The organism is Actinomycetospora aeridis, assembly GCF_037400275.1.
GTDB classification, from domain to species: Bacteria; Actinomycetota; Actinomycetes; order Mycobacteriales; family Pseudonocardiaceae; genus Actinomycetospora; species Actinomycetospora aeridis.
Map to the genome: position 1 here is coordinate 55,913 of NZ_JBBEGL010000005.1, position 55,295 is coordinate 111,207.

At 72.2% G+C, this 55,295-nt stretch carries 60 protein-coding genes and 3 tRNA genes (2 of these 63 running past the window's edge); 29 read left to right on the plus strand and 34 right to left on the minus strand.

The features are described from left to right. The 3 genes from WCD41_RS18415 to WCD41_RS18425 form a co-directional block, all read right to left on the minus strand. Positions 1–214, minus strand: the 5' portion of a protein-coding gene (locus WCD41_RS18415) for a hypothetical protein (protein ID WP_337715009.1). 950 nt of this gene lie to the left of the window's left edge; 214 of the gene's 1,164 nt are visible here — the first part of the coding sequence; the start codon lies at positions 212–214; its stop codon lies beyond the left edge, outside the window. Positions 215–427: 213 nt separating this feature from the next. After that, positions 428–2,050 carry a GNAT family N-acetyltransferase gene (locus WCD41_RS18420; RefSeq protein WP_337715011.1) on the minus strand — a complete coding sequence of 541 codons (1,623 nt, stop codon included), beginning with the start codon at positions 2,048–2,050 and terminating at the stop codon, positions 428–430. After that, entirely contained in the window at positions 2,047–2,832 is a 786-nt protein-coding gene (locus WCD41_RS18425) for a GntR family transcriptional regulator (RefSeq protein ID WP_337715013.1), read from the minus strand. Before WCD41_RS18425 ends, WCD41_RS18420 begins: the two co-directional genes overlap by 4 nt. A 120-nt stretch (positions 2,833–2,952) precedes the next feature. Between WCD41_RS18425 and WCD41_RS18430 the strand changes: the two genes are divergently transcribed. Genes WCD41_RS18430 through WCD41_RS18465 form a run of 8 tightly spaced genes read left to right on the plus strand, consistent with a single transcriptional unit; the run spans position 2,953 to position 7,219 of the window. Further along, a complete protein-coding gene (locus tag WCD41_RS18430; RefSeq protein WP_337715016.1) occupies positions 2,953–3,231 on the plus strand; it encodes a WhiB family transcriptional regulator in 279 nt (92 codons plus the stop codon). 20 nt (positions 3,232–3,251) lie between these two features. Continuing rightward, positions 3,252–3,662 carry a hypothetical protein gene (locus WCD41_RS18435; RefSeq protein WP_337715018.1) on the plus strand — a complete coding sequence of 137 codons (411 nt, stop codon included), beginning with the start codon at positions 3,252–3,254 and terminating at the stop codon, positions 3,660–3,662. A gap of 32 nt (positions 3,663–3,694) precedes the next feature. Next, complete coding sequence (locus WCD41_RS18440; RefSeq protein ID WP_337715020.1) at positions 3,695–3,940, plus strand: hypothetical protein; 246 nt, start codon at positions 3,695–3,697, stop codon at positions 3,938–3,940. Continuing rightward, positions 3,937–5,187: a hypothetical protein gene (locus WCD41_RS18445; RefSeq protein ID WP_337715021.1), complete on the plus strand. Its 1,251-nt coding sequence runs from the start codon at positions 3,937–3,939 to the stop codon at positions 5,185–5,187. The genes WCD41_RS18440 and WCD41_RS18445 overlap by 4 nt, the downstream gene beginning before the upstream one ends. Beyond that, positions 5,187–5,411: a hypothetical protein gene (locus WCD41_RS18450; RefSeq protein WP_337715023.1), complete on the plus strand. Its 225-nt coding sequence runs from the start codon at positions 5,187–5,189 to the stop codon at positions 5,409–5,411. The genes WCD41_RS18445 and WCD41_RS18450 overlap by 1 nt, the downstream gene beginning before the upstream one ends. Continuing rightward, entirely contained in the window at positions 5,408–5,614 is a 207-nt protein-coding gene (locus WCD41_RS18455) for a hypothetical protein (RefSeq protein ID WP_337715025.1), read from the plus strand. Before WCD41_RS18450 ends, WCD41_RS18455 begins: the two co-directional genes overlap by 4 nt. A gap of 1 nt (position 5,615) precedes the next feature. Next, positions 5,616–5,831, plus strand: coding sequence for a helix-turn-helix transcriptional regulator (locus WCD41_RS18460; RefSeq protein WP_337715027.1), 216 nt, complete (start codon positions 5,616–5,618; stop codon positions 5,829–5,831). Then, positions 5,828–7,219, plus strand: a complete 1,392-nt coding sequence (locus tag WCD41_RS18465) for a tyrosine-type recombinase/integrase (RefSeq protein ID WP_337715029.1) — start codon at positions 5,828–5,830, stop codon at positions 7,217–7,219. The genes WCD41_RS18460 and WCD41_RS18465 overlap by 4 nt, the downstream gene beginning before the upstream one ends. 144 nt (positions 7,220–7,363) lie before the next feature. Here WCD41_RS18465 and WCD41_RS18470 read toward each other — a convergent pair whose 3' ends face one another. The 3 genes from WCD41_RS18470 to mshA all read right to left on the minus strand — a co-directional run bounded on the left by WCD41_RS18470 (position 7,364) and on the right by mshA (position 11,037). Then, positions 7,364–8,950 carry an AMP-binding protein gene (locus tag WCD41_RS18470; RefSeq protein WP_337715031.1) on the minus strand — a complete coding sequence of 529 codons (1,587 nt, stop codon included), beginning with the start codon at positions 8,948–8,950 and terminating at the stop codon, positions 7,364–7,366. Positions 8,951–9,250: 300 nt separating this feature from the next. Then, positions 9,251–9,751, minus strand: coding sequence for a type III secretion system chaperone family protein (locus WCD41_RS18475; RefSeq protein ID WP_337715033.1), 501 nt, complete (start codon positions 9,749–9,751; stop codon positions 9,251–9,253). Continuing rightward, the gene (gene mshA, locus WCD41_RS18480; RefSeq protein ID WP_337716062.1) at positions 9,748–11,037 is read right to left on the minus strand and encodes a D-inositol-3-phosphate glycosyltransferase; all 1,290 of its coding nucleotides are present in this window, start codon (positions 11,035–11,037) and stop codon (positions 9,748–9,750) included. The genes WCD41_RS18475 and mshA overlap by 4 nt, the downstream gene beginning before the upstream one ends. Positions 11,038–11,175: 138 nt before the next feature. On the opposite strand from mshA, the gene WCD41_RS18485 reads away from it, so the two are divergent. Next, on the plus strand, positions 11,176–11,961 hold the full coding sequence (locus WCD41_RS18485) for an SDR family NAD(P)-dependent oxidoreductase (RefSeq protein ID WP_337715036.1): 786 nt from the start codon (positions 11,176–11,178) through the stop codon (positions 11,959–11,961). Between the two features lie 4 nt (positions 11,962–11,965). Here the strand turns inward: WCD41_RS18485 and WCD41_RS18490 are convergent, their stop codons facing one another. From WCD41_RS18490 to WCD41_RS18500, 3 genes are all read right to left on the minus strand, one after another. After that, the gene (locus tag WCD41_RS18490) at positions 11,966–13,123 is read right to left on the minus strand and encodes a L,D-transpeptidase (RefSeq protein WP_337715038.1); all 1,158 of its coding nucleotides are present in this window, start codon (positions 13,121–13,123) and stop codon (positions 11,966–11,968) included. A gap of 100 nt (positions 13,124–13,223) precedes the next feature. After that, complete coding sequence (locus WCD41_RS18495; protein ID WP_337716064.1) at positions 13,224–14,381, minus strand: L,D-transpeptidase; 1,158 nt, start codon at positions 14,379–14,381, stop codon at positions 13,224–13,226. A 187-nt stretch (positions 14,382–14,568) separates the two neighbouring features. Next, positions 14,569–15,714, minus strand: coding sequence for a UDP-N-acetylmuramate dehydrogenase (locus WCD41_RS18500; RefSeq protein ID WP_373695152.1), 1,146 nt, complete (start codon positions 15,712–15,714; stop codon positions 14,569–14,571). On the opposite strand from WCD41_RS18500, the gene WCD41_RS18505 reads away from it, so the two are divergent. Beyond that, complete coding sequence (locus WCD41_RS18505) at positions 15,701–16,201, plus strand: DUF2505 domain-containing protein (protein ID WP_337715042.1); 501 nt, start codon at positions 15,701–15,703, stop codon at positions 16,199–16,201. The two genes, WCD41_RS18500 and WCD41_RS18505, sit on opposite strands and share 14 nt — an antisense overlap. Continuing rightward, positions 16,198–17,097 (plus strand): formyltetrahydrofolate deformylase, encoded by a 900-nt coding sequence (gene purU / locus WCD41_RS18510; protein WP_337716066.1) that lies wholly within the window; start codon positions 16,198–16,200, stop codon positions 17,095–17,097. The genes WCD41_RS18505 and purU overlap by 4 nt, the downstream gene beginning before the upstream one ends. Here the strand turns inward: purU and WCD41_RS18515 are convergent. Then, positions 17,094–18,059: a pirin family protein gene (locus tag WCD41_RS18515; protein WP_337715044.1), complete on the minus strand. Its 966-nt coding sequence runs from the start codon at positions 18,057–18,059 to the stop codon at positions 17,094–17,096. The genes purU and WCD41_RS18515 overlap by 4 nt on opposite strands. 152 nt (positions 18,060–18,211) lie before the next feature. Here WCD41_RS18515 and WCD41_RS18520 point away from each other — a divergent pair, with 152 nt between their 5' ends. Further along, entirely contained in the window at positions 18,212–19,846 is a 1,635-nt protein-coding gene (locus WCD41_RS18520) for a hypothetical protein (protein ID WP_337715046.1), read from the plus strand. Positions 19,847–19,871: 25 nt separating this feature from the next. Here WCD41_RS18520 and WCD41_RS18525 read toward each other — a convergent pair whose 3' ends face one another. From WCD41_RS18525 to WCD41_RS18550, 6 genes are all read right to left on the minus strand, one after another. After that, positions 19,872–20,339, minus strand: coding sequence for an HNH endonuclease (locus WCD41_RS18525; protein ID WP_373695153.1), 468 nt, complete (start codon positions 20,337–20,339; stop codon positions 19,872–19,874). Next, complete coding sequence (locus tag WCD41_RS18530; protein WP_337715050.1) at positions 20,234–22,339, minus strand: DUF222 domain-containing protein; 2,106 nt, start codon at positions 22,337–22,339, stop codon at positions 20,234–20,236. The genes WCD41_RS18525 and WCD41_RS18530 overlap by 106 nt, the downstream gene beginning before the upstream one ends. A gap of 201 nt (positions 22,340–22,540) precedes the next feature. Continuing rightward, positions 22,541–23,098 (minus strand): YbaK/EbsC family protein, encoded by a 558-nt coding sequence (locus WCD41_RS18535; protein ID WP_337715052.1) that lies wholly within the window; start codon positions 23,096–23,098, stop codon positions 22,541–22,543. Continuing rightward, positions 23,095–23,403, minus strand: coding sequence for a DUF2516 family protein (locus tag WCD41_RS18540; protein ID WP_337715054.1), 309 nt, complete (start codon positions 23,401–23,403; stop codon positions 23,095–23,097). Before WCD41_RS18540 ends, WCD41_RS18535 begins: the two co-directional genes overlap by 4 nt. A gap of 133 nt (positions 23,404–23,536) precedes the next feature. Beyond that, positions 23,537–24,262 (minus strand): hypothetical protein, encoded by a 726-nt coding sequence (locus WCD41_RS18545; RefSeq protein ID WP_337715056.1) that lies wholly within the window; start codon positions 24,260–24,262, stop codon positions 23,537–23,539. A 28-nt stretch (positions 24,263–24,290) separates the two neighbouring features. After that, the gene (locus WCD41_RS18550) at positions 24,291–24,776 is read right to left on the minus strand and encodes a helix-turn-helix domain-containing protein (RefSeq protein WP_373695154.1); all 486 of its coding nucleotides are present in this window, start codon (positions 24,774–24,776) and stop codon (positions 24,291–24,293) included. 100 nt (positions 24,777–24,876) lie between these two features. Between WCD41_RS18550 and crcB the strand changes: the two genes are divergently transcribed. Together crcB and WCD41_RS18560 are read left to right on the plus strand one after the other, a co-directional pair. After that, positions 24,877–25,299 carry a fluoride efflux transporter CrcB gene (gene crcB / locus WCD41_RS18555; protein ID WP_337715060.1) on the plus strand — a complete coding sequence of 141 codons (423 nt, stop codon included), beginning with the start codon at positions 24,877–24,879 and terminating at the stop codon, positions 25,297–25,299. Next, positions 25,296–25,658: a fluoride efflux transporter FluC gene (locus tag WCD41_RS18560; protein ID WP_337715061.1), complete on the plus strand. Its 363-nt coding sequence runs from the start codon at positions 25,296–25,298 to the stop codon at positions 25,656–25,658. Before crcB ends, WCD41_RS18560 begins: the two co-directional genes overlap by 4 nt. On the opposite strand, the gene WCD41_RS18565 is transcribed toward WCD41_RS18560, so the two are convergent. From WCD41_RS18565 to WCD41_RS18590, 6 genes are all read right to left on the minus strand, one after another. Next, on the minus strand, positions 25,655–26,959 hold the full coding sequence (locus WCD41_RS18565) for a DUF445 domain-containing protein (protein WP_337716068.1): 1,305 nt from the start codon (positions 26,957–26,959) through the stop codon (positions 25,655–25,657). The two genes, WCD41_RS18560 and WCD41_RS18565, sit on opposite strands and share 4 nt — an antisense overlap. A gap of 488 nt (positions 26,960–27,447) precedes the next feature. Continuing rightward, positions 27,448–29,307, minus strand: coding sequence for an asparagine synthase (glutamine-hydrolyzing) (gene asnB / locus WCD41_RS18570; RefSeq protein WP_337715063.1), 1,860 nt, complete (start codon positions 29,305–29,307; stop codon positions 27,448–27,450). An 83-nt stretch (positions 29,308–29,390) separates the two neighbouring features. Next, positions 29,391–30,866, minus strand: coding sequence for an ATP-binding protein (locus WCD41_RS18575; RefSeq protein ID WP_337715066.1), 1,476 nt, complete (start codon positions 30,864–30,866; stop codon positions 29,391–29,393). Continuing rightward, complete coding sequence (locus WCD41_RS18580; protein ID WP_337715068.1) at positions 30,863–32,527, minus strand: NAD(P)/FAD-dependent oxidoreductase; 1,665 nt, start codon at positions 32,525–32,527, stop codon at positions 30,863–30,865. Before WCD41_RS18580 ends, WCD41_RS18575 begins: the two co-directional genes overlap by 4 nt. Before the next feature lie 62 nt (positions 32,528–32,589). Continuing rightward, positions 32,590–33,510, minus strand: coding sequence for a hypothetical protein (locus WCD41_RS18585; protein WP_337715070.1), 921 nt, complete (start codon positions 33,508–33,510; stop codon positions 32,590–32,592). Continuing rightward, a complete protein-coding gene (locus tag WCD41_RS18590) occupies positions 33,507–34,460 on the minus strand; it encodes a hypothetical protein (protein ID WP_337715072.1) in 954 nt (317 codons plus the stop codon). Before WCD41_RS18590 ends, WCD41_RS18585 begins: the two co-directional genes overlap by 4 nt. Positions 34,461–34,700: 240 nt before the next feature. On the opposite strand from WCD41_RS18590, the gene mycP reads away from it, so the two are divergent. Both mycP and WCD41_RS18600 read left to right on the plus strand, forming a co-directional pair. Then, positions 34,701–36,083, plus strand: a complete 1,383-nt coding sequence (gene mycP / locus WCD41_RS18595; RefSeq protein WP_337715074.1) for a type VII secretion-associated serine protease mycosin — start codon at positions 34,701–34,703, stop codon at positions 36,081–36,083. Between the two features lie 68 nt (positions 36,084–36,151). Next, positions 36,152–37,009 carry a nitrilase-related carbon-nitrogen hydrolase gene (locus tag WCD41_RS18600; RefSeq protein WP_337715076.1) on the plus strand — a complete coding sequence of 286 codons (858 nt, stop codon included), beginning with the start codon at positions 36,152–36,154 and terminating at the stop codon, positions 37,007–37,009. On the opposite strand, the gene WCD41_RS18605 is transcribed toward WCD41_RS18600, so the two are convergent. Next, the gene (locus WCD41_RS18605; RefSeq protein WP_337715078.1) at positions 37,006–37,845 is read right to left on the minus strand and encodes a PhzF family phenazine biosynthesis protein; all 840 of its coding nucleotides are present in this window, start codon (positions 37,843–37,845) and stop codon (positions 37,006–37,008) included. The genes WCD41_RS18600 and WCD41_RS18605 overlap by 4 nt on opposite strands. 262 nt (positions 37,846–38,107) lie before the next feature. On the opposite strand from WCD41_RS18605, the gene WCD41_RS18610 reads away from it, so the two are divergent. The 3 genes from WCD41_RS18610 to WCD41_RS18620 are packed head-to-tail and all read left to right on the plus strand — an operon-like array spanning position 38,108 to position 40,772. Next, a complete protein-coding gene (locus WCD41_RS18610; RefSeq protein ID WP_337715080.1) occupies positions 38,108–39,124 on the plus strand; it encodes an NAD-dependent epimerase/dehydratase family protein in 1,017 nt (338 codons plus the stop codon). 30 nt (positions 39,125–39,154) lie between these two features. Further along, entirely contained in the window at positions 39,155–39,928 is a 774-nt protein-coding gene (locus tag WCD41_RS18615) for a coniferyl-alcohol dehydrogenase (protein ID WP_337715083.1), read from the plus strand. Between the two features lie 37 nt (positions 39,929–39,965). After that, positions 39,966–40,772 (plus strand): serine protease, encoded by an 807-nt coding sequence (locus WCD41_RS18620; protein WP_337715084.1) that lies wholly within the window; start codon positions 39,966–39,968, stop codon positions 40,770–40,772. Between the two features lie 3 nt (positions 40,773–40,775). Here the strand turns inward: WCD41_RS18620 and WCD41_RS18625 are convergent, their stop codons facing one another. The 4 genes from WCD41_RS18625 to WCD41_RS18640 all read right to left on the minus strand — a co-directional run bounded on the left by WCD41_RS18625 (position 40,776) and on the right by WCD41_RS18640 (position 42,461). After that, positions 40,776–40,952 carry a hypothetical protein gene (locus WCD41_RS18625; RefSeq protein WP_337715086.1) on the minus strand — a complete coding sequence of 59 codons (177 nt, stop codon included), beginning with the start codon at positions 40,950–40,952 and terminating at the stop codon, positions 40,776–40,778. 385 nt (positions 40,953–41,337) lie between these two features. Then, the gene (locus WCD41_RS18630; RefSeq protein WP_337715089.1) at positions 41,338–41,880 is read right to left on the minus strand and encodes a 2'-5' RNA ligase family protein; all 543 of its coding nucleotides are present in this window, start codon (positions 41,878–41,880) and stop codon (positions 41,338–41,340) included. Positions 41,881–41,893: 13 nt separating this feature from the next. Beyond that, the gene (locus WCD41_RS18635; protein WP_337715091.1) at positions 41,894–42,112 is read right to left on the minus strand and encodes an ANTAR domain-containing protein; all 219 of its coding nucleotides are present in this window, start codon (positions 42,110–42,112) and stop codon (positions 41,894–41,896) included. A 130-nt stretch (positions 42,113–42,242) separates the two neighbouring features. Then, positions 42,243–42,461: a hypothetical protein gene (locus WCD41_RS18640; protein ID WP_337715093.1), complete on the minus strand. Its 219-nt coding sequence runs from the start codon at positions 42,459–42,461 to the stop codon at positions 42,243–42,245. A gap of 61 nt (positions 42,462–42,522) precedes the next feature. Here WCD41_RS18640 and WCD41_RS18645 point away from each other — a divergent pair, with 61 nt between their 5' ends. Next, positions 42,523–42,882 (plus strand): VOC family protein, encoded by a 360-nt coding sequence (locus tag WCD41_RS18645; RefSeq protein ID WP_373695156.1) that lies wholly within the window; start codon positions 42,523–42,525, stop codon positions 42,880–42,882. 80 nt (positions 42,883–42,962) lie between these two features. Here the strand turns inward: WCD41_RS18645 and WCD41_RS18650 are convergent, their stop codons facing one another. Further along, on the minus strand, positions 42,963–43,403 hold the full coding sequence (locus tag WCD41_RS18650) for a cupin domain-containing protein (RefSeq protein ID WP_337715095.1): 441 nt from the start codon (positions 43,401–43,403) through the stop codon (positions 42,963–42,965). A 927-nt stretch (positions 43,404–44,330) separates the two neighbouring features. On the opposite strand from WCD41_RS18650, the gene WCD41_RS18655 reads away from it, so the two are divergent. After that, the gene (locus tag WCD41_RS18655; RefSeq protein WP_337715097.1) at positions 44,331–45,737 is read left to right on the plus strand and encodes a hypothetical protein; all 1,407 of its coding nucleotides are present in this window, start codon (positions 44,331–44,333) and stop codon (positions 45,735–45,737) included. A gap of 664 nt (positions 45,738–46,401) precedes the next feature. Further along, positions 46,402–47,316: a P63C domain-containing protein gene (locus WCD41_RS18660; protein ID WP_337715102.1), complete on the plus strand. Its 915-nt coding sequence runs from the start codon at positions 46,402–46,404 to the stop codon at positions 47,314–47,316. 1,377 nt (positions 47,317–48,693) lie between these two features. Here the strand turns inward: WCD41_RS18660 and WCD41_RS18665 are convergent. Together WCD41_RS18665 and WCD41_RS18670 are read right to left on the minus strand one after the other, a co-directional pair. Then, positions 48,694–49,095 carry a VOC family protein gene (locus WCD41_RS18665; RefSeq protein ID WP_337715104.1) on the minus strand — a complete coding sequence of 134 codons (402 nt, stop codon included), beginning with the start codon at positions 49,093–49,095 and terminating at the stop codon, positions 48,694–48,696. After that, positions 49,092–49,697, minus strand: coding sequence for a helix-turn-helix domain-containing protein (locus WCD41_RS18670; protein ID WP_337715106.1), 606 nt, complete (start codon positions 49,695–49,697; stop codon positions 49,092–49,094). Before WCD41_RS18670 ends, WCD41_RS18665 begins: the two co-directional genes overlap by 4 nt. Before the next feature lie 133 nt (positions 49,698–49,830). On the opposite strand from WCD41_RS18670, the gene WCD41_RS18675 reads away from it, so the two are divergent. The 7 genes from WCD41_RS18675 (at position 49,831) to WCD41_RS18705 (ending at position 54,186) form a co-directional block, all read left to right on the plus strand. Continuing rightward, complete coding sequence (locus WCD41_RS18675; protein ID WP_337715109.1) at positions 49,831–50,241, plus strand: hypothetical protein; 411 nt, start codon at positions 49,831–49,833, stop codon at positions 50,239–50,241. Positions 50,242–50,503: 262 nt separating this feature from the next. Further along, a complete protein-coding gene (locus WCD41_RS18680; RefSeq protein WP_337715111.1) occupies positions 50,504–51,997 on the plus strand; it encodes an FtsK/SpoIIIE domain-containing protein in 1,494 nt (497 codons plus the stop codon). After that, complete coding sequence (locus WCD41_RS18685) at positions 51,994–52,194, plus strand: hypothetical protein (RefSeq protein ID WP_337715113.1); 201 nt, start codon at positions 51,994–51,996, stop codon at positions 52,192–52,194. The genes WCD41_RS18680 and WCD41_RS18685 overlap by 4 nt, the downstream gene beginning before the upstream one ends. Continuing rightward, entirely contained in the window at positions 52,191–52,394 is a 204-nt protein-coding gene (locus WCD41_RS18690; protein ID WP_337715115.1) for a hypothetical protein, read from the plus strand. Before WCD41_RS18685 ends, WCD41_RS18690 begins: the two co-directional genes overlap by 4 nt. Positions 52,395–52,414: 20 nt before the next feature. Then, positions 52,415–52,765: a hypothetical protein gene (locus WCD41_RS18695; RefSeq protein WP_337715117.1), complete on the plus strand. Its 351-nt coding sequence runs from the start codon at positions 52,415–52,417 to the stop codon at positions 52,763–52,765. Between the two features lie 3 nt (positions 52,766–52,768). Further along, entirely contained in the window at positions 52,769–52,954 is a 186-nt protein-coding gene (locus WCD41_RS18700) for a helix-turn-helix domain-containing protein (RefSeq protein WP_274280164.1), read from the plus strand. Continuing rightward, positions 52,954–54,186, plus strand: coding sequence for a tyrosine-type recombinase/integrase (locus tag WCD41_RS18705; protein WP_337715120.1), 1,233 nt, complete (start codon positions 52,954–52,956; stop codon positions 54,184–54,186). The genes WCD41_RS18700 and WCD41_RS18705 overlap by 1 nt, the downstream gene beginning before the upstream one ends. A 76-nt stretch (positions 54,187–54,262) precedes the next feature. Here WCD41_RS18705 and WCD41_RS18710 read toward each other — a convergent pair. The 4 genes from WCD41_RS18710 to WCD41_RS18725 all read right to left on the minus strand — a co-directional run. Next, positions 54,263–54,336 (minus strand) — tRNA-Phe (locus WCD41_RS18710). Positions 54,337–54,367: 31 nt separating this feature from the next. Then, positions 54,368–54,441: transfer RNA gene (locus WCD41_RS18715), tRNA-Asp, on the minus strand. 20 nt (positions 54,442–54,461) lie between these two features. Continuing rightward, positions 54,462–54,534: transfer RNA gene (locus WCD41_RS18720), tRNA-Glu, on the minus strand. Positions 54,535–54,608: 74 nt separating this feature from the next. Next, on the minus strand, positions 54,609–55,295 hold the 3' portion of the coding sequence (locus tag WCD41_RS18725; RefSeq protein ID WP_337715123.1) for a TetR family transcriptional regulator. 9 nt of this gene lie beyond the right edge of the window; the window shows 687 of its 696 coding nt (coding positions 10–696); its start codon lies off the right edge, out of view — the gene reads right to left on this strand; the stop codon is at positions 54,609–54,611.

Consider the following 55,295-nt stretch of genomic DNA (forward strand, 5'->3'; position numbering starts at 1 on the left):
CATGCACTAAACCGAAGATGACCACGCTCGTCAGCACTTGCGCGGGGTCATCTGCACCTGTAAGAGCCACAAGAAGTGCCGCTACAAGCACGGGACCAAAGCGGAACAAGAAGTAGCGATACCACGTCTGGGAGATCGTCTCGACAAAGACCTCACTGGACGAATAGTAACTTGAGGGCCACTTCGTCCTGACGAGTCCGAAGAAGAGTTGCACGAGGACCGCTGCCGCAATCGCACGCGGCAGGGCGGACAGGAGGACTCCATCATTCACAAGTCTCATTATGATGGTGCGCGCGGGGCTGATCTTGCACGGCCCCCTGCTCCAGCAGGGACGACACCACAAGCTTGAGAATCTAAGTCGCAGGACCGGGCGGAATGCACATCAAGCAGTAAGCGCTGCTCGATTCTCCGCGCGTGCGTGTCCGTGCTATCGAAGGTCCGAGTTGGCAATTTCCTTCAATCGCGCGTCTGCAAGGTTCACCATGTGATCGGAGGATACTGTAGTAGCAACGGTTGCGAGAAAGAGCACGGAACCTATTAGGACCGGGATTCCCGAAGTGTTCTTGTCGCTCAAGCCGATTCCAAAAAGTAGAGTGAAGAGTGCGAGAACCGCCGTTGTCGACTTCATGAGCGTCCGCGCACTCGCTAGCGCATAGCTCCCCAGTTGCTCGACCAGCAAGAAGCGAATTGCGGCACACATAGCTGACGACGACAACAGCAACCCAAACATCGGGACCAAGAAGGATGAAACGCCGTTGAATAGATCCTTGTCGCCAATCCGAAGCCATGGCGCCAGAAAGATGGAGAGGAATCCTCCGATGCCCAAGAGGAGGTAAGTACGATAAGCATTCTCGCGCGCGGGCGGAACAATGTTCATTGACAGAGTCGCGTGTAGTCGACAGAGGCCCTCGCCCAGGGAAACCGGATACTCACCACAACTATCGTACTCATCGACACCCTGAACAGGGCGCTTTAGATCGCGGAACGAAGACTCAGTCCGAGCTAGAGGATTGACAATACCCTCAGCATGCTCTTTGATCAATCGTCCAAACTCGCGAATACTGATTTCCCCACGGTCGATCTTCTCGGGCGGAGTATAGAGACTAGCAGTTCGGATCTCGCTTGTTTTCATCGTTGGAATTACGAACACAAGCTGGCGAAGTCCCTGGGCGAGCGCCCGGAATAAGTGGCGCCGCGCCGAGGAAACTTGCGGTCGGCGCAGAAAGTTACATAGCCGAATGAGGTCCGCAACGAGCGCTGTGGACTGGTCGTCGCTTGCCTTCACCAACTTCGTTGGGTCGAGGCGCTGCACACGGTCTCCTACGGAGTGGAGCAGTTGAACGACGTCTGCGCCGTCAAGCACGGGCTCTTGATACACCTCGCGAAGACGCCTTGACCGCTGAGCCTGCGACCAATCATCACGCATAGCTGCTCCGACTTCACGTGACATCGAGCGCAACGCGTCGAACTTCGATTGTTGTGAGCTGCGGGGGCTATCCGCTGACTCTTCTGCCATATCTCCCCCTCGATCGTTGCTCCTCGAGAGCGCACGCACCCGCGTAGTGGGACGCTGGAAGAGAGCTCCAGACGGTCGCCATGGCGCATCTACGGTTCGAATATGAGTCCACCCATGCTTGCGGTAGTAGTCCTGCAGCGCAGTGTTGGATCGGTAGCAATCGAGGCGTAGATGGTCGTAACCAAGGGCGCCAGCGAACTCCTCCATCCAACGCGTCAGCTCGTCGCCGACTCCTCGGTCGGCGTGGTCGCGGGTCACGATCATGCGGTGGATGTAGAGGGCGCTGCCCGGGTTGTCCTCGGGTCGCCAGAAGTCGGGGTCGGCGAAGGTGTCGACGGTGACGGTGGCGATGACCCGCCCGTTGTCGTCCTCGCCGACGAAGACGTTGCCCTGCTCGATGTCAGAGCGGACCTGCTCTACCCGGGGCTCCCACTGCCACTGATCGATGCCCCTGCCCGCGAGCCAGCGGGAGGCCTCTCGGAAGAGGTCGAGGACGGCCGCGAGGTCGTCGGGGCCAGCGCTGCGGACGATCACTGCTTATCGTCCTTCTCTGTCTTGGTCGGGCGGGTGCGCTCGAAGGCGATGAGGTGGCGGTCGCCGGGGAGCACGTTGCGGACGACGCGGACGGGCCGGCCGTCGTCGGTGTAGCCGGTGACGCGGTGCATCGCGACCGGCACGCCCAGCCCGATCTCGAGCCGGCTGGCCTCGTCAGGAGTGGGCATGCGGACTTCGATCTCGTCGACTGCGTGGGTCTGCTCAGCGCCGAGCTCGGCGAGGACCTGGTTGGCGCCGCGGCCGATGTCGGCGGGGTGCATGATCTCGCTGCCCTGCACCAGCTCGAGCGGGAAGTACGAGTCGTTGGTGTTGAACGGGGTGCCGTCGAGGTAGCGAACCCGCTTGCGGACGACCACGGTGTCGGTCCCGGCGAGCCCGAGGCGCGCGGCGACGTCGGTTGGCGGGGCGGCCAGCTCGACGGCGATGGTCTGTGAGGGCTTGCGGCCCAATTCGACCTGCTCGTCCATGAACTGGTCCAGCTCGGGGTGCGCGGGCCGATCGCGCCACTCCTTCTGCGGGCGGTAGGTCAGCCGCTCGATCTGGCGCACGAAGTGCCCGCGCGGACGCTCAGAGACGACCAGCCCCTCGTTGACCAGTACCTGCATGGCCTGGCGCACGGTCGCGCGGGTGACGCCGAAGTCCGTGGTCAGCGCCTGCTCGGTGGGCAGCTTGGCGCCCGCGCCCAGCTCGCCGCTCTGGATGCGGGCGCGCAGGTCGTCGGCGATCCGCTGGTAGATCGGGCCGGCGCCTCTGCTGGTCATGGCTTCAGTCTGGCCCTGTTACCGAACATTGTCTAGGCAATCTGCTCCGTCTACTTGACGTGAAGCGAAGTGGCACATCAAGCTCTCCAACGTCTGCATTGTCTAGTCAATGAGGCCGACATGGAGCCCTGGACCGACCGAGCGGCGTGCCGAGACGCTGACCCGGACCTGTTCTTCCCGGTCACCGAGGACCGGACCCGCCGCGCCATCGCCGCCCAGGTGGCCCGCGCCAAGACCGTCTGCGCCCGCTGCCCGGTCTGGAGCACGTGTCTGTCCTACGCGGTCGAGACCCGCCAGGACCACGGCATCTGGGGCGGCTTGACCGCCACCGAACGCCGCCGCCTCGCCCGCGGCGGCACCGAGACCCACACCCGCCAACAGCCGCCCGACGCGGCCTGACCCACCGAAGGAGCACACCGATGTACGAGCTGAACGCGCCCATCAACGTCACCCGGATGAAGGCCGTCGCCACCGGCTACTGCCAGCAGCTCGAGCGCTGGGAGGACGGGCCCACCGGCCGCCGGAACACCGGCTTGCCGCTGCTCGACGAGGCCACCGGCGCGCCGATCACCATCCACGACGTCATGCTCCCGACCGGTCGTGACGGCCGCCTCGAGCTGCACGGCGTCCGCGTCATTGGCCACGAGGTCCCCGACCTCGAGCCCTACACCGAAGTCGAACTCGAAGACCTCAACGCCCGCGTCCGCCCGGCCCGCAACGGCGCCAAGGGCATCGAAGTGTCCTTCTCCGCCACCGCCATCCGCCCCGCCGGCGCCACCGGTGTTCGACCGGCCCGCAAGCCCGCCGGCGACGAGACGGCGGCCGCGTGATGGCCGCCCCCGCCCGCCCACCTCACTCCCGGGTGCAGGTCCGGACCGCGGCGCTGCTTGACGAGCTGGTCCTGACCTGCCGCGCCGCGGACTGCGTCGAGCAGTGGACCCCTGCCCCCCTCGGCGACGACTCCGGCGACGGGGTCGTGCAGCTCTCCCTCGAGCGCTGCCCCGCCTGCGGCTCCTCGACCTGGGAGGTCACCCAGGTCCAGGTCGCCGCCTCCCCCTCCCGCGCCCGCCGCCAGCGCGCCCGCACCCACCGGAGCAGCCGGTCATGACCACCACAGGAGCTCTCGACCGCACCCGCCCACCCGCCGCCGGGCACCGCCGCCCGCCCGGCTTCATCAGCCGCTGGCGCGCCCGCCGCGCCGAACGCGACGCGTGGGCCGCACACCACGTCTTCGCCCAGGGCATCACCGCCGAGTTCCGCGAAGCCTGCACCGCCCTGCGCCTGTGCCAGTACGTCTCGGTCGCCGCCGGGATCACGGTCCGCACCCCCCGCGTCGGCGCCGTGCACGGCGGCCCACCCATCACGTTGACCGTCGAGCTGATGGCCGGCCAGGAACCCGTCGACTTCACCAGCAAGGACAACGGGCCCCGCCTCGCGCACTCCCTCGGCGGCCACGGCCTTCGGGTCGAGCCCCTCGCCGGGCGCTGGGTCCGGTTGACCGTGCTCAACCACGACCCTCTCCGCGACGGCTTCGGTCTCCCCTCGCTCGCCGTTGCCTCCGGCGCGGACCCGGTGATCCTCGGGCGCACCGAGGACGGCATCGCCCTCGGACACGCCCTCACCGACGCCGGCCACCTCGCCGCCCAAGGCCAGAACGGGTCGGGCAAAACCGTGCTCTGCTACGGGCTGCTCTCCCAGCTCGCCGCCGCCCCCGACGTGCTCGTGGCCGGCTCCGACATCACCGGGCTCCTGCTCGGCCGCCCTTGGGACGACACCGCCCACCGACCCCACCAAGTCACCGGCACCCACGACCTCGAAGCACACGCCGTGCTGCTCGAGGACCTGGTCGCCGAGATGGACCGCCGGCTCGCCACCATCCCGCCGCGCCGCGACAAGATCGAGCCCACGCCCGAGACCCCGACGGTGCTGGTGGTGCTCGAGGAGTTCCCCGGCCTGCTGCGCGCCGCCGACGGGCTCCCCAAGCCCAAGCGCGGCGAGGGCATCCCGCTCGGCGACCGCATCCGCACCGCCGTGCTGCGCCTGCTCTCCGAGGGCCGCAAGGCCGCGTTCCGGGTCCTGATGCTCGCCCAGCGCTTCGAGGCCACCGCCGTCGGCGGCGGCTACGCCCGCGACCAGTTCGCCCTCCGGCTCTCGTTCCGCGTTCCGGCCGACTCGCTGGAGATGCTCCACGGCACCGACGCCCGCCCCTTCGGCCAGGAGCACGCCAACGCCGCGCCCGGCGTCGCCTACCTCTCCGGCCTCGGCCGCGACTGCGAACGCATCCGCGTGCCCTACCTCGGCGACTACGGCGAGTACGTCGACCGCATCCAGGCCCACGGACGGCGGGCCGCCTGATGAACCTCATCGCCATCGTCATCATCGCTGGCCTGGTCACCGCCCTGCTGGTGAAGAGCCACAAGGCCGCCCCCGCGCTCGTCGCCGGCGTCGTGACCCTCGTCCTGCTCTTCGCCGCCTTCCCGACCCTCGGGCCCGCGGTGTCGAGCAGCGCCGGCGAGTTCGCCCACCAGCTTGGCGCCGCCACCGACCGCGCCGCCGACGTCCCCGAGGACAACCAATGACCGGGCGCGAGGACGTCCGCGCCTTCGGCGCGCACATCGACGCCCTGGTCCGCCCCCTGGTCGGGCTTGATCTCGGCCACGACGAGCGCTCTGCCCTGACCGCCGTCGCCTGCCTCGACGCCCCCACCGCTCTCGCCGTCGCCGGGCTCCTCCACCGCGCCCGGCAGGCACGACCCCTCCGCACGACCACGACAAGGAGCTGACATGACGACCACCAAGCGAGCGCAGCCCGAGCGCGACGAGCTCCTGACCGTGCGCCAGGTCCTCGCCGAGCTGGGCGGGGTCTCCCGGGACACGTTCTACGAGTGGCGGGAGCGCCGGGTGGCGCCGCCGTGCTTCCGGCTGCCCAACGGTCACCTACGGGTTCGACGTGGCGACCTGCTCGACTGGCTCGACGCCCACCGGGACGGCGCGGCATGAGCGACGAGAGCACTTTCCAGGTGCAGTTCTGGAAGCTCACCAAGCGCACGGGCCGCAGCCGGCCGTGGGGTGTTCGCTGGCGGACCGCCGGCCGAGAGCACTCCGAGTGGTACGCCACGAAGGCGCTGGCCGAGTCGTTCCGGTCCGAGCTCGTCCGCGCGGGCCGGGCCGGCGAGGCGTTCGACGTCGCTACCGGGCTCCCGCCGTCGCTGACCCGCAAGCGGCGCGTGGGGACGTTCCTCGAGCTGGCCGTTGCCTACGTCGACCACGTCTGGCCGATCGCGCCGCCGAACAGCCGGCGCGCCGCGGTGGTCAACCTGGCCGCGATCACGCCGAAATTCGTCCGCCCCCTCGAGCACGGCCCGGACGAGACGGACCTCCAACGCCTCGCCAGCACCCACGTCCTGCCGCCGCCGCGCCGTGACGAGTTGCTGAGCCCCGAGGACCGGGCCGCCGTGTCGTGGCTGCGCCGCGCGTCGCGTCCGGCCACCGACCTCGCCGACTCCCTCGCCCTCGGCGCGCTCCTGCACGACCTCGGGGCCGCCGCCGACGGCCGCGCTGTCACCTCGTCGACCCTGGACAAGCGCCGCGCGGTCCTGCACCGGGTGGCCGGCTACGCGGTGGACACCGGTGTCCTGGCCGCCAACCCCGTCACGGGCCGGCGCGCCGGGACGGCCCAGGTCACCGGGGGCGTCGACCCGCGGGTGGTCGTCAATCCTGCCCAGGCGCGTCAGCTTCTCGCCGCGGTCACCTACGTCTCCGGGCACCGGCGCACCGAGCGCGACCGTGGCTGGCGACTGCGGGCGTTCTTCGCCTGCCTGTACTACGCCGGCCTGCGTCCCGGCGAGGCCCAGCAGCTCCGCGACACCGACGCGAAGCTCCCGGCCACGGGCTGGGGCGAGCTGGTCCTTTCCGGGTCGCTGACCGGCGTCTCGGGCGAGCACTACAACGACGGCCTGCGCGACCCCGACGCCCGCCCGCTCAAGCGCCGCCGCCGCGAGGCGGTCCGCCGCGTCCCGGCACCGCCGGCGCTGGTGGCGATCCTGCGTGAGCACCTGGACCGCTACGGCGTTGCGCCCGACGGCCGGCTGTTCCCGGCGCTGACGACGGGCCGGCGCGTCCGGGAGTCGGTCTACACCCGGACCTGGAAGGCGGCCCGCGAGATCGGTCTGAGTCCGGCGCAGGCGGGCTCGCCGCTGGCGGCCCGCCCGTACGACCTCCGGCACGCGGCGCTGTCGTCCTGGCTCAACGCCGGGGTGCCGCCCACGGAGGTCGCCGAGCGGGCCGGCCACTCGGTCAAGGTCCTGCTCTCGGTCTACGCCGCGTGCCTCGACGGCGAGCGCGCGGCCTACAACGCCCGCATCCAAGATCTACTCGGCGAGGAGTGAAGATCCTAAATGCAAGATCCGTTCCGTGACTGTTCCGTGGATTCTCCCGACGAACCGCCCACGCCCGCTGAGCCTCACAGAGACTTCACATCGGACATTCGGCATTGTCGCAGGTCAGAGGCCCGAAACAGCGGGTCAGTGACCTTAGACCGAAGCCTGCTCGCGGGCGCGGAGGTCCTTGCGCAGGATCTTCCCCGACGCCGACTTGGGGATCTGGTCGATGAACTCGACGACGCGCACCTTCTTGTGCGGGGCGATGCGCTCGGCCACGAAGCTCATGACGTCGTCGCCGGAGAGCTCGGCGCCCTGCTGGAGCACGACGAACGCCTTCGGGATCTCCTCGCCCTCGGCGTCCTTGACCCCGATCACCGCGGCGTCGGCGATGCCGTCGTTGCTCAGCAGCAGCGCCTCGAGCTCGGCCGGCGGGACCTGGTAGCCCTTGTACTTGATCAGCTCCTTGACCCGGTCGACGATGTAGAACACGCCCTCGTCGGTGACGGTGGCGACGTCGCCGGTGTGCAGGAAGCCGTCGGCGTCCAGGGTCACCGCGGTCGCCTCGGCGTTGTTGAGGTACTCGCGCATGACGTTCGGCCCGCGCACCCACAGCTCGCCGCGCTCGACGCCCTCCTGCCCGGTGTCCGGGTCGACGAGCTTGCACTCGACGCTCGGCAGCGCGACGCCGATCGAGCCGAGGTCCATGTCAGGACGGTCGTCGGGCATGCAGTGGCTGACCGGGCTCAGCTCGGTCATGCCGTAGCCCTGCAGCACCGTGCAGTTCAGGCGCCGGCCGACGGCGGCGCCCAGCTCGGCGTCGAGGGCCGCGGCGCCGGAGAAGACGATGTCGACGCAGTCGATGTCGTACTGGTCGACCATCGGGTGCTTGGCCAGCGCGACGGCGATCGGCGGGGCGATGTAGACGCGGTCGACGCGGTGCTCGGAGATGATCCGGAGGAACTCGGGGAGATCGAACTTCGGCATCGTCACGACCGCCGCCCGCGCGTGCAGGCCCTGGTTCATCATCACGGTCATGCCGTAGATGTGGAAGAACGGCAGCACCGCGAGGATCTTCGTGTCCGGCGAGACGTGCGTGCCCATCTTCTCGATCTGCAGCAGGTTCGCCAGCAGGTTGCGATGGGTCAGCACGACGCCCTTGGCCCGCCCGGTGGTGCCCGACGAGTACGGCAGCGCGGCCACGTCGTCGCCGGTCAGGGCCACCGACGGACGCTCCGCGGTGGTGGCCAGCACGTCGGAGAGCGAGGTCTCCGGGATGACGCCCGCGACGCTCGGTGCCCCGTCGATGACGATGATCTCGTCGACGACGAGCCCCTCCTCGTCGAGCGCGGCGCGCGCCCGGTCGAGGAACGCCGACACGGTGACCAGCACCTTCGAGCCGGAGTCGCGCAGCTGGAAGGCCAGCTCGTCGGGCGTGTAGAGCGCGTTGACCGTCGAGACCGCGACGCCCGCCGCGAGCGCGCCGTGGAAGGCGACCGGGTAGGCCGGGTTGTTCGGCGCGAACAGCGCGATGACGTCGCCCGGGCCCAGGCCGCGCTCGCCGATCCCGGCGGCGAACCGGTCGACCGCGCCCGCGAGCTCGCCGAAGGTCGTCTCGCGGCCCGACGGACCGTCGATGATCGCGACCCGGTCGACCGCGTCCCCCAGGTCGCCGAACAGGAACTCGGGCAGCCCCACGTCGGGGACGTCGATGTCGTCGTAGGGGCTGCGGACGATCATGTCGTGAACTCCTCGTCGAGCCGGGCCTCGGGAACTGGGAGGCAACCTACCTGCCGGTACCCCGACGCGCCGCGTTCCCTCCGTGATCAGACCTGGCTTCCGAGGAGAGCAGGGTCACCCGTTCGGCCGTATGAAGACACCTTGTCCTGTGTGTTCCGTGGTGGGAGGCTGAATATCCGGACGCCGATCCAGTTTCGTCGGATCGGTCGCGAAACGGCTGCCCACTTCCCGTGCGCACCGCCGGAACGCCCGTCGCCGGCGTCGGATGCCCCCCGTCCCACGCCGGCGACGAGGCCCTGCTCAGGCCCCGTCGACCAGGTGCGCGAAGGCCGAGAGGTTCGCCAGCGACTCGCCCCGCGACTCGCGCCAGGCCCACTCGCGGCGGATCGAGGTGACGAACCCGAGCTCGAGCAGCGTGTTGAAGTCGCCGTCGGCGGCCTCCAGCACCTGCCCGAGGATCTTGTCGATCTCCTCGTCGACCACGGCGACCAGCGGCACGCGCCCGACGAGGTGGATGTCCCCGGCCCGGTCGATCGTGTAGTGCACGCCGTAGAGGCGGGCGTTGCGCTGCAGGAGGAAGCGGTAGACCTCCTCGAGGTTCTCGTCCGCGTGCCGGCACACGAACGCCTCGACCAGCAGCGCGTGCGGTGTGAGCACCAGCCAGCAGTGCGTCGCCAGCTTCTTCGTGCCGGGCAGCGTGACGAACAGCCGTCCGGGCTCGCGCCGCAGGTAGCTCAGCTCGCGCTCGTCGAGGGCGGCGACCAGCACCTTCTCCAGCTCGTCCAGATCGGGGGCACTCACACCGCCACCCCCGCGGCCCGGTCGCGGTGCAGGGAACGCGACGCCTCGGCGTAGGTGGCGAGCAGCGCGTCGGCCGTGCGGTCCCACGAGAACATCGCGGCGTGCTCGACCGCGCCGGCCGCGAGACGTTGGCGCTCGGCCTGGTCGAGCCCGACCCGGGCGAGCGCGTCGGCCCAGTGCCCGGGGTCGTGGTCGCCGACGAGCAGCCCGGAGCGGTCGTGGGCCACCGCCGTCGGCAGGCCCCCCACCGCCGCGGCGACGACGGGCGTGCCGCAGGCCTGCGCCTCGAGCGCGACGAGGCCGAACGACTCGGAGTGGCTGGGGACGGCGACGACGTCGGCGGCGCGGTAGACCTCCGCAAGCCCGTCGCCGCCGCGCGGGGGCAGGAAGCGCACGACGTCGGCGATACCCAGCTCCCGGGCCAGCGACACGAGCGACTCCGGCTCGGCGAGCCCGCTGCCCGACGGGCCGCCCACCACCAGGACGACGAGCCGCGACCGCAGCTCCGGGCGGCGGGCGAGCATGGTCGCCGCCGCCCGCAGGAGCACGTCGGGGGCCTTGAGCGGCTGGATGCGGCCCACGAAGGCGAGCGTGACCGCGTCCGGCCCGATCCCGAGCGCCGCCCGGGCCTCGTCGCGGTCGCGGGACGGGGTGAACGTGCGCAGGTCCACGCCGGGCGCGATGGTGCGCACGCGGTCCGGGTCCGCGCCGTAGGCGGAGATGAGGTCGTCGGCCTCGGCCTGGGTGGAGGTGACGAGGCGGTCGGCCTCGGCGACCACCTGCTCCTCGCCGACGACCCGCGAGAGCGGCTCGGGGCGGTCGCCGTCGGCGAGCGCGGCGTTCTTGACCTTCGCGAGCGTGTGCGCGGTGTGCACCAGCGGCACGCCCCACCGGTCGCGCACGAGCCAGCCGACCTGCCCCGAGAGCCAGTAGTGGCTGTGCACCACGTCGTACCAGCCGGGCTCGTGGCGGGCCTCGTCACGCAGCACGCCGGCGGTGAACGCGCAGAGCTGGCTCGGCAGGTCCTCCTTGCCGAGCCCGCCGTACGGGCCGGCGGTGACGTGGCGGACGAGCACGCCGGGCGCCAGCTCGGCCACGGGCGGGAGGTCCGACGACGTCGCCCGCGTGAAGATCTCGACCTGGACGTCGCGCTGGGCCATGCGCCGCGCGGTCTCCACGACGTAGACGTTCATGCCGCCGGCGTCGCCGGTGCCGGGCTGCGCGAGCGGCGAGGTGTGCAGGGAGATCACCGCGACCCGCCGGGGTCGTCCCGGTTGGTGACGGATGACCCGGTTCTCGGAAGGGGTCCGGGGGGCCGCCGATGCCAGCGGTGCCGCCGATGCCGTCGTCGCCGCCGGGGTCACCCCGCCAGTTTAGGTGCGCGGGCCCGTCGGCGGTGATCGGAGCGTTCTAGGGTGCGGGGCGTGAGCACGCCGAACCCCGCCGGCCCCGACCGCACCGGCCGCCCCCTCGTCGTCGTCACCGGCGCCAGCTCGGGCATCGGCGCGGCCGCCGCGCGGGCCCTCGCCGCCGACGGCTGGCACCCGGTGCTCGGCGCCCGCCGGGTCGAGCGCCTCCGGGAGATCGCCGACGAGGTCGGCGGCACCGCGCTCTCCCTCGACGTCACCGACGCCGACTCGGTCGCCGCGTTCGCCGCCGCCGTCCGGGAGCTCGTCGACGGCGGGCAGGCCCTGCGCGGCCTGGTCAACAACGCCGGCGGCGCCCAGGGCACCGAGAAGGTCATGGAGGCCGACGAGGACAAGTGGCGCTGGATGTGGGAGTCGAACGTCCTCGGCACCCTGCGCGTCACCAAGGCGCTGCTGCCGCTGCTCATCGACTCCGGCGACGGCCACGTCGTCACGATCACCTCGATCGCCGGGCTCGAGGTCTACGACGGCGGCTCGGGCTACACCGCGGCCAAGCACGCCGAGGGCGCGCTGCACCGCACGCTGCGCGGCGAGCTGCTGGGCGAGCCCGTGCGCGTCACCGAGATCGCGCCGGGAGCCGTGGAGACCGAGTTCGCGCTGGTGCGCTTCGACGGCGACTCCGCGCGGGCGGCCAAGGTCTACGAGGGGATCACGCCGCTCGTGGCCGAGGACGTCGCCGAGGTCATCGCCTTCGCGATGAGCCGGCCGGCGCACGTCAACCTGGACACCATCGTGCTCAAGCCGCGCGACCAGGCGACGGGGATGCGGTTCCACCGCACGTGAGGGGCTAGAGCGCCGACATCCTCTGCCACTCGGTCCACGGGATCGCCCAGTCGTAGATGTCGCCGTCGCCGGCCGAGTAGTCGACCCCGGAGCCGGTGACCTCGACGGGGTCGCCGTAGAGCGCGGTGTCGTAGAACGCCTGCGCGTCCGCCGTGGACAGGTTGATGCAGCCGTGGGTGACGTTGCTGGAGCCCTGCGCGCCCGACGACGCCGGGTTGGCGTGGATGAACTCGCCGTTGTTGCTGATGCGCACGGCCCAGTGCTCGATGAGGTCGTAGCCGTACTGCGCGCTGGTCATCCGCTTGTCGGTGAACTTCTCGGTGACGACGTGGATGCCCGAGCGGGTGGTGCGGTTCGGGTCGGAGTCGAGCCCGTAGCTGGCCGGCACGTCCATGACCTGCTGCCCGTCGCGCTCGACCACCATCCGGAAGCTGTTGACGTCGGCCCGCACGACCTGGGAGCGCCCGATGCGGAACGACGTCGTCAGGTTCTCGCGGCCCCAGGCCCCGTCGCCGAACGGGACGCCGAGCAGGTCCGCCGACACGTCGACCTGCGTGCCGGGCGTCCAGTACTCCTTGGGCCGCCAGTGCACCCGTGAGCCGCCGTCCTGGTCGGGCAGCCAGGCCCAGGACCCGTCGGTGGGCACCGACGTCCGCACCCGCAGCGCCCGCTCGACCGTCGCCTTGTCGGTGACCGGCGCGGAGAACTGGATGCTGATCGGCGCCGCGACGCCGACCTCGCGGTCGTCCCCGGGGTTCAGCGTCGCCCGCACCGTGTCGGTCGGCGCGACCGTGCGGAACGAGCCCGTGACGGGCGAGGTGCGCCCGCCCGGGGCGGTCGCCGTGCCGCCCCACGTGTAGGTGGCGCCGTAGGCGAGCGGCCCGTCGGGCGTCCAGTGCTTCCGGTCGGGCGAGAGCGTGCCCGCGACCGGCCCGCCGGGCTCCGCGGTGAGCGTGACGTCGGTGAACGTGCCGTCCGTGGTGGTCGCGCCGATCGGGGCGCGGGGCCCGACGTCGGTGGCGTCCGCGGCGGGCTGCACCGCGACCTCCACCGGCGGCGGGGGCGGAGCCGAGGAGGTCGGCGCCGTCCCGGGGGCGCCCGACCCGCACGCCGCCAGCACCACCAGCAGCCCGCTCAGCAGTGCGACCAGCGCCCGACCCATGCTCTCCCCCGCTCCTCACGGCCCCGACCCGTGCGGACCCAGCGTGCCACCGGGGACCGACAGCGTCAGGTCGGGAGCCGCAGCGGCCTCACGACAGGCCTCACGACAGGGCCGACATCCCCCGCCAGTCGTCCCAGCCGACGGACCAGTCGTAGACGTCGCCGTCCGCGGCCGAGAGCTGCACCGGCGAGTTCGTGACCTCGACCGGGTCGCCGTAGAGCGCGGTGTCGTAGTAGGCCCGCGCGTCGGCCGTGGAGAGGTTCACGCAGCCGTGCGTGACGTTGCTCGATCCCTGGGCGCCCGCCGACGCGGGGTTGGCGTGGATGAACTCGCCGTTGTTGCTCATCCGCACCGCCCAGTGCTCGACGAGGTCGTAGCCGTACTGCGCGCTGGTCATCCGCTTGTTGTCGAACTTCTCGGTGACGACGTGCACGCCCGAGCGCGTGATGCGGTTCGGGTCGCTGCCGAGCCCGTAGCTCGCCGGGACGTCCATGACCTGCTGCCCGTCACGGACGACGACCATCCGGTGGCTCGTGACGTCGGCGCGCACGATCTGCGAGCGCCCGACGGTCAGGTGGCTGGTGAGGTCCTCGCGGCCGTACGCGCCGTCCCCCAGGTTCGTCCCGTACAGGTCCGCGGAGACGTCGACGACGGTGCCGGGCTTCCAGTACTCCTTCGGGCGCCAGTGCACCCGCGAACCCAGAGCGTCGTCGGGCAGCCACGCCCAGGAGCCTTCGGTGGGCACTGACGTGCGGATCTGCAGCGCCCGCTCGGCGGCGGCCTTGTCGGTGATCGGCCCGTCGAACTGGATGATGATCGGCGCGGCGACGCCGACGGTCGCGTCGTCGGGCTGGGCGAACTGGGCCCGCACGACACGCTCCGGTGCGACGGTGGAGAACCCGCCCGCGACCGGCGTGACGGCCCCGTCGGCGCCGACGGCGGTGCCCGACCAGGTGTAGGGCTTGCCGTAGCCCAGGGCCTCGGTGGCCGCCCAGCGGTGCCCGTCGGGCGTGACCGCGCCGGCCACGGGGCGGCCGTCGGCACCGGTGAGCGCGACGTCGCGCAGGGCCGCGTCGGGGGCGGAGACGCTGATCTCGCCGCCCGGGTCCACGTCGGTGCGGCCCGGGACGGCGGTGGTGGTCACGACGGGCGGCGCGCCGGCGTCCGCGGAGGCGGCCGTCCCCGGCAGGCGGGGTGTCGCCCCCGCCGACGCGCATCCCACGGCGACCGCGGCGGCGGCGACCAGCGCCATCACCATCCTCACCGTTGCCGGCACACCCTGCACACGACCCCGCACGGACGAGCCCCCTCCTGATCGATCCACCGACCGCACGACGCGATCGGCCGGGGTCCGGTTGTCAGGGCCGCGGGGACCTCACACGGGTGGCCCAGCGATCGTGAGCGGGGTCTCGATCGGGGGAATCGGACACGCGTGACGCGGCGGGTCAGAGGGCGCAGGCCACGAGGACCGGCTCCGGTTCGAGCACGATCCCGAAGGCGCCGGCGACATGGTCGCGGACGTCGCGGGCGAGGGCGAGCAGGTCGTCGGTGGTGCCGCCGCCGCGGTGGGTCAGGGCGAGCGTGTGCTTCGTCGAGACGCGGACCGGGGCGTGCTCGCCGGGGTGCCCGCGCGGGATGCCGGAGCGCTCGATCAGCGCGGCCGCGGAGAGCTTGACCCGCCCGTCGGGCTGCGGCCACGCGGTGATCGGCGCCTGGCCGCGTTCCGCGGTCAGCGCCGCCACGCGGGCCGCGGCCGTCCCGTCCACCAGCGGGTTGGTGAAGAACGAGCCGGCGCTGCGGGAGTCGGCGTCGTCGGGGTCGAGGACCATGCCCTTGCCGCGGCGCAGACCCAGCACGGCCTCGCGCGCGGCGGCCACCGGCACCCGCGACCCCGGCGCGACGTCGAGGGCCCGGGCCAGCTCCGTGTAGCGGATCGGGGCGGACAGCCCGTCGGCGGTCAGCGCGAACCGCACGCCGAGGACGATCTCGCCGTCGACGTTGCGGTCACCCTTGAGCCGGCTCGTCCGGTAGCCGAGATCGAGGTCCGCGGCGCTCGCGGCAGCCCGCCGGCCCGTGCGGCGGGCGTAGAGGTCGACGTCGACGAGCAGGTCGGCCACCTCGACGCCGTAGGCGCCGACGTTCTGCACCGGCGTCGCGCCTGTACGCCCCGGGATGCCCGAGAGGCACTCCAGCCCGCCGAGACCGGCCGCGACGGTGTCGGCGACGAGGTCGTCCCAGTCGTGGCCGGACTCGACGTGCAGCACGACCCGGTTCCCGTCGCGCTCCACGACGTGGTGGCCGCGGTGGTCGAGGAGCAGGGCCGTCCCGGCGAAGCCCGCGTCGCCGATGACCAGGTTCGAGCCGCCCCCGACCAGCAGCAGCGGCTCGCCGGCGCCGTCCGCGGCGCGGGCGCGCTCGACCACCTCGTCGGCGGTCGTCGCGTGCACGAGCCGCCGGGCCGGGCCGCCGAGCCCGAGCGTGGTGTGGGGGGCGAGCAGCGTCGTCTCTTCAGCCGTTGCCGGTGTCGTTGCCGTGGTCGGACCGGGTGTCACGACGTCCGACGGTAACCTCCCGCCCGTGCCACGCCGCATCACCCACCGCGCCACCTGGGACGCACCCGCCGAGGAGGTGTACGCGGAGCTCGTCGACGCCGACCACCTGCGCGAGCGTCTCGCCGAGCTCGGCGGCAAGGACCCGGCGCTGCTCGAGCACGCCGTCGACGGGTCCGGGGCGCGGCTGCGGCTGCGCCACTCGGTGCCCGTCGAGTTCCTGCCGTCGGTGGTCCGCCGCTTCACCGGCGACGACCTCGTGCTCGACCGCCTCGAGACCTGGACGCCCCGCAGCGGGGGTGGCTACGACGGCACCTTCGAGGTCACCGTGCGGGGCCTGCCCGGCACGATGAGCGGCACGCAGCGCCTCGCCGACAACGGCAGCGGGTCCGTCACCGAGGTCGACGGGCAGGCCGCGGTGAACGTGCCGATGGTCGGGGGGCGGATCGAGGGCGTCGTCGTCGAGCAGGTGGGCGCGCTCCTCGACGCCGAGGACGCGTTCACCCGCCGGCGCCTCGCGCGGGGCTGAGGGTGCGTCGCCTGGTCGTCACGCTGAGCTGTCCGGACCGCACCGGCATCGTCGCCGCCATCACCGGCCGGCTCGCCGGGATCGGCGCCTCGATCACCGAGGCCGCCTACCACGCCGACACGGCGGCGGGCTGGTTCTCCACCCGCCAGGTCGTCGACCGCGCCTCCGTGCCCGGCGGGGCCGACATGCTGCGCGCCGTCGTCGGTCAGGTCGCGGCGCAGCTCGAGGTGCCCGGCGGCGAGCCGGTGCGCTGGCGCGTGCGGGACACCGCCGCGACGCCGCGCGTGGTGCTGCTGGTCAGCAAGGAGTCCCACTGCCTGCACGACCTGCTCGGCCGGATGTGGGGCGGGGAGCTCGACATGGACGTGCGCGCCGTCGTCGGCAACCACGACGTGCTGCGTCCGGTCGCCGAGGCCCACGGCGTCCCGTTCCACCACGTGCCGTTCCCCGCGCGGGCCGACGACGACGAGGCGCGCACCGGACGCGACGCCGCGTTCGCGCAGGTCGCCGAGATCGTCGACCCGCACGAACCCGACGCGATCGTGCTCGCGCGGTTCATGCAGGTGCTGACGCCCGGGCTGTGCGAGCGCTGGGCGGGCCGGGCGATCAACATCCACCACAGCTTCCTGCCCTCGTTCATGGGCGCGCGGCCGTACCACCAGGCCCACGCCCGCGGGGTCAAGCTCGTGGGCGCGACGTGCCACTACGTCACGCCGGACCTCGACGCCGGGCCGATCATCGAGCAGGACGTCAGCCGGGTCGACCACGCCGACACCCCCGAGGACATGATCCGGAGAGGCCGGGACGTCGAGAAGCTGGTGCTGGCCCGCGGTCTGCGCGCCCACCTCGAGGACCGGGTGCAGGTGCACGCGGGCCGCACCGTCGTCTTCCGCTAGACCCTCGCGGCGGGGATCGCGCCCAGCCGACCGGCGTGGAAGTCGACCATCGCCTCCCGGACCTCCTGCTGGGTGTTCATGACGAACGGGCCGCCCCAGGCCACCGGCTCGCGGATCGGGCGGCCGCCGAGCAGGACCACCTCCAGCCGGGGGTGCCACCCGTCCTGGCCGGGGTCGGCCGCCACCCGCAGCGACTCGCCGGGTCCGAACACGACGAGCTGCCCGGTACGCACCGGGCGCCTCTCCGCGCCCGCCGTGCCGTCGCCGGAGAGCACGTAGGCCAGCGCGTTCTGCTCGGGGTCCCACGGCACGTGCAGTTCTGCGCCGGGCTCGAGCGAGGCGTGGGCCATGGTCATCGGTGTGTACGTCGACCCCGGGCCGGCGTGGCCGGCGATCTCGCCGGCGATGACGCGCACGAGGGCGCCCGCGTCGGCCGAGGTGAGCAGCGCCGCCGCGCCCGACCGGAGGTCCTGGTACCGCGGGGTGACCCATTTCTGCGCCCGCGGCAGGTTCACCCAGAGCTGGAGGCCGTGGAAGAGCCCGCCCGACACGACGAGCGACTCCGGCGGCTTCTCGATGTGCAGCACGCCGCCGCCCGCGGTCATCCACTGCGTGTCGCCGTCGCTGATCGAGCCGCCGCCGCCGTGGCTGTCGGCGTGCTCGAAGGTGCCGTCGAGGAGGTAGGTGACCGTCTCGAAGCCGCGGTGGGGGTGCCAGGGCGTGCCCTTGGGCTCGCCGGGGGCGTACTCGACCTCGCCCATCTGATCCATGTGGACGAACGGGTCGAGGAGCGCGAGGTCGACGCCGGCGAACGCCCGCCGCACGGGGAAGCCCTCGCCCTCGTAGCCCTGGGGCGCGGTGGTCAGCGACCGCACGCCGCGCTCGGTGACGCCGACCCGCGGGCCGTCGGGCGCGGGGATGCGGGGCAGGACCGTCAGGTCGGCGACCGTCCGAGCGGGCATCACGGACCTCCTCGTGGCAAGTTGAAGCTTCAATTTAACAGAAGCAGAAGATCGTCGTTTCTGCACCGGATGTCTCCTCAGCGCCCCTCGTTCGGGCTACGGTGCGCGCACAGGTGGTTTCGTTCCGGTTGCTGTGGGTACAGGGGGCGACTTTGGCGGGCGACGACGAGACCCGGCGCGACGACCACCAGGAGACCCCGCCGGACACCGCGCCGGCGACCCCTGGCGACGAGGGGCCCGAGGACGAGGGGCCGGCTGAGGGCGCCACGACGGTGCACTCGACGGCGCCGTCGGATCGTGCGACCACGGTGCACTCGACCACCGAGCACCCGCCCGTCGACCCCGGCGAGCCCGAGCACCGCGTTCCGACCGAGCAGCACCCGGCGTCGGAGTCGGACACCGCCACCCCGCCGCACGGCGTGCCCGCCCCCGTCGACGGGACGGCCGGTACCCAGCGCCACGACCTGCCGGCGGCGCAGAGCCCCTGGCAGCCCGGCCCGACGGCGACCGCCGGCGCGCCCGCCGCGCCCTGGGGCTCCGCGCCCGGACCCGGCGGGGGCATGCCACCCGGCCCCGCCGCGGGGCCCACGTTCGGCACCCCCCAGGCCACCGGCGGCGCCGGCCCGTGGGGCACCGCCGTCTTCCCCGGGCAGCAGCCCACCGCCTACCCGCCGCCCGGCTACGGCCCGCCGGGACCCGGTGGGCCGGGTGGTCCGGGGGGTCCGGGTGGGCCCGGGGGCTATCCGGGCGGCTACACCGGCCCGTTCGGTCCGCCGCAGGGGACGCCCCCGAGCTCCGGCGGCCCGCGCCGCAAGGGCCTGATCATCGGGATCGCGGCAGCCGTGGTCCTGCTGCTGGTGGTCACGACCGTGCTGCTCGTCGTCAACCGTCAGGCGTCCCCGGCGACGACCCTCGAGGCGACCGTCGCCGACGCCCGCGGGTGGGAGGGCGCCACCTACAGCGGTCGGGTCCCGGACCGCACCGGTGCCCAGGCGAACCTCCAGATGACCGTCGACCGGGCCGGCAACGCGGCCGGCACCATCACCCGCGACGGCGGCGGCCGCGCGGAGTTCGTCCTGGTGGGCCGCGAGCAGGCCATCCGCGGTGACCGCGCCTGGTGGGAGCGCTCCGCTGACCGTCCCGAGCTCGTCGACCGCCTGTCCGACCAGTGGCTCACGGACGCGTTCACCGAGCTCCCCGGCGGCCTGACCTCGTGGAAGCAGCCCCCGGACGCGGTGGCCAACCGTCTGTCGGCCGCTCAGGTCGGGGAGCAGGAGGCGGTGGTCGTCAACGGGCGGGAGGCGCGGGTCCTCACGCCCGGCGCCGACGGCCGCAGCGTGACCGTCCTCGACGACGAGCCACCGACGCTCACGGCGTTCGAGCTGCCCGGGTTCGGCAGTGGCCGCGTCGGGCCGGTGTCCGTGGCCCGCGCGGACCCGGCGGCGCTGGCGAACGTGACGACCCTGTCGCAGCAGGCCCCCACGATGAAGAGCTACCTCGTGGCGGTCATCGAACGCCCGCGTCTCACCCTGACCGTCGAGGGCGGCGAGAGCACCTGCCGGACCCCGACCTGCACGATCACCGTGCGCCTGGTGAACACCGGCACCCTGTCCACCACCGGCACGATCATCGTCACGCTCAACGGCGCCGAGGTCGCGCGGCACCCGTTCAGCTCGGCGCCCGGGTCGAACCTCGCCTTCCCGACCACGGCCGACAACCCCGTCTACTCCCAGCCCGGCGCCGAGATCACCGCGCTCTGGCGCGCCCGCGTCGAGGGCGGACGCTAGGAGCCGTCGCCCCGGGCCGAGGCGGTCAGAACGGCGGCGGGTCGTCGGGGTCGAGCGGTGGCGGTGCCTTCGGTGTCTTCTCCTTCTCCTTCTCTCTCTCCGGGTGGCGGCCGGCGAACGTGGCGGCGAGGTGGTCGCGCCATGTGGGCCCTGTGCCGGGTTCTTCGCCGGGTGCGGGGTCGGGCCAGTGCTGTTCGGGGATCGGGCGCGGGCCGGCCGCGTAGCGAGGTCCGGGGAGTGCGGTGAGGATCTTCTTGGGGCGGGTGGTGTGGGTGACCCCGGCCCGGGTGCGGATGGTGAACCACCCCGGCCGGGGCTGCCGCACCCGCCAGCGGGCGTGGTGCTTCGCGCGATGGTGATGCGAGCACCACGCCCCGAGGTTGCTGGTCACCGTCGGCCCGCCGGCGGCGTGCTCGCGGGTGTGGTCGATCTCGGCGCCGTGCGCGGTGCGCCGGCAGGCCGGAGCGACACAGCACCGGTCGCGGGCCCGCACCCAGCGTTCGGCTTCCGCCCCGCCCGGCGGCGCCGCCAGGTGTCCGGACCGGCATCGGCGTCCGGTGGTCGCCCCAGCGTGCCGCCCGCGCGCAGGCCGGCGACCCGCTGCTGCAGTTCGCGCAGCAGCGGCGCCCAGGCCGGGTGATCATCCGGGTTGAGGGCGGCGAGCAGTGTCGTCGGAACCTGCAGTTCGACGATCGCCCCGCTCGGCTGCCCCCGCGCCCGATCCGGGCCGCGAGGGCGCGCTGGTCGGGTGGGTCGGGTGGGTCGGTGGCGGGCGAGCAGGACGTGGTCGAGGTGGCCCTCGGGGTCGGTGAGCACCGCGCGCCATTCGCCGTGGTGCCGCTCGCCTATCAGGTGTCGGGCGGTGGGGGCGGTGACGGTGCCGAACCCGGGCACCGTCCCGGGATGCCGGTCCAGGCCCAACGCGGTGGAGAGCCGCAGCCGGACCTCCACCACCCCGCGCCGCAACCGCCCCACCCGCAGGCAGTCGGCGCCCGCTGACCCGGCCTCCCGGTCAGGCACCGGGTCGGGCACTGGGTCGGTCCCGTCCTCGGGCGGGTCAGGCAGCGAGGGAAGCCCGGGAAGCCCGGGGAGGTCGAGGGCGCCCTGCTCGCCCGGCCGCCGCGGCGCCGGCACCACCGCCGACGATCCCTCGGCAGGGTCCTTGGCATCGCCGGCATCGCCGGCATCGCCGGCGCCGCTGTCGCCGTAGTCATCCCCTGCGTCGCTGGCCGCTTCCTCGCCGGGGGCACCAAAGCCGGGACCACCGTCGCCCGGGCCGCTGTCGCCGGTGTCGCCGGGGCCGCTGTCGCCAGAGCCGCTGTCGCCAGAGCCGCTGTCGCCGGAGCCACCGTCACCGGAGTCGCCGCCGCCGCGGCCACCGCTACCACTGAGCCCGTCGTCGTCCAGCCCGCCATCGTCGGGGCCGTCGTCGTCCGGCCCGTCGCTGTCGGGGCCGTCGTCGTCCGGCCTGTCGTCGTCGTGGGGTCCGTCGTCGGGTCCGTCGTCCGGCCTGTCGTCGTTCGGCCCGTCGTCGTCCGGCCTGTCGTCGTCAGAGCCGTCGTCGTCGTCCGGCCCGTCGTCGCCGGGGCCATCGTCGGGTCCGTCGTCGGGTCCGTCGTCGTCGGGGCCGTTGTCGGGGGTGTCGGGCGTGTTGTCGTGGTCGTCGGGGTTGTTGGTGGCGTGGTATTCCGCGGCCAGCAGCAGCACCAGGTCGCGGTCGGTCATGCCCTCGGTGGAGCCGTCGAGGATCCGCATCCCCAGATGCGACCGCAGCGCGTTGGGGGTGGTGCGCACCCCGAGCTGACGCAACGCCACCACCAACCCGTCCAGACGGGCCTGGGAGTTGATGCCCTGCGGGGCCGGGGCGTCCACGAACGACAGGGTCGCGGTCCCCGACGGGTTCGCGGTCAGGATCACCCGCGCCCGCGCCTCCGCGCGTCGGCGGCGCCGCTCGGCCCAGTCCGGGTCGAGGTCGAGCACGATCTCGGTGACCCGCTCCCGCAACGCCATGATCGGCAGCTCGGCGGCCTCGGGGAGCACGACGGCGACGGCGTGGGTGGCGTGGTCGTCGCTCAGGTCGGCCACGGTCTCGCTGATCGCGCGGACCTTGGGTTCGTCGAGCCAGCCCGCCCACAGGGCCTCGCCCAGCTGCGGCAGCCGGACGTGCAGGTCGTCGGCGAGGTCGAGGCGGCGGGTGGTCATGGTCCGCGAGTGCCCCAGCAGCATCGCCAGCTCGTCGCCGGAGAACTCATCCGAGCTCCCGAGCCGGGTGGTGTGCCCGTCCTGCGCCGTGCCGAGTTCCCGCATCCCGGCCAGCAGGTGGGCCTCGGCGCGGTTGTGCAGCGCGAACCGGGCCCGCACGTACGCCGCCAGGTCCTCCCCGGCCAGCGTGGTGGGATCGACCTCGTCGAGCAGCGCCGCCAGCTCAGTGTCCGGAGCGCGGCCGGCCAACCGCGCGGCCAGACCGCGACGGGTGCCCGGGTCGATGCTCACGGGAAGAACGCTAGCCCCGACCCCCGACAACGCCGCCCCGATCGGCACCCGCAGAGCTCGAACAGCAGGTCACGAACAGGTAACGATTCGCAGGCCGGTGGCTCGGCCCCGACCAGCCCTGTTCGAACGGGGCGTGAGAGTGGAGATACGGACACTCAACGTCTGCGGAGCCACTCCGCTGACACCGCGCGAGGGGAAGGCTCAGCGGCCGAGGCCCTCGATGACCTCGGCGGAGGGCAGCTCGCCGAGCACCGCGCCGGGCACCAGCAGCTTGCTCTCCCGCAGCCCGCTGCCGACCACCACCGCCGGGGTCGCGAGCACCGCGGCGTCGACGAGCACCGGCCACCCCGCCGGCACGCCGAACGGGGTGATCCCGCCGTAGGCCATGCCCGTGAGCTCGACCGCCTCGTCCATCGGCGCGAAGGAGGCCTTGCGGACGTCGAGGCGCTTGCGCACCACGGTGTTGACGTCGGCGCGGGTGGTGGCGAGCACGACGCAGGCGGCGAAGCGGCGCTCGCCGGAGCGGGAGCCGGCGACCACCACGCAGTTGGCCGAGGCGTCGAGGGGCGAGCCGTAGGCCTCGCAGAACGCCGCGGTGTCGGCCAGCTCGGGGTCGATGGCGGCGACGAGGCAGTCGGCCGCGAGCTGCGGAGGCAGTGCGCGCAGAGCAGCGACAACGGGCTCGGCGAGGAGGTCGGGCCGCTCGAGGGCGGGCTCCGGCTCCAGCGACCCGGCGATGGCACGGGCCGCCGCGGTCACCAGCGCGGGCCCTGCTGGATCTCGATGACCCGCGGGCGCACGTCGACGATGTAGATGAGCACCGCGATGATGCCGACGAGCCAGAGAAAGCTGTACGGACCGCTGGTGGAGATCGCGAGGATCGCCAGGCCGACGCCGGTGATCGCGCACCAGACCGGCTTGGTCAGCTTGTCGGCGGCCGTGAAGGCGTCGGACCGCTGCATCAGCGCGTGCACGAACGCGTAGAGGCCCACGGGGATCCCCAGCAGCCACAGCACCAGCAGCACGTAGCTGTCGAGGTTGTAGAGCACCGACACGCGGACCACGATACGTGCCCTCCTCGGAGGGGCGACAGGCGCGCGGTCAAGCCCCCACGCACGACGGCCCCGGGACGGCGGAGCGTCCCGGGGCCGTACGGAGCAGTGCTGTCACCGCAGCGTCATGGCTGCGAACCGGTGATCAGCTCTTCGGGGCCTTCTTGGCGTCCGCGGTGGCCGTGGCCGCCGACTTGGGCGCGTTCTTCGGGCCCTGCTTCTTGGGGGCGGTGCGCGCCGCGGCCTTGCGGGTCGTGCTCCGGGTCTCGGAGGCGACCTCGTTACCGGCCTCCTTGATCTCCTCGGAGAGCTCGGAGCCGGCCTCGGCCACGGTCTCCGCGGCCTGGGCGCTGAGGCGCTGGGTCGCGCGGGCGGCGCGCTCGCCGACCGAGCGGGTCTGCTTGGTGACCTCGGCCAGGCCGGCCTCGCCACGGACGCGGAAGCCCTCGACGGCGTCCTCGAGGTTCTTCTCGACGTCCTTGCCGACCTGGTCGACCGTGTCCAGCGCCTGCTTGACCTGCGGCTGCGACGTGATGTCCTTGTAGCTCTTCTCGCCGCGCTTGACGAGGTCGGCGTAGACGCTGCGGACGGCGGCGAGGTAGCTGTCCACCAGGCGGCGGAAGTCCTCGGTCGTCAGCTTCGAGCGCAGCTCCTGCAGCTCGGCCGGGAGGTCCTCGACGCGAGCCTGCACCTCGGTGGCGCCGGCCTGCACGCGGGCCACGGCGTCACGGCCGGCCGCGACGGCGGCGTCGCCGAGGCCGAGCACCGCGAGCGCCGGGTGGCGCAGCGGGTCGATGGCCTCGGAGACCACCTTGTTGGCCTGGTCGCGGGCCTCACGGACGTCGAACTTGGTCGGGAAGGTGACCGGCATGGTCGTCTCCACTCCTGGGTCGGTGGTGTTACGTACTGACGTTCTGGGTGTCGGTCGCGGCGCTGCGTCCGGCGGCGTGGTCGACGGTGTCCTCCACGGCAGCGCTCTCGACGGCACTGCCGTCGACGGCGTTGCCGCGGCGGAAGGACTCGTAGATGTCGGCGAGCACCTGCTTCTGGCGCTCCGACAGGTCCGGGTCCGCGGCCACGGCGTCCAGCACCGGCGAGGACTCCCTCGGCTCGAGAATCCCGGCGCGGACGTACAGCGCCTCGGCGGAGATCCGCAGGCCGGTCGCGATCTGGGCCAGGATCTCGGCGGAGGGCTTGCGCAGCCCTCGCTCGATCTGGCTCAGGTAGGGGTTGCTGATGCCCGCGACCTTCGCGAGCTGACGGAGGGAGACCTCCGCGCCCTCGCGCTGCCGGCGGATGTAGGCCCCGATGTCCTCGACGGCCTGGCCGATCTTCTCGACCCCGTCCGTGGCCACCGGAACCACCTCCTCCGAACTCGCTGACATTCACGCTAACACGAGTGCTAGCTGGTGCAAGCACTCTGCTTGCGCTGGTCACGTGGCCTCGCGCACACACGAACGGGCGACCCGCCTATGCTCGGGCCCAATGGTCGGACCTCGGACGGCGGTGCTGCGCGGCCAGGGCCCGGCGGTCGCCGCGGTCGCCGCCGGTGGCGTCCTCGGCGCGCTCGCCCGCTGGGCCGTCGGCCTGCAGCTGCCCCCCGTGGCCGGCGCCTTCCCGTGGGGCACGCTCGGCATCAACGTGGTGGGCAGCCTGCTCATGGGCGTGCTCGTCGTCGTGGTCACCGAGGTCCGCGACGCCCACCCGCTCGTCCGCCCCTTCCTCGGCACCGGCGTGCTCGGCGGCTTCACGACGTTCTCGACGTTCGCCGTCGACGCCGAGACGCTCCTGGACGGCGGGCACCGCGCGACCGCGCTGGCCTACCTCGCCGCCACGATCGTCGGCGCGGTCGGGGCGTGCGCGATCGCCATGACCGTGACGCGACGCCTCGGCGGTGTCCCGCGGTGACCGTGCTGCTGATCGCCCTCGGCGCCGCGGTGGGCGCCCCCACCCGCTACCTCACGGACCGCTGGCTGCAGAGGACACACACCACCGGCTTCCCCTGGGGCACGTTCACCGTCAACGTCGTCGCGTCGTTCGTGCTGGGTCTCGTGCTCGGCGGACCCGCCCCGCACGCCGTCGTCCTCGCCGTGGGCGTCGGCTTCTGCGGCAGCCTCTCGACCTGGTCGACGCTCGCCTACGAGACCGTCCGCCTGGCCGGCGAGCGCGCCCCCACCGCGAGCGTCATGAACGTCGTCGCCTCGAGCCTCGCCGGACTCGGCGCCGCGGGCCTCGGGCTCACCCTCGGCACCGCGCTCTGGAGCTAGACGAGCAACAGCTCGCCCACCGAGTAGATGATCAGCCCCGCGAGGGCGCCCACGAGCGTGCCGTTGATGCGGATGAACTGGAGGTCGCGGCCGACCTGCAGCTCGACCTTGCGCGAGGTCTCCGGCCCGTCCCAGCGCGCCACGGTGTCGGAGATCAGGGTGGAGATCTCGCTCGAGTAGCGGCCGACCACGTACGAGGCGGCGTCGACGATCCAGCCGTCGATCTTGTCGCGCAGGTCCTCCTCGGTGTCCAGGCGCTGCCCGAAGCGGGTGATGCCCTCGGTGACGCGCAGCCGCAGCTGCGACGACGGGTCCTCGGCGGCGTCGAGCAGCATCGCCTTGCCGGTGGCCCACGCCCGTGAGATCAGGGCCTGCACGTCGGGGTGCTCGAGCAGCTGCTGCTTGATCGCCTCGACGCGCTCGCCGGTCTCGGGGTCGTCCTGCAGGTCGCCGGCGAAGGAGACGAGGAAGCGGTCGATCGCCGCGCGCAGCGGGTGCTCCTGGTCGGACTTCACCGCCCACGCGAACGACAGGGCCTCGGCGTAGAGGCGGTCGGCGATGATCCCGTCGACGAACCGTGGCGACCAGCTCGGCGCCTGCTTGCTGACCAGCGCCATGACGGTGTCGTGGTTGTTGCGCACCCAGTCGTAGGCGCGGTCGCAGACGAGGTCGACGAGGCGCCGGTGCGAGCCGTCGGCCAGCACGCCGGCCAGGAGCCGGCCCAGCGGCGGCCCCCACGGCTGCGCGACCACCCGCCGCGTGACGGCCTGGTCGACGACGGCCTGGATCTCGTCGTCGCGCAGCACGGTGACGGCGCCGCGCACCACGGTGGCGAGCTCGGCGGTGACCCGCTCGGCGTTGCCGGGGCTCGAGAGCCAGCCGCCGAGGCGGGCGGAGATCTGCGCGGCCCGCAGCTTCTCGCCCACCACCCGCGGCGCCAGGAAGTTCCCGCCGACGAAGTCGGACAGGCTCGCCCCCAGCTGGTCCTTCTTGCGCGGGATCAGCGCCGTGTGCGGGATCTTGATGCCGAGCGGGTGGCGGAACAGCGCCGTGACCGCGAACCAGTCGGCGAGCCCGCCGACCATGCCGGCCTCGGCGGCGGCGCGCACGTAGCCCGTGAAGGCCGGACCCCCGTTGTTCTCCCAGAGCAGGAACACGACCCACACGACCGCCGCGCCGAGCAGGAAGGAGAGCGCGACCCCCTTCATGCGGCGCAGCCGGGCCCGCTTCTCCGGGTCGTCGACGAAGCCGCTCGGGGTGGCGTCCCCGGACCCCCGGGGCGGCGCGTCGGCGACCTGCACCGGGCGGACGACGGGGTCCGTCGGCGGGTCGAGCTCCGAGGAGCGGTCCGGTCCCTGGGCGGTCTGCACGTCCCCAGTGTCCCACCGCCGCCCGTGGGCGCCCGGGGTGTGCACGCCACCACCACACCGACGCGCCGAGGACAACTGAGACGTGTGTCACGCCTGTTTCGTCCCCTACTCCGGTGAACCGGCCCACCGTCCGGCGCGAATCGCGGGCAGGACAGCGAGAGTGCGTATCGGTCCGGCGAGTTCGTTCGTTGGACTGGTGCCGTTGTCGCCGACGTCCGCGCTGGACGCCGGCGCCCTCGCCGACCCCCGAGCCGTCCCGCTGGGACGACCCGGTCCCCCGTGCGACCGACCGCGCCCGGCCGCACGGGGTCTCGCGTCCCCCGGTCGCCGTGCTGCCCCACGGTGACCGGGGGGCGCCCCTCACGGCGTCCGGGGCGGGCCGAGACGGGCTGAGACGGGCTGAGACGGGCTGAGACGGGCTACGACAGCTGCAGCGTCGGGCGGTAGCGGCGCAGCCACGCGTCCATCTGCAGCACCGACTCGAGGCGGGCCCGGTCGGTGTCGATGCTCGGGCCGTCCTGCGGCGCGTCGATCGCCGAGCGCAGGGCGTCGACGTCGATGAGGTCGCGCACGGGCGCCTCGCGGTCCGACACCAGGTCGGCGATCGAGGCCCGCAGCGCCTTCTCGTAGCCCGGGTCCTGGGTCGAGGGGTACGGGCTCTTGACGCGGTCGACGATCGACGCCGGCAGCAGGTCCCGCGTCGCCGCACGCAGCAGGCTCTTCTCGCGGCCGTCGAACGTCTTGAGCGCCCACCGGGTGTTGAAGACGTACTGCACGAGACGGTGGTCGCAGAACGGCACGCGCACCTCGAGCCCGCTGGCCATGCTCATGCGGTCCTTGCGGTCGAGGAGGATCTGGACGAACCGCGTCAGGTGCAGGTAGCAGACCTCGCGCATCCGCCGCTCCTGCGGATCGGCGGTCGGGACGTGCGGCACCTCGGCCAGGGCGTCCCGGTACGAGGCGTCGATGTAGTCGGCGAGGTGCAGCTGGTCGCGCAGCTCGGGCGCGAAGTGCGCCGTCGAGTGGTCCAGCGGCCCCATCCGGGTCGCGGCCATCCACGGGAACGTGTCGGCGTTGACGGCGTCGGCGTCGTGGAACCACCGGTAGCCGCCGAACACCTCGTCCGCCGACTCACCGGACAGGGCCACGGTGGAACGCCCGCGGATCGCCTTGAACAGCAGGTAGAGCGAGGTGTCCATGTCGCCGATCGACACCGGCACGTCCCGCGCGGCGAGCACCGCGGCCCGGGCGTCGGGGTCGATGAGGTCGTCGTTGGACAGCGTGATCGCCGAGTGGTCGGCCGCGACGTGCTCGGCCAGCTCGCGGACGTAGGGCCCGTCGGGGGTGTCGCGCATCGGGTCGGCGGAGAACGCGTCCTCGTAGCCCACGAAGTCGACGGAGAACGAGCGCACCGGCCCGGCGTCCTGGGCCCGCAGCTTCTGCGCCGCCAGCGCGGTGATCGCCGAGGAGTCCAGGCCGCCGGAGAGCAGCGCGCACAGCGGCACGTCGGAGATCAGCTGACGGTCGACGATGTCGTCGAGCAGCTCGCGGACGTGCGCGACGGTCGTGTCGCGGTCGTCGGTGTGCTCGAGCGCCTCGAGCTGCCAGTACCGGTGGACGTCGATCCCCTCGCGGCGCACGCGCACCCACGACCCGGGACGCACCTCGTACATGCCGCGGTAGATGCCGTGCTCGGGCGTCTTGACGTGCGAGAGCAGCTCGCGCATCCCGTCCAGGTCGAGCACGGCCTCGCTGCGCGGGTGGGCCAGGATCGCCTTGGGCTCCGAGCCGTAGAGCACGCCGTCGGGCGTCGGGTAGTAGTAGAGCGGCTTGACGCCCATGCGGTCGCGCACGAGGAAGAGCTCCTCGCTGCGGTCGTCCCACAGCGCGAAGGCGAACATCCCGTTGAGGCGCTCGACGACGCCGGAGCCCCACTCGAGCCAGCCCACCAGCACGACCTCGGTGTCCGACGCCGTGCGGAACGTGTGCCCGCGGCCCTCGAGCTCGGCGCGCAGCTCGCGGAAGTTGTAGACCTCGCCGGAGAACACCAGCGTCAGCAGCGTCTCGCCGCCGTGCTCGATCGTCATCGGCTGGCGCCCGCCCGGCACGTCGACGACCGCGAGGCGGCGGTGCCCCATCGCCGCGCGCGGGCGCTCCCCACCGGACAGCCAGAGGCCCTCGTCGTCCGGGCCCCGGCAGCTCATCGTCTCGACCATCGGAGCGACCTCGGCGCGGTCGACTCCCCGCGCCAGGTCCACGGCTCCCGCGATGCCACACATGGCCACGACCTCCTCGTCGACGGTGACGGAGGAGTACTGCCCCGGTATTTAGCTTACGTAACTAAGTAAAGCTCACTTTGAGGTCACACGTCGTCGGCGTCGTCCTCCGGCACGTCCTCGCGGGCCGGGCCCTCCAGCGGGAGGCACACCTCGAAGGTGGTGCCGCCCGGGCCGGTGTGGACGCGGATGTCCCCGTGGTGCTTCTTGACGACGATGCGCCACGAGATGTCCAGGCCGAGGCCCGTCCCCTCGCCGACGTCCTTGGTGGTGAAGAACGGCTCGAAGATGCGCGGCCGCACGTCGTCGGGGATCCCGGGGCCGGTGTCGCCGATCTCGACGACCGCGTGCGGGCCGTCGCGCCGGGTGCGGATGGTCAGCGTCCCCGTGCCGTCGCCGTGCGCGTGCATGGCGCCCACGGCGTTGTCGATGATGTTCGTCCAGACCTGGTTGAGCTCGGCGGCGTAGGCCGGGATCCTCGGCAGGTCCGGATCGAGGTCCTTGACGACCTGGATGCCCTCGAACTTGCGGCTCATCATCACCATCGTCGACTTCAGCAGGTCGCGCAGGTCGACCTCCTGGAACGGCGCGCGGTCGAGCTGCGAGTACTGCCGGGCCGCGCCCACGAGGTTGCCGATGCGGGTGGTCGCGTCGGTGATCTCGCCCATGAGCGTCTCGGTCTCGACGGCGTAGGCGATCCAGCGCACGGCCGCCTCGACCGACCCCTCGGGCACCGTGCGCTCGACCTTGTCGAGCCACTCGGCGTCCAGGCCGCCCGCGACGAGCACCGGCGCGAGGTCCCAGGCGCCGCCGACGCCACGGTCGTCGAGCCAGTCGCCGAGCTCGTCCTCGGCGTCCGACGCCTCGAGCGCCGAGAGCTCCGGCGCCGTCTCCGCGCGGTTGACCGCGTCCTCCTGCAGCTCCACGAGCTGCGCGACGGTCGGGCCGTCGAGCTTGCCGCAGGCGAGCAGGCCGAGCTTGTGGCGCATGCCCGCGACGCGACTGCGCAGCGACTCCGTGGCGCGCGACGCCGCGGCGGCGGGGTTGTTGAGCTCGTGGGTCAGGCCCGCGGACAGCGACCCGAGCGCGAGCAGCCGCTCGCGCTCGCTCTGGATCGTCGACGTGCGGCGCATGCCGACGACGAGACCCTCGAGCAGGTGGATCGGGAGCGGGAACCACGTGCGCAGCGCGTCGGCCCACTCGGTGGCGGGCAGCGCGAGGAACGTCGCGTCCTTCGTGGCGCGCAGCGTGTGCTTGTAGGTCTGGTCGGCGTCCGGGATGTAGGCCTGGGTCGACCCGCCGTACGTGCCGCGCTGGCTCGTGCGCGTGGTCTCGACCTCGTCGCCGCGCATCGTCTGGAGCATCGCCATCTCGCCGGAGAGCAGCACCCAGAAGCAGCTGGCGGGGTCGCCCTCGCGGCACACCGTCTCGCCGGCGGAGGCCGCGACGACGTCACCGTGCTCGGCCAGCCAGTCGAGCTGGGCGTCGTCGAGCTTCTCGAAGAGGAACAGCCCGCGCAGCTCCTCGCGGGTCAGCTTCTCGGAGGTCTCCGTGGTGCTCATCGGTTCTCCAGCCATCGGTGCACCAGACTCACCGCCATCGCGCCCTCACCGACCGCGGACGCGACGCGCTTGACCGAATCGGCCCGGACATCGCCGACGGCGAAGACCCCGGGCACGGACGTCTCCAGGTGGAACGGATCCCGGTCCGGTTCCCATCCCGCCGGAGCACGCCCGTTCTCGTCACGGGGCAGGTCGGGCCCCGTGAGGACGAACCCGCGACCGTCGCGGGCGACGACGCCGTCCAGCCAGTCGGTGCGCGGGGCGGCGCCGATGAAGACGAACAGCCAGGACGCCTCGACGGTCTCCTCCGCGCCGGTGTTCCTGTCACGCAACGTCAGCTTCTCGAGGTGGTCGGTGCCGTCGGCACCGCAGACCTCCGTGCAGGTGCGCACCTCGATGCGCGGGTTCGCCTCGATCTGCTCGATCAGGTAGTGCGACATCGATGCCGTCAGCGACGGGCCCCGGACGAGCATGATCACCCGGGCGGCGTGCCGCGAGAAGTTCATCGCCGCCTGGCCCGCCGAGTTCGCGCCGCCGACGACGTAGACGTCCTGCGCGGCGCACGACGCCGCCTCGGTGGCCGCGGCGCCGTAGAAGACGCCCTGGCCGGTGTGGTCGTCGAGGCCCGGGCACTCGAGCATCCGGTACGAGACGCCGGTGGCCAGCACGACGGCGTGCGCGGTGATCTCCGAGCCGTCGTCGAACCGGACCACGCGGGCCCGGCCCTTCGGCTCCAGGGCCGTCACGGTGCGCGTGGTGAGCACCTCGGTGCCGAACTTCTCGGCCTGCAGCCGGGCGCGGGTGGTCAGTTGGTCGCCGGAGACGCCGTTGGGGAAGCCCAGGTAGTTCTCGATGCGGCTCGACGTGCCCGCCTGCCCGCCGGTGGCACGGGACTCGACGAGCACGGTGCGCAGCCCCTCGGAGCCGCCGTACACGCTGGCGCCGAGCCCCGCCGGGCCGCCGCCGACGACCACGAGGTCGTAGACGTCCTCGGACGCCGTGGTCGCGAGGCCGGCCGCCTCGGCGACCTGCGCGTCGGTGGGCTGCACGAGCGTGCGCCCGTCCTCGGCGATCACGACCGGCAGCACGTCCGGGTCCGCGCCGGCGGCCTCGAGCAGCCGGGCGCCGTCGGGCTCGTCGGCGCGGAAGAAGTCGTAGGAGAGCTGGTTGCGCGCGGCGAGGTCGCGCAGCTCGTAGGAGCGCGCCGACCAGCGGTTGCCGACGATGCGGATGGTCGCCGACGGGCGGTCCGACGACTCCCGCCACGCCGCGAGCAGCGAGTCGACGACGGGGTAGAGCTTCTCCTCCGGCGGGTCCCACGGCTTGAGCAGGTAGTGGTCGAGGTCGACGACGTTGATCGCGGTGATCGCCGCGTCGGTGTCGGCGTAGGCGGTGAGCAGCACCCGGCGCGCGCGGGGGAAGAGGTCCATCGCCTGCTCGAGGAACTCGACGCCCGTCATCCGGGGCATGCGCTGGTCGGCGAGGATCACCGCCACCTGCTCGCCGCGCAGCGCGATCTCGCGCAGCGCCTCGAGCGCGGTCGGCCCCGACTCGGCCCGCACGATGCGGTGGTGCTCGCCGTACTCGCGCCGCAGGTCGCGGGCGACGGCCCGGGAGACGGCGGGATCGTCGTCCACGGTGAGGATCACGGGTCGCGGCACGACGTCCAGCCTAGGCCTTCCTCGAGTGCTTCTCGATCGATTGAGCGGACGGTGAACGTCGCTCAGTCACCGCCGCTGCTGCCGCTGTCGGAGGAGCCACTGTCGGAGCCACTGTCCGACGATCCGGTGTCCCACCACGACGAGTCGCCGGAGTCGGCGCTGCCGCCGCCGGTGATCGGGGCGTCGCGCGCGGCCCGGATCTTGGCGTCGAGCTCGGCGACGAACCAGACGACGAACGCGGCCGCGGCCGGCGAGAGACGCTCGGGCAGGCGCGCCGACGGGTGGACCCGGCCCCGACGCGACCGCCCGACCTGGACGAGCCACGCCGTCCCGTCGTCGTCGATCAGCGTGCGTCGCGGGACCGGGAAGGCGCCCCGCACCTCGCACCGCAGCCGCAGGCCCTCCACGGCGATCTCCCAGTGCCGCTGGCCCGCCCGCCCGAAGCGGCGCGCGACGAACACCGGGCCGGTGGACTCGCTCGCGGTCATCACCCCGGACCGGGCCCGCAGGCGCAGCCGGCGCTCACCGTCGTCGAGCCACGACGAGGGCCCGCCGCGCTCCTGGCGGTCCCGCACGGTCACGGCGCCGGGGACGTGGTCGACGTCGACCAGGTACCGCAGGCGGTCGTCGCTCCCGCCGAGGGACGCGGGGTCGGGACGTCGCACGGCGACCGGCTGGCCGACGCCGTGGACGCGGACGTCGTCCCGGACGCGGCGGCGCACCGCGGACACCACCTGGTGGATCAGCCCCCACAGCAGGATCGGCGTCAGGAGGATGACCGCGGTGAGGACGTTGACCGCGCCGTCGTCGGCGATCCCGGGCTCCGACGACGGGTCCGGGGCCACCGCGATCGCGGCCACGACGCCGGCGAGCACGAGCGCGCCGAGCCACCAGAGGTAGCGGTGGTGACCCAGCCGCCGCGGCGACCACCGCGGCGCCGGGCCCCCGTGGGCGGGCCGCGCGGGGTCGAGCGTCGCGGTCACGGGCGGGCCTCCTGGAGCTCGGGGTGGTGTGCGGACGGCGGGTGGCCCGCCCAGGCATCGGCGACGGGCTCGGCCGCCGCGCCGTACTCGCGGCCGTAGCTGCGCACCCGCTCCTGGTGGGTCCCGAGCTCGCAGAACAGCCACAGGCAGAACGCGACGGCGTCGGGCGAGAGGTCCTCGGGGAGCCGTCCGTGCGGGCGCAGCCGGGCCGCCCGGCCGCCGCGGAGCTGGTCGAGCAGCGACGGCGTGCCCATCTGGACGAGCCAGGCGGTGCCGTCGGGCTCGAGCAGGGTGCGCCGGGGCACGGGTTGCAGCCCGCGGACCTCGCCGGTCAGGCGCACCGTCGCGCCGTCCAGCTCGAGGTCCCAGCGGGCGCGGTAGTGGCCGGGCAGGGCGGTCCGCACGGCGCGGTGGCGCACCCCGCCGTCGGGGGCGGTGGCGACGAGCGTCCCCCGGCCGCTGCGCAGCCGCAGGTCACCGTGCCGGGTCTCGACGAACCGGTGCCGGCCGCCCGGGACGGCCCGCTCGACGACCCGTGCGGCGTCAGCCGCGTGGTCGGCGTCGACGTACAGCAGGACCTCCTCGGCGGGGCGGGGCCACGCCCGCTCACCGGGTACCGCGGCCGGGGCGGCGCCGCGCACCGGCTGACCGGCGCCGTAGGCGCGCACGTCGTCGCGGACCCGGCGGCGGATCGCGGTGACGAGCTCGTGCCCGGCCATCCACACGAGCACCGGGCTGAGCAGGCAGACGGCGACCATCACGGCGAGCGCGCCGCCGTCGGTGAGGCCCGGGCCGGGCGAGGTGTCGAGGGCGACGGCGATGCCCACGGCGACGGCGGCGAGCGCGAGGGCGCCGAGCCACCACAGGTAGCGGTGGTGGCCGAGGCGTCTCGGCGACCACCGCGGCGCGGGACCGCCGCCCGGCGGCCGGTCCTCACGCGTCGTCGTCACGGTCATCGTCCCTCCGCGATCAGCTTGACGGTCACGGAGAGAGACGACAAGCCGGACTGCTGGGCCAGAGGAGTGAATGATGCGTGGCGCACCGAGTCCTCCGACCACGGGGGGTGCTAGCGGGGTGGGAGCGAGGGACTCCCTGAGTGCGTGGCAGGCAGCGAACGACGCCCTCGCTCCCCACCTCGGGGCACACCAAAGCGCCCACACGAGCGCAGAACACCTCCTACGCTGCGAGAGGTGCGGGAGATCCTCGGGCGACGGGTGGCACGCGCCGTCGTCGCCGTGATCACCGCGGTGCTGGTCGTCGCCACCCCGGGGACGGCCGCTGCCGACGCGCCCGTGCCACCCCCGCCCGATCCCGCCGCGCTCGCGCGCCTCGACCCCGACCCGCGGCCGCTGCCCGGCGTCAGCGCCCGCGTCGCGTGCGTGCGCTCCGCGGGCGGCGGGGACGCCGCGATCCCCGGGGCACCGTGGGGCCAGCAGCGGCTGCGGTTCACCGACGCCTGGCGCTTCACCCGCGGCGCGGGGCAGACCGTCGCCGTCATCGACACCGGCGTGAGCCGCCACCCGCGCCTCGCCGGGCGGCTCGTCGACGGCGGCGACTTCGTCGGCACCCAGGACGGCCTCACCGACTGCGACGGCCACGGCACCCTCGTCGCCGGCATCATCGCCGCGGCGCCGGAGCAGTCGACAGGCTTCGTCGGCGTCGCCCCGGACGCGCGGGTGCTCTCGATCCGCCAGTCCAGCGGGACGGTCCGCACCACCGCGCCGGACGGGTCGACCACCGACGGCGGCGGCAACGTCGACACCCTCGCCGAGGCGATCCTGCGGGCGACGAGCCTCGGGGCCACGGTCATCAACATCTCGGAGGCGGCGTGCGTGCCCGCCGCCGACGCGGCCCGCGGGCTCGCCTCGTTGCGGGCGGCGGTCCGGGCCGCGGTGGACGCGAACGTCGTCGTCGTGGCCGCGGCCGGCAACGCGGGATCGGGCGCCTGCGTCCAGGCGGCGGACGGGGAGAGCCCGGGGCAGGTGGTGGCGCCCGCGTGGTTCGGCGACGACGTGCTCTCCGTCGGCTACACGCGCCGCGACGGCCTGCCCGCGCCCCAGAGCATCCGGGGGCCGTGGGTGTCGCTCGCGGCGCCCGGTTCGGAGATCGTCTCCCTCGACCCCGCCGGTCCGGGGCTCGTCGACACGATCACGCCCATCGGGGCGGGCCGCCCGATCCCGATCGAGGGCACCAGCTTCGCCGCGCCCTACGTCAGCGGAGTGGTCGCGCTCGTCCGCGCCCGCTACCCGGGGCTCGACGCGCGCCAGGTGATGGCGCGGGTGACCTCCTCGGCGGACCGCGGGAACCAGGCCGGGGGCCGCGACGACGCCGTCGGCGCGGGCACCGTCGACCCCGTCTCGGCGGTCGCGGACGTGCGTCCGGACGAGTTCACCGGACCGGGACCGGCCTCGGTGTCCCCCGCCGGGGCGGGCCGGGTCGACCTGACCGACGGGCGGGATGCACACTCCGGATCGCGCACCGTGGCGCTGGTCGGGTCGGCGGCAGCGATGGCGCTGCTGGGCGGAGCCGGCCTCATCGTCCTCGTCGCGCGACGGGCACGTCGGTCGCGCTGAGGCGGCCGGGGTGACCCGGAGTCGTCCGTCCTCCCCGCCGCCCGCGGCGCCGACCCCGAGGAGCCCGCGTGCGCATCACGCTCGCCCAGACCGACGCCACCCTCGGCGACCTCGACGGCAACCTCAAGCGGGCCGAGCGGGTGGTCGCGGAGGCGGTCGACAACGACTCCGACCTCGTCGTCTTCCCGGAGCTGTCGCTGTCGGGCTACCAGATCGGCGACGTCCCGCAGGACCTCTCACTCGCCCCGGAGGACCCGCGCCTGCTGCGCATCTCGCAGCGCGCCGGCGGCGCCGGGGTGCTCCTCGGCTTCCCGGAGGCCGGCGGCCACGGCCTGCACACCTACAACAGCGCGGGCTACTACGAGGCCGGGCAGCTCGTCCACACCCACCGCAAGCTCTACCTGCCGACCTACTCGACGTTCGAGGAGCGCAAGCACTTCCTGCCCGGCCAGCACTCCCGGGCCTACGGCGTGCGGGGCGGGCGGCACCGCGCGGCGACGCTGATCTGCAACGACGCCTGGCAGCCGCAGGTGGCCTTCCTGTCCACCCAGGACGGGGCGCACCTGCTGCTCGTCCCGGCGAACTCCGCGCAGTCGATGTCGCCCGAGCGCTACGACTCCAAGGAGTACTGGCGCAACATCACCACGTTCTACGGGCGCATCTACCAGCTGTTCGTGGTGTTCGTGAACCGCGTCGGCGTCGAGGGCGGGCTGACGTTCTGGGGCGGCAGCCACGTCGTCGACCCGTGGGGCGAGGTCGTCGGCGAGTGCGGCGAGGGCCCGGAGGCCGAGGAGACCTGCACGATCGACATCGACCTCGCCGACGTGCGGCGGCGGCGTCGCGACATCCCGCTGGTGCGCGAGGCCCGCCTCGGCCTGCTGCGCCGCGAGATCGACCGCCTGCTCGAGGAGGGTGGGGACCTCTAGATCTTGGTGGCGGCCTCGAGCAGCTCCCCGCGGCTCACCGTGACGGCGTCACCCCGCAGGTACACCCGCTCGCCGGCCAGCTCGACGCCGACCTCGCCGCCGCGCGGGGAGAGCTGGGCGCCGACGAGGCGGTCACGCCCGAGCCGCTTCGCCCAGTACGGCGCGAGGCAGCAGTGCGCCGAGCCCGTCACGGGGTCTTCGTCGATGCCCACGGCCGGGGCGAAGAACCGCGAGACGAAGTCGGGCGCGCCCGGGCTCGGGTCGTCCCCGGCGCGGGCGGTCACGATGACCCCGCGCCCGCTCGCGGCCCGCAGCACCGAGAGGTCCGGCTCGAGGGCGCGCACCTCCTCCGCCGACGGGATCTCGACGAGGACGTCGTAGCGGCAGCGGGCGAGCTCGACGACCGCGGCACCGAGCGCGTCGGCGAACTCGTCGGCCAGGTGCCCGTCCGGCAGCGCCGACACCGGCTCGTCGACGGGGAAGTCGAGCTGGATGCCGCCGCCCGCCAGGGCCTCGGCGCGCAGCACACCGGAGGCCGTGCGGAAGGAGATCGGCGACGTCGCGAGCCCCTGCTCGAAGAGGACGTGCGCGCTCGCCAGCGTCGCGTGCCCGCAGATCTCCACCTCGACCTTCGGCGTGAACCAGCGCAGGCCCACCTCACCGGTCGCGGCGAGCGTCGAGAGGTCGACGAACGCCGTCTCGGAGACGTTGACCTCCGCGGCGACCGCCTGCATCCAGGCCGCGTCGTCGGCGTCGGTGAGGCACACGCCGGCCGGGTTGCCGGTGAAGGGCGAGGACGTGAACGCGTCGACGAGGTGGAGCTGCACGGCCTCCATGGTGCCGTGCGCGGGAAACGTCGGGGACCCGGTGGGCCGCCCCGGGGCGCGGGCCGCCCCACCACGCCCCGGGAGCGGGTTCCGGCGGGGACGCCGGGGAGTCGGGAAGGACCTCCGGGCCGCACCGTTCGGTGATCGCTCTGGCGAGTACCGACGGTCACATCCGCCCCACCAGTCCGCCAAGTCCGGCCACCCGGACGGCCCAAGATCGCTACCCGGTGCTGACCGAGGTGTCACGGAGCGCGGACGGGTAACCGACCCGGTGCGACTCCTCGTGCTCGGCGGCGGCGGTTTCCTGGGCTACCACGTGGCGGCGGAGGCGCTGCGCGACGGCCACGACGTGACGGTCGCGAGCCGCTCGGGCCGCGCGCCCCTCGACGGCGTCGAGGCTCTGACCGTCGACCGTCACGGCGACCTCTCCGCCCTCGACGGTCGCCGCTTCGACGCGGCGCTGGACACCTTCTCCGACCCCGACGCCGTCCGGAGCGCGGCCGAACGGCTCCGCGGTGCCGTCGGCGGCCTGGGCTACGTGTCGGGGATGAGCGTCTACCACCCCGACGGGCCGGCGGTGCCCGACGAGGGCGCCCCGGTGCGGCGGCCCGGTGAGGCCGCCGTCGACGACCCGCTGCAGGAGCGCTCGCTGGCCAAGCTCGCCGCCGAGGAGGCCGTGACGACGGCGTTCGACGGGCCGGTGACCGTGCTGCGGGTCGGCGTCATGGTCGGCCCGCGCGACCCGTCCGACCGGTTCACGTGGTGGCCGGTCCGGCTCGCCCGCGCGCTGGCCGGCGAGGCCCCGCAGACCGTGCTGGCGCCGGGTGACCCGACGCGCGCGGTGCAGTACAGCGACGCCCGCGACATCGCGGCCTTCGCCGTCCGGGCGCTCGGCTCCGAGCAGGCCAGGGTGTTCGACACCGTCGGCCCCGGGCGCGCCCAGCCGCTCGCCGCGGTGCTCGAGGAGTGCCTCGCCGCGGCCGGTGGCCGGCCGGGGGACGTCACGTGGGCTTGGGCCGGCGAGAACGCGCTGCGCAGCGAGCTGCGGGACGTCGAGGAGGAGGCCCGGCCGCTGTGGTTCCCCGAGGACCAGATCCCGCAGGACGCGATCGACTCGTCCGCGGCGATCGCGGCGGGGCTGCGCTTCCGGCCCGCGGCTGACACGGCCCGCGACGTCCTGGCCTGGTTCCGCGAGCGCGGGGACGACGAGCTCGCCGCCGGGTTCGACCCGACACGGGAGGCGGACCTGGTCGCGCGCTGTGCCGAGGGGACTGCCCCGACGGGGTGACGGGAGCAGCTCGCTACTCTGCCCCTCGCTATGAGCACGGTCTTCCTGGTCAGCGGCGCCTCCTCGGGGGTGGGGCGCGCGCTCGCGCAGTTCCTCACCCGCCACGGCGTGTCCGTGATCGGCCTCGACCGCCGCGAGCCGCCCGACCGGGAGATCGCCCACATCAGCTGCGACCTCGCCGAACCGGGCTCCATCGACGCCGCCGTCGACCGCGTCGACGGGCAGGTCGACTCCCTGGCCAACGTGGCCGGCGTGCCCGGCACGGCACCGGTCGAGCAGGTGCTCGCCGTGAACTTCCTCGGCATGCGCCACCTCACCGAGAGCCTGCTCGGGCGCATCCGCCGGGGCGGGTCGGTGGTCAACGTGTCGTCGTCCGAGGGACGCCACTGGGTGGCCCACCTCGCCGAGCTGCGCCCGCTGCTCGCCACCCGCACCTTCGGTGAAGGCCTGCGCTGGTGCCGCGAGCAGCGTCCCGACCGCCCGGTCTACGACGTGTCCAAGGAGGCCGTGCTCGCCTACACGACGGCGTCCTCGACGCTGACGTGGAGCGACGGCGTCCGGATGAACGCGGTCGCCCCCGGCACCGTGCGCACCCCGTCGCTGGCCGAGGTCGAGCGCTCCACCGACCCCCGTCGTCTCGCCCGGCAGCGGACGGCGGCGGGACGCGACGCCGAGGCCTCGGAGATCGCGTCGGTCGTCGCCTTCCTGATGTCGAACGAGAGCCGCTGGGTCAACGGCCAGACCCTGGCCGCCGACGGCGGGGTCGCGGCCGCGACCACCTGGGCGGCGCTGCAGTCCCGCTGATCCGTCACCCGATCGTGGCGTGCCCGTTGAGACACCCATGGGAGTACGACGCACGACGGCCGCACTCGTCGCGGGAGCGGCCCTCGCCGCCGGAGCCTGGCTGGGTGGCGCGCCGGCGCTCGCGGCGCCGGGGGACGACGGCCCGACGCCCACCGCCCCGGGCGTGCACCCCGGCGTCCAGACCCGCACCGACGGCGCCCAGTGCACGGCGAACTTCCTGTTCACCGACGGCGACGACACCTTCATCGGCCAGGCCGCGCACTGCTCGGGCACGGGCGCGGCCACCGAGACCGACGGCTGCGACTCCGCCTCGCTGCCCCTCGGCACGCCGGTCGAGGTCGACGGCGCGAGCCGGCCCGGCGAGCTCGTCTACAACTCGTGGCTGGCGATGCAGGATGCCGGCGAGACCGACCCGGACGCCTGCGCCTACAACGACTTCGCCCTCGTCAAGCTGGACCCGGCCGACGCGGCGACCGCGTCCGGGGCCGTCCCGTTCTTCGGCGGCCCGACCGGTGTCGACGACGACGGCGCGGGCGTCGGCGAGGTGGTGCGCAGCTACGGCAACTCGGAGCTGCGCGGCGGGATCACGCTGCTCAGCCCGAAGGTCGGCACGGTCGCCGGCGTGCAGGGCGGCGGCTGGAGCCACGACGTCCTGACCGTCACCCCCGGCATCCCCGGCGACTCGGGCAGCGCGTTCCTGTCCGCCGACGGGCGCGCGCTCGGCGTGCTGTCGACGATCCAGTTCGCCCCGCTGCCCGCCAGCAACGGCGTCAGCGACCTCGCGCGGATGCTGGACTACGCCCGCGACCACGGCGCGGGCGGCGTCCGGCTCGTCACCGGCTGACGGTCAGGGCTGCAGGACGCGCGAGGCGGTCGGCGTCTGGGCGGCCGCCGCGCGTCGACGGGCCGCCGCGGCCTTGCGGTCGGAGCGCCCCGACCACGACGTCATCCCCAGGTACAGCGGCACCCCGATCACCAGGACCGAGAGCACCGCGAACACCACCACCGCCACGACCCACTCCACGCCGAACCCCCAGCGTCGCGCCGACTTCCCGCGCGGATGTCGCTCGATCGGGTGACGGTGTTACCGCCCGGATCCGGGCGTCTGGTGAGCGGTCGGGCACCGCGCCGTCCGGCACTCCGGGCAGGCCGAGCGGTCGGGCTGGTCGGGCTGGTCGGGCGCGCGCCGGTCCCGGGACGGCGACCGGCCGGGACGTCCTCGCTCTGGCGGAAACGCTTCGAGAATCGAAGCGTTCTCGTCGCTCGGCCCGGGACGGCCGCCGTTCCTTCCGCGATCGTCGAGATCGCGGTCCTGGTGACGATCGTGGTCATCTTTGACATCGATCGTCACCCAAACGGCGATCGAGCGGCGACGAGGTCTGCGGCGGCCCACCTGCAGTCCCGATCCGTCAGGCACGCCCGAGCGGCGCCTCGGCGACCACCCGCCAGCTCCCGGCCTCGAGCGCCCCGGCGAGCAGGTGGACACGCTCGATGTGCGCGTCGAACGGGAGCCGCGGCGCGAGCTCGTCCGCGGCCTGCTGCAGCGCCGCGAGCGACGAGTGCCGCCGGTAACCGACGGTCAGGTGCGGCACGGGCTCGTGCTCGCCCTCGTAGGGCGGGTGGGCGGGGAAGGCGCGCTGGACGCGTTCGGTGAGGTCGTCGAACAGCGCAGCCGGGGTCGGCGCCAGCCAGACGTAGTCCTCGCCGAACCACCGCACGGCGTCGAACCGGCAGGAGAACGGCGCGACGTCGCGGACGGCCTCGCGCAGCCGGTCGACGGTGGCGTCGTCGACCTCCGCCGCCGGGACGAACGGGAAGAGCACCGTGACGTGGGCGGGCACGCCCTGAGGTGCCGACGGGTCCAGCCGGTGCCGCAGGGTCCCGACGACCGGCTCGGCCTCGGGCACCAGCACGAGGACCGCGGTGTGGGTGGCGGTCGCGGGCACGTCCATGCCGGTGATCGTGCTAGCAGCTGCCCCACGGATCGAGCACGCGTGGCGACCACTGGCCGGTGAGCACCTCGCGGGCGATCTCGACCATCGTGATCGCCCGGGCCGCGGCCTCGTGGCGCAGCGTCTCCGCCGCCGCCTCGATGTCGAGGCCCAGTCTCTCGGCGACGACTCCCTCGGCCCGGTAGACGTCGGCGGACACGGTCGACTGCTCGGTCGCGTTCGGCAGCAGCACGGCTGCTCCTCGGGACTCGTCCGGGCCCCCGGGCGGCCGTCGTGTCGACCGCAGGAAGGTCGTCACCAGCAGTACCGGTCCGGGCACTGACTGTCCATCGACCGGACGGCCGTATCCGCGTCTCGGGTCGTCAGTCGTCGTCGAAGCTGAAGTCGGGGTCGTCGAGCTTGGCGAGACGCGGCGTCCCGTCGGGCGCACGCTCCGGGGCCGGGGCCCCGAGCCTGCTCGCCACCGCGAGCGTGGCGTGCGCGTGCGCCCGGGCGATCAGCGTGGCGGCGCCGTCGGCCTGCGTCTCCGCGGCGAGGCGCAGCAGCCGCTCGGCCTCGCGGAAGTGGTCGGTGTCGGGCATGCCCGTCGCTCCCTGATCGGTGATCCCTGCCGAATCCTGTCAGGTCGCCAGGGTGCGGCTCGTGTCCACGGTCTGGCCGGTGCTGCACTACGACGACACAGCCGCGGCCCACCGCTTCCTCATGGAGGTCGTCGGCTTCCGCGAAGCGGTGGTGGTGGTGCGCGACGACGAGGGCGACATCGTCCACGCCGAGCTCCGCTGGCCGGACGGGGGCACGGTGCTCGTCGGCGGGACGAAGCACGTCGACAGCGTGCACGGCGGGCTCAAGGCCGGCGCGGTCTACCTCGTGACCGAGGACGTCGACGTCGTGCAGGCGCCCCACGCGACGGAGTTCGCCGCCGGGGAACCCACCTACGCCTGCAGTGTGCATGACCCCGAGGGCAACGTCTGGACGTTCGGGACCTATCGGGGCGCGTCCTGATCCTTCTGGCGCCGTGCCGCGTCGGTGAAGCGGTCGAGCGGGTCAGTGCGCCCGTCTGCCGCACCGACCCCTGTGTGAGATCAGAGCGCCGGCGGAGGCCCGAGGATCGTGACTCCCAACGCGGTCAGCGCCGTCATCGCTCGCTCCAGGTCCTCGGGAGCCGGAGGTCCCGGCGCGGGCACGGTGGGGTCGCTCGTCGGCGTGCCCGTGCGGAAGAGGTCTTCGAACCCGCCCGGAGTGGCGATCGTCAGGAATCGCGCGCTGGGCGAGGTCACGACGAAGGCGTGGCTCCGGCCACGCGGCAACCACGCAAGCCCGCCGGCCTCGAGCCGGAATGGCGGTTCGTCGCCTCGCCAGAATTGCATCTCCCCGTCGATCACGAAGAATCCCTCGTCCTCGTGGGTGTGCACGTGCAGCGGCGAGGCGTGACCGAGCGGCGCCCAGCTCTCGGCCACACCGAGCTGACCTGCTGTTTCCTCGCGATCCGCCCGTATCGCGAGAATCGAGTCGAGGAACTTCACCAACGTTCCGGAACTGATCGCGGACTGAAGACCCGTCATGACGCCCCCGTGGTCACGGACTCTCCAGCGAAGCATCGAACACGTGTCAAGTAGCGCCGCGTCCCCGTGACCGATCGCATTCGCTGCGTGCCCGCGAAAAGGACGGAGAGCTGCACAGGCCCCATCAAGGACAAAGCCCACCGAGCGTCTCCGCTGGGTGGGCTGGTGTGGCCAGGGGCGGGGTCGAACCGCCGACCTATCGCTTTTCAGGTGCCGCGAGCGGCCCTCAGTCTGTCTCGATCGGTCTTCTGAGCAGGGGGAACGTCTCCGGCGGACGCTGACGGACGACCCCGAGTGCACCCACGCTGCTGTAGGACTGCAGCAGTTCGCCGACGCCCCACGGGCCGGCTTCGGGGTCTCTCCCTCGGCGGCGCGGGGTCGTCTCGGACGGGCCGGGCGTGGAGGTGCAACTTCCCGGCCGTCCTCGTTCCCGCCGGCTGTCCTCGTCTCGGGGCTCGGACGGGTGGTTGCACCGGAGCGGCCGGGCTGTCAGACCCCGGAAGCGCCGCCGAGGGAGAGCCCCCGTCCCCACCGCTCCCCCACGCGCTGCCACACCGCCGTCCACGAGGCTGCCCCTCTCCTGAGCGTGGTGCCCGGTTGTAGGGCGGAGCCCTGCCCGCCGGAGGCCCCACGCATCCCGGCCACTCGTCCCGGTCCTCGTCGTGCTCCTGGCGGCTGGCTGGCCCGGCGGCCGGGCCGCGGACGCACGGCGATTTATCAGAGTGGCGGGAGCGGCCCGGCAACGCCGGGCCGCGCCGGCGCGCCAGCGCCGGCGCTGACCTTGGACGGTGCCCGGTGAGCGCGCGGTCCTCTCTCGGTAATGGGCGAGCAGTCCTTCACCGCGGCCGCCGCCGTCGTCAGGAGTCGGGCGCCCCGAAGGCTGAGCGGGTGGCGCAGGCGCGGGCCAAGCGGGCTCATCGGTGGTCTCGCCGCGCGCAGCTCCGGAAGATCACCAGCATCGGCCGCGTCCGCCGCTGCGGCTACTGCACCAACCCCGAGGCCGGCCCGACCCTGGCCGTGACGGAGAACGCGGACGGGACCCGCACCGCCGGCTACGGCGGGCTCGCCACGTGCGGCTCGGTGTGGGTGTGCCCGCAGTGCGCCGCCAAGATCGCCACAGGGCGGGCCGACGAGCTGTCCCAGGTGATGCGCGCGGTCGACGCCGCCGGGGGTTCGGCGTTCATGCTGACCCTCACGATGCGCCACAGCGCCGGTGACCGGCTCGGGCTCTCGATGGCCGACCGGGAGCGGCTGTTACTGCTGGAGAAGCGCCGCAAGAGCCGCGAGGCCGGCCGGCTCAGCAAGAAGGACGCCGACCGGCTGGCCCGCCTCGAGGAGCGCGACCGGGAGCGCCTCGAAGAACTGGGCGAGGCCCAGGCCGAGCGGGACGACGCCGAAGTGCAGGGCTGGGAGGTCGACGAGCGCCAGGCCGAGGCCGACGCCATCGAGGAAGGCGAGATCAGAGCCCGGCGCGGGTGTTGGGATGCCTGCGCCGACGGCTGGAAGGCGGTCACCGAGGGCGCGCAGTGGCAGGCCGACAAGGAGCTGTTCGGCGGGCTGCTCGGCTGGGCCAAGGTCGTCGAGGTCACCGACGGCCTTCAGGTGTGCGATGACCCCGACTGCTCCCAGCGCCGTCACGGCAACGGCTGGCACGTCCACATCCACGCCCTGCTCTGCTTCGGCCGCGACGTCCCGGTCGAGCTGGTCCGCGAGACGATCTGCGCCCTCGCGTTCGGCCGCTGGTGCCGCGCCCTGGAGCGGCACGGGTTCGACGCCTCGGAGGAACACGGCTGGGACGTCCGCAAGGTTCGCCTTGGCGACGGCGACCTGGCGGACTACTTCACGAAGGTCGCGCACGAGGTCACCGGCAACCACCATAAGGAAGGGCGTCGCAAGGGCGGCCGGACCCCGATGCAGGTCCTCGCTGACGCGGTCGAGACCTACCGCGTCGAGGACCTCGCGCGGTGGTGGGAGTGGGAAGCAGCTTCTCAACGGCGCCAGCAGCTCACCTGGTCCCGAGGGCGCCATGACCTTCGGAGGCTGGCCGGTCTCGGCCAGGAGCGTAGCGACGAGGATCTGGTCGAGGAGGATCTCGGTGAAGACGTACGCGTTGCTATCGACCGAGAGTCGTGGGCCTGGATCGAGGCGGCCAGGCTGCAGTGCGAACTACTCGACGTGGGTGAGGTGCATGGCCTCGCGGGTGCAAGGCGGTGGCTGGACGAGAAGGGGCTGCGCTGGGACGAGGCGACGTGTGCGCCAGACGTGGGCGATGCAGCAGCCCATCGACGATCTTGACGCCGTGGGCTGGCCGCGTGATGACAAGGAACCTTCTGCCAAACCCAGGATGGTATGGCCCGATCACTAGCTTGGTAGGAACGATTCGATGGCACGGCACCGGCCGGGCGCTGCCGGTCGCTGCCTACTAGTTGGCGGCAGAACTCACCTACCTTCAACTAGTAAGAGGTAGACCAATCGCAAGAGTCGCGGGCTAGTATCTAACCCGTGCTCGCCGTCAGCCAGCAGGAGCCAGCAGGTCCGTCCTTGACGTGGGCGGAAGTCGTCGCCACCTATCCGACGTCTGAGCGGTTCGTGTTGCGCCTTGAGTCGATCCGCTGGGGACGCCGACCGATCTGCCCCTACTGCAACTCACAAGCGTGCACCCGGGCTAAAGGAACTTGGCGACACCATTGCAATTCATGCCATTGTTCGTTCAGCGTCCTCGTGAAGACGGTAATGCACCGAACTCGACTCGACGTGCGAAGATGGGCCCTCATCTCGGCCTTATTCTTCGACTCAGATGAGCTGCCTTCAGTGGCGGAATTCGCCGAAAGAATTGGCGTGAATCCGAATTCAGCATCCAGGATACGGCGCCAGCTTGCACAATACACCGTTGCCGACGTCGCCTTCCTAGAGAAGTTGTATCTCGCCGTATTGATGGACAAGAGGGAGGCTTCGGCCAGTGACTGACGAAGGGGAATTTTCACCTCAGCGGACTGCCGCCTACAGAGGAGAGTTGCCGGTCGCCGGATCGGCCCCGATCCCCTGCTTCGTCCTGGACGACGGTACGCGAGTAATTTCCGGCCGAGGTCTTACCAACGCGATTGGCATGAAAGGTCGCGGCCAGGGCGTTCCTCGAATTGTGGCGAACCGAACTCTTGCGCCATTCATCTCTGATGAGCTGAAGGGGCAACTCGAATCACCGATTCGGTTCATCGGGACGACTTCGCGCGCAAAGAACCCGACTACGGGTTACGAGGCAACAGTGTTGCATAGCCTCTGCGAGGCGATTCTGGTTGCGCGCGATGCGAACGCGCTCAAGACCGAGCAAGAGCAACGCTACGCCCTATACTGCGATGCACTAATCCGAGCCTTCGCAAAGGTCGGAATTATTGCATTGGTTGATGAAGCGACCGGATACCAGGAGGCCCGCGCCGCTGATGAGCTGAATCGAATTCTTGAGTACTACGTAGCGAAAGAGCTACTTCCCTGGACCAGGAAGTTCCCCCCTGAGTTCTACCAAGAGCTCTTTCGTCTGCGCGGCTGGGACTACGACATGAAGTCGGTAAAGCGCCCCAAGTACGTCGGAAAATTAACCAACCAGATTGTCTATGAGAAGCTGCCGCATCCAGTTCTAGAGGAGCTACGTCGTAAGAACCCGAGGGTCACCCCAAGTGGAACACGGCGCTACAAGCACCACCAACTGCTGACGTCAGACGTTGGACATCCCCATCTAGAACGACACCTCGCAACAGTAACGGCGCTAATGCGAATCTCGAGCAGCTGGCGCGAGTTCGAACGCCACCTCGCAAGAGCGTTCCCCGAGCCGAATGCGCAAGGAGAACTTGACTTGGAGCTGGAAACCGACGAGGGGTAGCTACGTGATAAGCAGCGCAACGAGGCGCCTGCGTTGCGCTACTCGGTGTTATTGTCAACCTGCGCTGGAGGCACTTCGACTTCATCGTCCTCGCGGAAGTGATAGGCAGCGGCACTAAGAGCCGCGCCAACCACAACTCCCAGGGCTCCGCCAAGTGCGACTGCGACCGGTGCCGCCGCTAGCGCGCCCGCAGCTGCAGTAGCAACGATTGCGCCGGTAGCCACACCAGAGGTTAGGGCCGGCCCAGCAATCGCGGCGGTTCTCCGCAAGGGCTTACCGCCTGCTTCAAGGGTCTTAACATAGTCATCGCTGGCGCCAGAGGCTCGAACGCGTTCCAAGAAGTCCCGCGACACGCCATCGTCCAGTTCGTCGCCCGGACTGAGACTCTTGTCCATCATCGCACCCGCCCATCGGTCCAGCCGATCGGAGGCCGACCAAGTGCGGCCGCTGCAACAGCTAGGTTGTGCAAAGCCAGCTTGGTGGCAGGAGCCTTCATTGTAGCGAGTGATGCGGGGGCGTCAACGACGACGCATCCGATAGCAGCCCCACTATTGCTTTGCCTAATTGGGATCGCGACGATTCGACTGTAACCGCGTGTAAGTTGAAACTCTCCCCACGAGAGCTTGTACCTCTCGGGCTTAGCCACCTTCAGAAACGCCGCTTTTCCTCGACTATCCCACTTATTAAAGAAGGCTTCCCAGTCCTCGGGCACTAAGTCGTTCTGTTCCCAACTCTTCCCGACCACACCCTTACCCTTAGTCCAAACGGGGTCGTCCATGTGAGGATTGGCTTGCAGTCGAAGAGACCCCACGTTCACTAGTCGTTTGCGCATGAGACCTCCGACCCGAAAGATGTGTACACCTATCTGCCGATAGGGCGTACCCGTAGACCCTTGTAGTTCGTCGAGTCCAGCCACAATGATAGCACGAACATTCTGCTCGTACTCACGAATAGCCTTTGCCGACCGCAGATACCGGCTCAGTTGGCCAATCGCTGCGAGAGACAGGACGGCAACAGAGACGTAAAGCCATTGAGATTGATTGGTCCAGAAGTCTTTCGGCAAGTTCAGCTGCGCGAGCGTGACTGCTGCCGTTGATAGCGCGATCGCCAGTACGGCGACTATCCTGTACAGCAACCTTCGCACCACTTACGGGACTCCCCCCTGTCGAGCGATCCTCCACTCGATCGCGACGCCGTACCGGCTCGAATGCAATCGCGACAACCACGCTTGTTGTTACAGTCGGCGACCGCTGAGTAGATTAGGTCGACCCCAGCCGTGGACCACCGGGGGTGAGCAGGTTCGAGGCTTCTTGGGGGCCCATGAGAGCATTGCAGGGTAGTGGAGGCCGCACATGGCGAGCTCCACTGCGTGCCGAGCTAAGTAGCTCGTCTACGGGCCAGAAGCCTGGGGAACTCCGGCGATAGAACGCAGAACTCGTTTCCCCAAGGGTCGTGGAGGACCCAGAAGTCGTGGCCGCGTTCCTGTTGGTGGTCCCAGCGGGTTGCCCCAAGCGCCTCGATGCGTTCGACCTCGGCGTCGACGTCGTTGGTTTCCAGGTCGAGGTGCATGCGCTCCTTGGACGTCTTGGGGTCGTCGGTGCGTTGGAGCAGGATGCGGATGTCGGAGTCGGGGAGCTTGAGCCGGCGGTAGACGGGCTGGCTGTCGGCACCGAGCGTCTCCTCGGTGGCGTCGAGAACGGCAGCCCAGAAGGCGACGCCGGCGTCCAGATCGCCCACGTCGATGACGAACTGGGCAACGCGGCTGCGCAACTCGCTCATCGTGCCTCGTCCTCGTCGATGAGGTCCTGGACGATCTGCGCGGAGTGCTCCTGGGTGCGGGCCAGGGAGCCCCACCCGGTGATGACGGCGCCGTCGTAGCTCATGCCGACCCAGCGGCCCCAAGCGTGGGTGCCGTGGCGGTGCAGGGCGAGGTACATGGTGCCCTTGGAGCGCACCGCGGCGTCCGTGGAGCGGTACCAACCCATAAGGGCCTCCTGGTCCCACAGGCGCAGCTCGCCGTGCCACCGGTAGCTGCCTTCGGCGACGGCGATCGCGCGCTCGGCGTCGAGGTGGAGCAGCTCCCCGCGTTGCTCGATCTCCAGCGAGTGGGTGTCGACGCGCGGCTTGCCTTCCTTCCAGGTCTGCCAGGAGCACCACCACTCACCGGAGAGGTCGAGCCCGTAGTCGACCTGCCCGGCAAGGCGCGCTAAGGAGATGCCCAGCGCGTCCGCGAGTGAGACCGCCGCCGAGAGCGTTGGTTGCTGCTCGCCGGCCTCGTACCGAGCGAGCTGCCGGACGCTCACGCCGGCCGCCTTCGCCAGCTCCCCCTGGGAGAGCTGTAGCGCTGCGCGCTGCGACTTGATCACCTCCGACACGTCCACGCGCGACATCTTCCCCGGTCAGACGTATGAGGCAAGTGACCTGCCGTATGCGGCTTGACACGTCGGACGCAAGAGGCGCACTCTCTGCCGTACTAGTCATGCCGTATCAGTCCGCTTTGCTGACGGAGGAGACATGTACTCGTGCTCGCTGGCGATCGACGCCACCCGCACCCGAGTGATCGCGACCGGCGACGTGGTGCAGCCACCGCGCTGGGACGACACCCCCAACGGCCGCCGCCCGGTGGCCGGCTCCACCGCCGTCGACGAGGAGACCGGGCAGCCGATCAACCTCATTGGCGTCCTACTGCCCACCGGCCAGAACGGGGAGAAGGAGACACACACCGTCCGCGTGTGCTCCTACGAGGTCCCCGAGCTGCCCGAGTTCGAGCCCGTCGAGTTCGACGGCCTCCAGGCGCTCATTCGGCCCGCCAAGACCGGCAAGGGCATCGAGCTGTACCTCTCGGCCGATGCGGTCCGGGTCGCCTCGGCGTCCGGTAAGCCCGCCCCGCCGGCCAAGGACACCGCGCCGAAGGACGTGGCCTGATGGGCGCCCCGGTGAAAGTCGAGACGCGCTCGTTGTTCGACGTCCTCGTGTTGACCTGCCGGGCTCGCCATTGCACCGAGCAGTGGGAGCCGGCGCCGGTCAACGACGGCGGGGACGGCGTGGTCCAGCTGTCGCATGAGCGCTGCCCGGCCTGTGGGTCGAGCACCTGGGAGGTCACCCAGGTCGAGGTGTCCGGCTCGCCCTCGCGCGAGCAGCGCCGCCGTCGTGGCCCGCGCCGTTCCTCCTCGGGGAGTGGAGGGCGATGAGCGCGACCCTGTGGCGCGGCCAGACCATCCGCCGCCGCGCCGACATCCAACGGACCCTTATCGAACGCGACCACGGCCCGTTCGCAACCGCCCTCTACGGCGCCCTCTGGCTCCTGCGCTGGGCGCTGTGGGCCGCTCTCATGGGCCTCTGGGGCCTCGTCTACGTCCCCCCGGTCGGCGCCGTCGTCGCCCTGCTGATCGTGACCGGCCTCGTGCTCGGCCCGTGGGGCGTCTCGGTCATCGCCGCTCTGGCGGCCGGCGGCGCTTGGGCCTGGGCCCGCTGGTCACCCGGGACCTGGGCCCGCTACCTGGTCCGGCGTGGCGAGCGGTTCTGGCGGCGCCTGCGCTACCGCTGGGTCTGGGACGACGTCATGGCCGCCTGCGGAATCAAGGCCACCGACGCCGCCCATCGCATCGTCGTCCCCCGCCTGGTCTGGGTCGGGCTCGGTGACCACGTCGACGTCCTCACCGTGCAGCTCTGCCCCGGCGTCACCCTCGACACCATCGCCGCCCAGGCCGACGGGCTCCGCTCGGAGTGGGCCGCGCTCGACGTCCGGGTCACGCGCCACCCGCGCGTTCGCACCTGGGGCCTGCTGCGCGTCGTCCTGCACGACACCCTCGCCGAGCAGCAGCACCACGCTCGCAACCGGGTCGACCTCACCCGGCTCCCGATCGGGCGCCGCGAGGACGGCGAGCCCTGGGCGCTGCGTCTGCTCGGCCGGCACCTGCTCGTGGCCGGCGCCTCCGGTGCCGGCAAGGGTTCGATCGTCACTGCCCTGCTCTGGGCCCTGTCGCCCGCCATCGCCGACGGCTGGGTGCGCGTCATCGGTGTCGACCCCAAGGGCGGCATGGAGTTCGGGATGTACCCCGAGCTGCTGCACATGTTCGCCTGGCGCTCGGAGGCCGAGCTCGTCGCCGCGCTGGAACACGCTGCGGCGCTCACCATGGCGCGCTGCGAGTCTCTGCAGGGCCGGACTCGCCTGCACCGACCCACCATCGACGACCCGTTCCACATCATCGTCGTCGACGAAATCGCGTCGCTGACCAGCTACATCGTCGACCGCGCGCTCAAGGAACGCGGCCGCGTCGCGCTCGGCACCCTGCTGAGCAAGGGCCGCGCTGCGGGGTTCTCCGTGGTCGGGCTCGTGCAGGACCCCCGCAAGGAGGTCCTCGAGCTGCGCAACCTGTTCACCGTCAAGGTCGGCCTGCGTCTCGACAGCCGGAATGAGGTCGCCATGGTCCTCGGCGACTCCGCCCACGACCGTGGCGCCCGCTGCGAGGACATCGACCTCGACACCCCCGGCGTCGCCTACGTCGTCGACGACGAGGACCGCCGCGAGCCGATCAAGGTCCGCGCCGACTTCCACGACGACGCCGGCATGCGCTGGCTCGCCACGGAGTACGCCTCCCCCACCCACGAGGGCGTCCCCGAGCTGGTCACCAAGCAGCGCGACACCAAGCGCCCCGACAAGCGCACGGACGCGTCATGAGCGTCGTGCTGCTGACCAGGGACACCCCGCGCTGGCTGTTCCTGGTCATGGCCAGCCTCGTCGCTACGGCCTACCTCACCTACGGGCTGCTGGCCCTGATCGGCCGGGTCCGCCGGACGGCGACGCAGCGACAGCCCAGCCGACGCCGGGCGCCGGCTCCGGTCAGCGCCCGCGACCGGCAGGGGGTGGCCTCGTGATCGCCGCCGTCATCATCGCGGGCCTCCTGACCGTCATCGCCGCCAAGAGCCGCGCCGTCGGCCCCGCCCTCGTGCTCGGCGTCATCACGGTCGTTCTGCTCGGCGTCGTCGCCCCCGGCTTCGTGGCCGGCGTCGGCGACGTCCTCGCCGCCATCGCCGGCGGCATCGGCGACGGCATCACCCGCGCCGCCTCCGACTGACTCACAAGGGAGAACCACCCGTGACCGCCCTCGCCCAGCACATCGACACCGCCAGCGACGCCGTTCGAGCCGCCAACCACGCCACCATGCGCGCGCCGCTCGACGGCCCCGAGTCCTACGCCGTGGTCGGCGGGCTCGCCGAACTCGCCGGCCGGCTGCCACAGCTCCTGGACTACCTGTCCCGCTCGCTGCGCCACGCAGACCCCGCCGCGCACTACGACGACCGCGGACGCGATCCCGCCGACGCGCTCGACAGCACGCACGGCCACCTCGATGACGCCCGCGCCGCCGTCGTCCAGGCCGGTCAGCACCTCAGCACCGCCCACAACCACCTCGGCCACCTCGGCCGCTACACGGCACCGGAGGACTGATCCATGGACGCACTGCTGTTCACCGCGGAGGAGGCCGCGGAGGTCCTCAAGATCAGCCGGTGCAAGGTCTACGACCTGCTCCGCAACCAGGACCTCCGTTCGGTGAAGATCGGCGGCTCCCGCCGCATCCCGCGGGCTTCGCTGGAGGAGTACGTCGCGCGGCTCCTCGACGCCCAGGCGGTCGTGTGATGGCCGGCGAGCGCAAGAAGGGCCGGAAGGTCAACGGGGAGGGCTCGATCTACCAGCGGTCCAGCGACGGGCTGTGGGTCGCCTCGGCCTACGTCTACGTCTCGTCGGGGCGCATCGAACGCCGCTCCCGGTACGCCCGCAGCTTCGAGGAGGCGCGCGCCAAGCTCGTCCAGCTGCAGTCGAACAACGAGCAGGGCATCCCCGTCCCGGACCGGACCATGACCGTCGGCGAGTACATGGAGCACTGGCTGTCGGTCGTGAAGGAGGAGAAGCGGCTGACGACGTTCCACGGGTACGAGTCGGTGGTCCGGCTGCACATCGTCCCCGCGCTGGGCAAGAAGCGTCTCGACCGGCTCACCGGCGCCGACGTCCGGCACTTCATGGGTGTGGTCCGGGCCAAGTGCCTGTGCTGCACCAATGGGCGCAACGCCCGTCGGCGGGCCGGCGCGGACCCTTGCTGCCGTGACGGACACCCCTGCTGTGGTCGGCGCCCCTCGCCCCGGCAGGTGCAGTACATCCACGCCGTGCTGCGCAACGCGCTGAGCAACGCCGAGCGCGAGGAGCTGGTCAGCCGCAACGTCGCCAAGCTGGTGAAGGTCTCGACCCCGCGGTACAAGATCGGCAAGGGTCTGCGAGTCAGCCAGGCCAAGGCGCTGCTCAAGGAGGCCGAGGGGACACGCTGGTACGCCCTGTACGTCACCGCGGCCACGCTGGGGCTGCGCCACGGCGAGCTGCTGGGTCTGCGCTGGGAAGACGTCGACTTCGAGCGGGCCACCCTCACCGTCGCGCAGACGGTCGCGCGGGCGGCCGGTCAGCTCTACGTCGGGCCGGCGAAGTCGGACGCCTCGGAGAGCACGATCCCGCTGCCCAAGGTGACCCGTCGCGTCCTGGAAGCCCACCGGGAGCGGCAGGAGATGGAACGCGCCGACGCCGGAGAGGCCTGGCAGGACCGCGGCCTCGTGTTCCCCTCGACCATCGGCACGCCGATGGAGCCGCGGAACCTCAATCGACACTTCGCCGAGCTGCGCGAGCGAGCCGGCATGCCGGACGTCCGGCTCCACGACTTACGTCACACCGTTGTGAGCCTGCTGCTCGATCTCGGCACCCCGCCGCACGTGGTCCAGGCGATCGCCCGCCACGCGCACGTCGACATCACGATGGCGATCTACGCCCACACCAACCTCGACGCCATGCGCCAGGCGCTCGACGCCATCGAGTGGGAGGACCTGTGAGGCCTATTGCTACACGGGCTGCTGTAGTGGATCACTCAGCAGCGAGCCTCACCGGCGTTGATGCTGGTGAGCGGGGTGGCCAGGGGCGGGGTCGAACCGCCGACCTATCGCTTTTCAGGCGATCGCTCGTACCGACTGAGCTACCTGGCCGAACGGCCGAGGGACACCTCGACCGGAAGAGCGACCCAGACGGGACTCGAACCCGCGACCTTCGCCGTGACAGGGCGACGCGCTAACCAACTGCGCCACTGGGCCTTGCTCGTGCTGTCCTACCGTACCCCCAACGGGATTCGAACCCGCGTTGCCGCCTTGAAAGGGCGGAGTCCTAGGCCGCTGAACGATGGGGGCGCGACCCTCTGGCTGAGGACCTTACCCGCCAACGGCGTACCCGTTGGGAGCGGACCAAGCATAGGCGACCGGTCTCAGCGAACCGGCACCCACCCCCCGGCGGGCGCCAGGTGCGGCCCGAGCACCGTGCGCATGCCGCCGTCCGAGCGCCACGTCTTCAGCCAGCCGGGGTCCGCGGCCGCGCCGAGCAGCAGCTCCCAGTTCTCGCAGACCCGCTGCGCGAGGTCCGTGAGCTCACTGGTCGCCAGGGACGCCGCGAACGCGCCCCCGGAGACGTCGACGACCGTGCGGGCGAAGGAGGGCGGGTCGACGGCCGGCACCAGCAGGCCCGCCGTGCCCGCGCGCCCGAAGAGCTCCGTGAACACATCCTGCCAGAAGCTGAAGGGCCAGCCGGGCCGCTGGGGGCCCGCCAGGCCCTCCGCGCACAGACGCTGCCCGGCGCGCAGTACGGGCCCCTCGAGGGCGTCCTGCATCTCCCGCGCGAGCTGGGCGGCGGTCCGCAGCGGGTCGAGACCGAGCTCGCCGCACCGCGCCACCATCCCGCGGCAGATCTCCTCCATCTCGTCGACCACGGCGAGCGCGATGCTCTCCTTGGACACGAAGTGGAAGTAGAGCGCGCCCTTGGTGACGTTGCTGCGCTCGAGGATCCGCGACAGCGAGGCCTCGTGGTACGAGCGCGCCGCGAACTCCTCGGCCGCCGCCGCGAGGATCGCACTCCGCGTCGCCACGGCACGCGCCTGGCGTGGCGGTGGATCCACGGT

Bases quoted from the DNA above. Each gene is read 5' to 3' on its own strand.
- WCD41_RS18430 (WP_337715016.1), top strand. From the start codon at position 2,953: ATGGAGCCCTGGACCGACCGAGCGGCGTGCCGAGACGCTGACCCGGAC.
- WCD41_RS18675 (WP_337715109.1), top strand. From the start codon at position 49,831: ATGTACTCGTGCTCGCTGGCGATCGACGCCACCCGCACCCGAGTGATC.
- asnB (WP_337715063.1), bottom strand. From the start codon at position 29,307: ATGTGTGGCATCGCGGGAGCCGTGGACCTGGCGCGGGGAGTCGACCGC.
- crcB (WP_337715060.1), top strand. From the start codon at position 24,877: ATGGTCGGACCTCGGACGGCGGTGCTGCGCGGCCAGGGCCCGGCGGTC.
- WCD41_RS18665 (WP_337715104.1), bottom strand. From the start codon at position 49,095: ATGAGCGAGTTGCGCAGCCGCGTTGCCCAGTTCGTCATCGACGTGGGC.
- WCD41_RS18450 (WP_337715023.1), top strand. From the start codon at position 5,187: ATGAACCTCATCGCCATCGTCATCATCGCTGGCCTGGTCACCGCCCTG.
- WCD41_RS18425 (WP_337715013.1), bottom strand. From the start codon at position 2,832: ATGACCAGCAGAGGCGCCGGCCCGATCTACCAGCGGATCGCCGACGAC.
- WCD41_RS18460 (WP_337715027.1), top strand. From the start codon at position 5,616: ATGACGACCACCAAGCGAGCGCAGCCCGAGCGCGACGAGCTCCTGACC.
- WCD41_RS18620 (WP_337715084.1), top strand. From the start codon at position 39,966: ATGGGAGTACGACGCACGACGGCCGCACTCGTCGCGGGAGCGGCCCTC.
- WCD41_RS18455 (WP_337715025.1), top strand. From the start codon at position 5,408: ATGACCGGGCGCGAGGACGTCCGCGCCTTCGGCGCGCACATCGACGCC.
- WCD41_RS18615 (WP_337715083.1), top strand. From the start codon at position 39,155: ATGAGCACGGTCTTCCTGGTCAGCGGCGCCTCCTCGGGGGTGGGGCGC.
- WCD41_RS18550 (WP_373695154.1), bottom strand. From the start codon at position 24,776: ATGTCAGCGAGTTCGGAGGAGGTGGTTCCGGTGGCCACGGACGGGGTC.
- WCD41_RS18685 (WP_337715113.1), top strand. From the start codon at position 51,994: ATGAGCGTCGTGCTGCTGACCAGGGACACCCCGCGCTGGCTGTTCCTG.
- WCD41_RS18500 (WP_373695152.1), bottom strand. From the start codon at position 15,714: ATGCGGCGTGGCACGGGCGGGAGGTTACCGTCGGACGTCGTGACACCC.
- WCD41_RS18445 (WP_337715021.1), top strand. From the start codon at position 3,937: ATGACCACCACAGGAGCTCTCGACCGCACCCGCCCACCCGCCGCCGGG.
- WCD41_RS18435 (WP_337715018.1), top strand. From the start codon at position 3,252: ATGTACGAGCTGAACGCGCCCATCAACGTCACCCGGATGAAGGCCGTC.
- WCD41_RS18575 (WP_337715066.1), bottom strand. From the start codon at position 30,866: ATGAGCACCACGGAGACCTCCGAGAAGCTGACCCGCGAGGAGCTGCGC.
- WCD41_RS18630 (WP_337715089.1), bottom strand. From the start codon at position 41,880: ATGGACGTGCCCGCGACCGCCACCCACACCGCGGTCCTCGTGCTGGTG.
- WCD41_RS18490 (WP_337715038.1), bottom strand. From the start codon at position 13,123: ATGGGTCGGGCGCTGGTCGCACTGCTGAGCGGGCTGCTGGTGGTGCTG.
- WCD41_RS18640 (WP_337715093.1), bottom strand. From the start codon at position 42,461: ATGCCCGACACCGACCACTTCCGCGAGGCCGAGCGGCTGCTGCGCCTC.
- WCD41_RS18515 (WP_337715044.1), bottom strand. From the start codon at position 18,059: ATGCCCGCTCGGACGGTCGCCGACCTGACGGTCCTGCCCCGCATCCCC.
- WCD41_RS18680 (WP_337715111.1), top strand. From the start codon at position 50,504: ATGAGCGCGACCCTGTGGCGCGGCCAGACCATCCGCCGCCGCGCCGAC.
- WCD41_RS18465 (WP_337715029.1), top strand. From the start codon at position 5,828: ATGAGCGACGAGAGCACTTTCCAGGTGCAGTTCTGGAAGCTCACCAAG.
- WCD41_RS18495 (WP_337716064.1), bottom strand. From the start codon at position 14,381: ATGGTGATGGCGCTGGTCGCCGCCGCCGCGGTCGCCGTGGGATGCGCG.
- WCD41_RS18705 (WP_337715120.1), top strand. From the start codon at position 52,954: ATGGCCGGCGAGCGCAAGAAGGGCCGGAAGGTCAACGGGGAGGGCTCG.
- WCD41_RS18545 (WP_337715056.1), bottom strand. From the start codon at position 24,262: ATGCCGGTCACCTTCCCGACCAAGTTCGACGTCCGTGAGGCCCGCGAC.
- WCD41_RS18470 (WP_337715031.1), bottom strand. From the start codon at position 8,950: ATGATCGTCCGCAGCCCCTACGACGACATCGACGTCCCCGACGTGGGG.
- WCD41_RS18605 (WP_337715078.1), bottom strand. From the start codon at position 37,845: ATGGAGGCCGTGCAGCTCCACCTCGTCGACGCGTTCACGTCCTCGCCC.
- WCD41_RS18700 (WP_274280164.1), top strand. From the start codon at position 52,769: ATGGACGCACTGCTGTTCACCGCGGAGGAGGCCGCGGAGGTCCTCAAG.